Source organism: Psychrobacter sp. UBA3962 (assembly GCF_002385225.1).
Taxonomy (GTDB): domain Bacteria; phylum Pseudomonadota; class Gammaproteobacteria; order Pseudomonadales; family Moraxellaceae; genus Psychrobacter.
Map to the genome: position 1 here is coordinate 1 of NZ_DGDC01000045.1, position 57,671 is coordinate 57,671.

Consider the following 57,671-nt stretch of genomic DNA (forward strand, 5'->3'; position numbering starts at 1 on the left):
ATTTTTTAGAATTGGTATAAAAACTATTCGGTTAAAAAGGGCAAAAATTTATGCTTCCCAAATCTGCAAACTCTGCTTCTGTCTTTGAACTTTCTGCGTCTGCAGTACAGGATTCTCATGGTCATTATTTAGCCGATATCGAAGGTATTGAAGCGGCTAAAACAGAAGACTTTTACTACATGAATTTGGCGGTAGAAGAGGCCAAAAAAGGGCTGTATACCACTCGGCCGAATCCCGCAGTAGGCTGCGTTATAGTTAAGAGGGGCTTAATTATAGGATCTGGTTTTCACCCCAAAGCAGGACAGCCTCATGCAGAAGTATTCGCTTTAAGAAATTCTATACAATCAGTGGTAGGGGCAACGGCTTATGTGACCTTAGAACCTTGTAGCCATACTGGAAAAACCCCACCTTGTGCCGAAGCACTAATAAGCTCTGGAGTGAATAGAGTAGTGATAGCAGGCTTAGATCCTAACCCCAAAGTAGCGGGTCGAGGCGTGACTATGCTATTAGAGGCGGGTATAAGCGTAACGGTAGGGGTCTGTACTGAGCAGGCAGAGCAGCTGAATTTGGGCTTTTTGAAATCTATGCGTCATAAGATGCCTTATGTCAGACTAAAGATTGCCAGTAGCTTAGATGGTAGAACAGCAATGGCCTCTGGAGAGTCTAAGTGGATCACGGGCCCAGCAGCGCGTGAAGATGTACAGAAGCTGCGGGCCTTAAGCGGCGCTATTATCACTGGCAGCCAGACCGTTATTGAGGACAATCCCAGCCTAAATGTACGCTCGAATCAGTTGGGTGTACCGGCAGATAGCGTGCCACAGCCAAGAATTGTAGTCCTAGATAGAAGACAAAGACTCGATAAAGCACAGTATAAGATCTTTGAGACGCCAGATACTCTATTGTGGACTGAATCGGACCTAACTGAATTATTACATAAGCTGGTTACTGAGTATCAAATACATGATGTACTTGTTGAAGCGGGCTCTCAAGTCTCTGGAAGCTTTATTGAAGCCGGTTTAGTGGATGAGTTGATAGTGTATCAAGCCCCTTGCGTATTGGGTCACAGTGCTAAACCCATGCTTACAGTTGATATTGAAAAGCTAAGCTGTCAGCGCCGTTTTCAATTAATAGACTGTGCTCAGATTGGCACAGATCTTAAACTCGTTTATAAAGCAAATTAAGCTTGTTATTTAGTCAACTTTTATCGAGTATTTCTCAATTTGGGTTTTAAGTAGTTAATGAGTCTATTCTAAAAGTAGGTGTCACAAGTGTTAAGAGGTATGTGGAGGTTTTTAAAGTTATCCACAGTTTTAAAATTTTATCCCCGCAATAATTTACGGTTTATCGATGTTCCACATGGAACTGTGGATTACTTATGTTTCACATGGAACTGGTTTAAAGGTGTTATTCACTGAAAGTTATGAAAATAAAGGGTTCCACGTGGAACTGTGAGTAAGGTGGCTAAATTTTTAGTTTTAAATAAGGTTGTGGATAACTATAGAGCCAACCCCCTTTATCTGCATTTTAAGCAGCGGTTTTAAAAAGTTATCCACAATTGGTTTTTATTTTATTTATCTGGGTTTGGGTGTTTATCATCGTCCAATGTCATTTAGTTGTGGAACGTTTTTATTTAAAGAAAATAAGTTGGAGTAGGTATGTTTACAGGTATTATCGAAAGTACAGGTACTTTAAAATCTATTACGGAAGTGGGCGGTGATGTGCGTCTAGTTATTGAATCCGATAATTTGGACTTTAGTGATGTCAAGCTAGGTGACTCTATCGCCAGTAATGGTATTTGCTTAACTGTGGTTAATATAGATGACAACAGTTATGCAGTTGATGTTTCACGTGAAACTCTGGCTAAAACCGCCATGGGTAATTGGCAACAAGGCGATACCTTGAATTTAGAAAAAGCCATGTTACCAACCACTCGCTTTGGAGGTCACATGGTATCGGGTCATGTGGATGGGGTAGGCATCATTGAGGTAATGACTGAAGATGCGCGTTCTATTTATATAGAAATCTCAATTCCTGAGGCATTAAAAAAATACGCAGCAACCAAGGGCTCAATTACCGTAGATGGGATTAGCTTGACCACTAACCTGGTTAAAGACAATATTGTTTGCTTAAATATCATTCCACATACCGCTGAGGTGACCAATATTGGTCGTCACTGGAAAGTGGGTGGTCCAGTGAATATCGAAGTGGATTTGATTGCGCGTTATCTTGAGCGTTTGACGAGTGTAGGTGCTGAATAAGTCAGCCTTGGTAATATAAACCATTATAAATCGCTACGGTCTGTGAATGATTTTATCTGTTATTAATAGGTTGGCGCCCCTGAAAGCCCTTCTTACAGCTAAGGAGGGCTTTTTTAATGGTTAATAATTGATTGGTTTTTGAGGCTGATTTTCTGGATAAGAGGTTAAGCGAACACGATTTACACCAATCAATGTAAGCCACGCTTTGCAGATAGTTTTTAGTTTAGTGAAAGGCTACCCTAGGTTTCATGGCAGGAAGATCATAATTTCACTATAATGAAACAAAGGTTGGGCTAAGCTTAGATTATCTGCTATCCCACTTAACTTTATTATCTATATATCGAATAAAAATTATGAGTATTGAAAATCAGTCTTCTTCTAAACAACGTGTTATTTTCGCCGGTACTCCGGAATTTGCAGCTATTAGCCTAAAAGCCCTTATTGAACAGCAACAGGCGCTCAATATTGAGATTGTTGCCGTGTACACTCAGCCAGATCGTAAAGCAGGTCGCGGTCAGAAGCTAACAGCTTCTCCAGTAAAGCAATTGGCGCTTGAGCATAATCTGCCGGTTGAACAGCCGCTCACTTTTAAAAAGTCGGTGGAGGAGGGGCAAGCCGCTCGTGAAACCCTAGCGAATTATCAGCCAGACATTATGGTAGTGGCCGCTTACGGTCTTATATTGCCAATAGGGGTGTTACAGACCCCAACGCATGGTTGCTTAAATATTCATGCTTCGTTATTACCCCGTTGGCGTGGTGCTGCCCCGATTCATCGTGCGTTACTGGCTGGTGATGAGCGTACAGGCATCACCATTATGCAGATGGATAAAGGTTTAGACACTGGCGATATGCTTTATAAATTAGCGTATGACATCGCTGCTGACGAAACTACGGCAAGTTTGCATGACAAAATGGCAGAACTGGGCGCTGAGGCCATTACTACTGTATTAAAAGATTTGCCTAGCTATCAGGCTAAGGCTGAAAAGCAAGACGATAGTCTGGCCAATTATGCTGAAAAATTAAGCAAGTCTGAGGGTGAAATTGACTGGACTCAATCGGCTGAAATGATTGAGCGTCAAATACGAGGTATGCATCCCTATCCTGGCGCCTACACCTTCTTGGCAGATCCAGAGGGTAAAAGTGAGCCGAAGCGAGTTAAGGTGCTGGCTGCATTAGCAGTGAATCCGTCACAAACCACAGTAGCACAGCCTGGTACAGTAATAAGTGTTGGCAAGAACGCCATTTTAGTCGCTTGTGGTCAATTAAATAACGATTCTAATGCCGAAGGTACCACATTACGTTTGACTCAACTGCAGTTCGCGGGCAGCAAGCCAGTGACCGCTGAGCAGGTGTGTCATGGCAATCAGCTGGATGATGGCGATAAATTTGTTGCCGCAGCCGAGTAGCTTTTATATATAGTTTTTTAGCTAGGCTATTAGCTTATAAAATCCTTATATTACTGAACTTACCTAGCATGAGATGAACAATATGACCGTTAATCACTTTTGCATCGTCTGAAGATAAAGCCAGTCGATACAAAAAAGATTACCAGTCCCTTGTAAACATTGAAAACCCTATAGTTACGTCAGTTCAGTTATATTAGCCAAGCCCGTATAAAGGCAAGAAAAAAAGTTTTATAGAAATAAAAGCCATAAGTTTTAAACCAACCCATCAAACTAACCATATACCGTCATTATTAGGCATTCATTTAAATGAGCAACAAACCAAGTAACACTACTCCAAATAAAACCCAAAACAAAAACGTCCGTGTCGCGGTGATTAATACCTTGTTATCTATTCAACAAGGGCAGTCACTTAGCAGCCTGCTAGATCCTTTATTAAACAGTTTAAATGGCGATGACAAAGGGTTTGCTCATGCTTTATTGCTGACGACTTTGCGTCATTGGCATGCGACTGCACGCCTATTAGACAGTTTAGCGGACAATCCGATTGATGAGTTGGAAGTTCGCACTACCATTCAGCTGGGCATCACTCAGCTGCTCTATCTTAATGTTGCTGACCATGCCGCCATTCATGAAACGGTAGAGGCAGTGAAGCACATTGATTATGCTCGCGCTTCAGGGTTGGTCAATGCGGTGCTGCGTAAAGTGGCCAACAATCCCAATAAGTTTCGTAAAAAAGCCAACAGAAACCACAGCCTGCCTAATTGGCTAGCTCAGCAGTTGAAAGCGGATTGGCGAGAGCATTATGATGAGCTGACTCAAAGTTTGCGTCAGTCTGCTCCAATGTTTTTGCGGGTGAATGGTCTGCAAAGTGACAGTGAAAGTTATTTATCACAGTTGGCTGAAGCAGAAATAGACGCAGAATTGGTGTCGCTTGAAACCTCAATAAAAACGGGCGATGCGGATGAGTCGGTTGAAATTAAACAGCAATTAATAGAGCTGATCGACAGTGTGCCGGTCAGTCGTTTACCCGAATTCGAAGAGGGCATTGCTAGCGTACAAGATGCACATGCTCAGTTGGCGGCCCCGATCATTCAGTCTTTATTAGAAAATAAGTTAGCAAACCGCGAAGGGTCTGACTCAATCCGTTTATTGGATGCCTGTGCAGCACCGGGCGGCAAATTGGCACATTGGCTTGAATTATTGGGCGTACAAGAATCTGAGCAAACTGGATTGTTTCACGTGAAACAGGCTGAGGGTCAAGATAATCCTATAAGCAAAGTTGAGCTGACGGCTATTGATAACGAAGCACCACGTATTACTCGTATTTTTGAGAACTTAGAGCGTTTACAGCTTCCAATGCCTATTGTGAACAGCAAACTACATTTGGATATTGAGTGCGTTGATGCCACCAGTTGGCAAGCTCAACCAGACAATATAGACGCTGATTCAGGATTCGATGCGATATTGTTGGATGCCCCTTGTACTGCAACCGGGGTTATTCGCCGTCATCCCGATATTACCTTACTGCGTACTGAGGAAGATGTGCAACATACCGCGCAGTTACAAGAGCAAATCTTGGATAACTTGTGGCCACAGCTAAAAGTAGGGGGCTATCTCTTATACGTTACTTGCTCGATACTAAAGCAAGAAAACGTGGAGCAGATGCAAGCGTTTCTAAAACGTCATAAAGATGCAGTGGCCGTAGCATTTGATAACCGACAGACCAACTGGGGCATCGAGCAAGCGGTGGGTCGTCAGTGTTTGCCGGTTTATAAAATGACTGAAGCCTTAGAGCCGATAGCTGTGGATCAGGATATCGAGCAACAAACCACTGTACCAGCTGCTGGTGGCGATGGTTTTTATTATGCAGTGCTGAGAAAAGTGTCTACTTAAAATGAACTAAACCCCAGAAGTTGGACTCAACTTATGGGGTTTTTTATAGAGCTAATGACGCTAAGCTATGGCCGATTAGCTAAAATATTTGCTTATCCCTGACTCTAATACTTCTTTGATCTTGCCTTTTAACGGTTTGGCTAAAAAGCCTAATTTTGCTTCAAATCGTAATTTATTGGCATCCAAAGTGGCTTTGCCATCAATACCTTTACGGCTGATGGTGACCTTATCTTCATTCTCGCCTTCCACATAGGTGGCATCAAGACCAAACTTTTCTTTGGAACTCTCAAGCCACTTTTTAGCTTGCTCACGGGCTTTGCTAAATTCTAAATTGTGTTCTTTTTCGATTTCAATATCTGCCATGGTGCTATTCCTTTGTTATAAGTTATTGGATGATTAAATGAATCTCTAGACTGACTATTATTAGTCAGACGTAGTAAAGTAGTTATATCATTAAATGGTATGACTAACAAATGAGTTGTGTAGTGTGGCTGATAGCTTTAAGTGACCACTCTTTAAGTTTATAAAAGGTCAGTGAACTGCAAAACTGAGGTTTAAAATCACTTCAAAAACCAATAAGCCGTTTATTTGATATGGCTTATATTTAAAAATATGCTACTCTTTTTATACTATAACTTTATATGATTCTTTGACAGGACAAGACATGAAATATATCAGTACCCGTGGTCAAACCGAGCCGATGGACTTTAGCGATGTGTTGTTGATGGGTTTAGCCCCTGACGGCGGTTTGATGCTACCAGAGAGCTATCCGCAAATTGATTCGGCTACCCTAAACGAGTGGCGTAAGCTGAGCTATCCACAGCTAGCATTTGAAATCATGCGCCTGTTTGCCACCGATATTGATGAAGCGGATTTAAAAGACATTATCAATCGTACTTATACCAAAGAAATTTTTGGTAGCGATGAGATTGTACCCGTACGCCAATTAAAAGATGATTTGTATATTTTAGGCTTATCAAATGGCCCAACGTTGGCCTTTAAAGATGTGGCGATGCAGTTTTTGGGTAATGCCTTTGAGTATGTGTTAAAGAAAAAAGGCAAACGCTTAACTATTATTGGCGCCACCAGTGGGGATACCGGTAGTGCAGCCGAATATGCCTTACGTGGTAAAGACAACATCGAAGTATTTATGATGTCACCGCATGGCAAAATGAGTGAATTTCAGCGTGCACAAATGTACAGCTTAACCGATGCCAATATTCACAATATCGCCATCAAAGGCATGTTTGATGATTGTCAGGATATCGTTAAAGCACTACAACAAGATGCTGATTTTAAAGCCAAATATAGCTTAGGTACGGTTAACTCAATCAATTGGGGTCGTATCCTAGCGCAGATTGTGTATTATTTTAAAGGTTACTTTGCTGCCACTGAAAATAACGATGAAAAAGTGAGCTTCTGTGTGCCCTCAGGTAACTTTGGTAACATCTGTGCTGGTCACATTGCCCGTGAAATGGGTCTGCCAATTGAGCGCTTAATCGTTGCTACTAATGAAAACGACGTGTTAAATGATTTCTTTAACCAAGGTGTTTACACTCCGCGTCCAGCTGATAAAACTTATGTGACTTCTAGTCCATCGATGGACATCTCAAAAGCGTCAAACTTTGAGCGTTTCGTATACCTATTGCTTGATAAAGACAGTAAGCGAGTAAATGAGCTGTTTGATGGAGTCAAGGCAGGTAAAGGTTTTGACTTATCAGACGTATTAGACGCAGTCAACAACCGTTATGGCTTCGCTGCGGGTAAATCAACGCATCAAGATAGATTAAATACCATCAAAGCGGTATACGAAAACTATAACGACTTGATTGATCCTCATACGGCCGATGGGGTGAAAGTAGCGCAAGAGTTACAAAAAGAGGGTGAGGTAATCATCTGTGCTGAGACCGCATTACCGGTTAAGTTCTCAGAGACCATCTTTGAAGCTGTGGGTGAGATTGAAATTGAGCGTCCTGAGCACACCAAGGGCTTAGAGTCATTAGAGCAACATGTGACTGTGTTGGATAATGACGCCAGTTTGGTTGCTAATGAGATCAAAGCGGTGGTTTCGCCTATTTAACGGGCTAGGGTAAGTTAATTGGCTAAGATAGGAGCTGTTTAAATATTTAGCTTTATTTTTACCTTTATCTTTATCTTTTAGCTTAATTTAGACCCGTTTGATTTAAAAAACCAGCAACTTTGAGTTGCTGGTTTTTTTATTTATCGCTTATAAGTTTGATTTATTAGATAGATTAACTGCTTTATTAGTTAATATTTACTTTATACTGTTAGGAGAGTTGGGCAAATTAAGCCACCTGTTTGATATAAATTCATTATTTAAGGCGGCTTTATGCCCACAGCTGTACAGCTTGAAGACACTGTTAAAAAAGACTCAGAGATAAAATCGAGCCTAACTGAAGAGCAGCGTGCCAGTTTGCTGTTATGGCAACGGGTAAACACCTCCTTGTCTGCCTATTATAAACTGGTCACTCATTTTGAGACGGCCCAATCGGCACTGCAAGCAGGTATGAGTCAGTGGCAAAATTTAGGCATTCATAAAAAGCATCTTCAGCGCCATAAGCAAGCCAGTGCTGATGAAGATACGCAGTTTATCACTCAGCTTGAGCAGCGTATGGCAGCTGGTGAGTTCCAGATGTTGTTTCAGCAAGATGTAGACTATCCACAGCAGCTTTTAGGCTTGTTTGATCCGCCACCCTTGTTATTTTATCGGGGTAATAAGCAGCGCTTGAATCAAGCACAGATTGCCATTGTCGGTAGTCGTAAGCCGACAAAAAAGGCGCAGCGTTTTACCTTTGATATGGCACAGTATCTGGCAAAATCCGGCTTTATTATTTGTAGTGGTTTGGCTCAGGGTGTGGATGCTCAAGCACATTTGGGGGCGTTATCTCAGCCTGCTGAATATGCAGGGCGTAGTGTGGGTGTGATGGGTACCGGTATTGATGTGTGCTATCCCAAACAGCATCAGGCCTTATTTGAGCGGATGATTGGGGAGGGCGGCTGCATTATCAGTGAGCTTTTTCCTGGGACACCACCGCACAAGCATACTTTTCCTAGGCGCAATAGAGTTGTGGCTGGGCTTTGTTTGGGTACCGTTGTGACCGAAGCGGCCCTACAAAGTGGGTCATTGATTACCGCTCGGCTAACCTCAGAGCAAGGCAAACAGGTTTTTGTGCTGCCCAGTGATATCGATAATATTAATGCTCAAGGTTGCCATCATTTGATTCGTGAGGGCGCGACCTTGATCTATCATCCTGATCAAATCATGAGTGATTTATGTCATCAGCTGCTTGCCCCTGCAGTGATATCAGATGCCAAAGATGATTCAAGCGGTTATAACGAGCACTCAAGTCCGAACTCTTCTTTCTCTGATAGCGCCGCTACACCTAATGATAACGAGAATCTTATTCTAAAACCGCAGAAGTCTGTTACTATTTCTGAACACCTACAGCCTTTGTGGGTACATATCCAATTTGAGTTGCAGGATTTAGATGCGCTAATTGCCAAAACTAAACTAGATACCGCCACCTTATTAAGTCAGCTGATGGAGCTTGAATTAGGCGGGGCTATTTGTGAAGAGGGCGGTCGTTATCAGCGTCTTTAAATGTTCTTTCCTGTTTTTATTTTTCTTATTAATCTTTTTAAATATACCGTTTATAAACCGTCTATTGTGTCAACGAAGCTGTAAATTATGAATTCTACTATCGAGCCAAATGGTGCTATTACCACAAGTCCTGAGCAAGCTGCAAACTGGTTAAAGCAAGGTCAGCTTCTGGCTTATCCCACCGAAAGCGTTTGGGGTATTGGCTGTGATGCTTACAACCAAGTTGCCGTTGAGCAGATATTGGCCATAAAAAACAGGCCAAGCGAGAAGGGGATGATAGTAGTAACTGATAGTATTGAGCGCATTAAGCCGTTATTACAACAGTTACCACAACAGCGTCAGCAGCAAATCATAGCCAGTTGGTCGCAGCAAGCCAGTGATGAGATTGGCGCTAATAGCAGACAGGCACACACTTGGTTGTTGCCGCTAAAAGAGGCTCAATTTAAGAATCAAAGTAAGCCCGATGATAAAGGGATAGCTGAAGTGCCTTATTGGATTACTGGCAAACATGATTCGATTGCTATTCGGGTTATTGCTCATCCGTTAATCGTTCAGCTGTGTGAGCAAATGGTCAGCAGCACTAATCCCTATGGGCTTATTGTCTCAACCAGTTGTAACCCATCGGGAGAGACGCCCGCCAAGAGTTTTGAGCAGGCGTATGCTTATTTTGGACAGGATATAGCTTATCTACAAGGGGAAACCTTGGGGTATATTTTACCGAGTCAAATCAGTGATGCGTTAAGCGGGCAAGTTATTCGCTGATTTCAGCGGTTAATTTTCCCGCCCAGCTTGAGTCAAACAGCGCCAGAGCTTTACCACAGTCACAGAATTCCATTGCCGTTTATTTGATAACACAAGGATGAGATATGAATATTTTAATTAGTGGTGGTTCCGGCTTCATTGGTCAGGCCTTGAGCCGATATTTACAAGGTGACCTAAACACCTCAAATCACTCAAGCACTCAAAACACTAGTGCCAATATAACTTGGCTGACTCGAGATACCAATCAGCCACATCCTGATTCAGTCAGTTTGATGAGCTATGAGCAGCTGAAAACCACCGAAGCCACTTTTGATGTGATTATCAATCTGGCCGGAGCAGGGATAGCGGACAAGCGTTGGAGTGATGAGCGTAAACAGTTACTCATGCAAAGTCGGCTAAAACCCACCCAGGCTTTATTAGACTATATTGAGCGCATTGCAAATAAACCTAAGCTGTTATTAAGTGGCTCAGCGGTAGGGTGGTATGGGGCTCAAGGGGATAAGGTGTTGGATGAAACCAGTGGTTTTGTCGATGATTTTGCCCATCAGATCTGTGCCAGTTGGGAGGAGCAAGCCAGTCTTACCACCCAGTTTGGCGTCCCTGTTGCCATAGTGCGTACTGGTATTGTGATTCATCCTAAAGGGGGAATGATAGCCAAGTTGTTGACTCCTTTTAAAATGGGTGTGGGAGGTCAGTTGGGCAGTGGCGAGCAAATAATGAGCTGGATTAGCTTACAAGATTGGGTACGTGCAGCCATTCTCATTATTGAAGAGCAATTGAATCAAACTCCCAAGGCGGTTGAGAATGTGAGAATATATAATTTTACTTCTCCAACGCCAGTTTCTAATAAACAGTTTACTAAGCAGCTAGGTGATTGGTTAAATAGACCTACCCTGATGACTTTACCCGAATGGTTATTAAAACTAATGTTTGGGGAAATGGCCACTCTACTGATTGACGGACAAAAAGTCTTGCCGACTACTTTATTGGATTTAGGTTTTGAGTTTAAGCACGAGACCATACAGCAAGCGTTACAACAGCAAAGCTAGGTAAGGGTATTTAAAGTTTCACGTGGAACAAGCTATGGATATGGTTTTTTGTTCCACGTGAAACATAGAGGACAGTTTTTAATTAAATCGGCGGTTAGTAAAGCGATCAGTTAGTAACGAGTTAAGTTGTTTTTTCTTAGCTCGACACGAATGGCAAAAATAACCGCAGTAAGCGTGGCTACTAATAGCGATAAAATCGCCCCAGTAAAGATAGTATTAAGTAAGGCAAAGAAGAAAGGATGGTGGTTCTGATTGATACCTAGGTAATCATCGGTAATACCTACTGAAATAATGCCTGCCCACAGCTCGGGTGCAATTGGCCACCCAAATATCAAAAATATATGCAAAAACTGCAGACCGGCTTTAATGAACACACTACGACGTAGGGCATTGTGCAACTCGGTGTAGCCCCGCTTAAGTAAATAAGCATCGAGCGAGCCATATATCAGAATAAATATTGCAATACCCAGCAGCATCCCAGCAAAAGCTGACGGAATCGGATTCACTAGCAAACTGCCCCAAGTAAAGCTGGCTAAGGCATTAACTAATACCCAAAACCCCCAAAATAACCAATGATTCTTCATTTAGCGCTCCAGCCCTTAATCAATAACGTCCTCCACAATAATGTACCCGTATACTATTAATGTACTGAAAGGGTTTTACCGTCTGAGTCTTTAGGTAAGTCTGCTAGGCATACTATGCTTTCATTACTAATGCCACTGACCAAGAACTGATCTGAATCGGCAAAGTATTGCACTACTTCTATGGGCGTATACACCAGCTTTTGCGCCTGATCTACCACCCAGACGTAGCCTTTGATAGGGCTGTTTGGACGGGGTCTTTTTTTGGTCAATTCTTCAACATTGGCTTCATGAATAGCACTTCTCGGCAAACGAACCCCAAGCTCAATTTGACCATATTCAATACTCATTGACGCTTGCATCCCTGGTTTTAATAAGGCCTTGCTGTTCTCACCCGCTACCAGGGGTGCATGGACCAGCAAAGTATCCGATTTAGGATCTGGGGAAATATTACTGATTTGACCGGTAAACTCTTTTTGTAACTCATGAACGGTAAAATAAACGGGTTTACCAACGGAAAGCTGAGACTGAGTCGATAGCGGCAGCTTACCTATAAGCTGTAGCTTTTGTGGGTTGGCCACGGTAATCACCGGAGAGGAGGAGTTACTTTCCTCTGAGTCAAGCTTGCGCGCCTCTTCACTCTTATTGTTGCCATTGGTGTCTTCAGTATCTTTTGTTATAGAGCGATCTTCATTGGTTTCATTGGCCATAGAGACTTTGGTAATACTGCCACTAATGGGTGATTTTAAAACCAAAGTTACCGGCACTAGCTTCTCTTCTTGTTTAGAGGGGGTATCTGATGTCGAGTAAGAAGTGCTTTTAGTACCACTGATTTGCACCCCATCGACATATACTTCTAAAAACTTGTTGCTGATAAAAGGGAGCTTGCTTTCACTGATCTCACTTTCAATTTTGGCTAAAACCTGACCTTGTTCGACCTTATCGCCTTCTTTGACTTCAATAGAGGCAGACAACACAGGATAGGAAGTTGTCACGTCGACGTTATTAACAGGAATTAAAGCCCCCTCTAAGTTATAGCTAGGCTGATAACGCTCAGGTGTACTGGTTTGTACCAGTGAGTTATCAACTTTCACCTCATTTTCAAACACTTGGACCAGTGCCTCAGGATTAGAGGCAGAGTTTGAGTCACATCCGACTACGGCCAAGGTTGTTGCCATAGCAAAAATCATTGCTTTTAAATAACGTTTAGAAGACAAAGATTTATTATTGGCGTTATGAATCAAAGGCGATGACATGACTGAGGTCCTATAGTGGTCGAGAGATTAGTGGTCGAAGTCTAAAATAGTTATTGGGCTACGAAGCGAGTAAAAGTAATAAAAAATAATGATAAAAAAGCAAGTATATAGTGCATTTTAAGGCATCAACCCCATAAAGTTGTTAGTGGATTGTTTTAAGTTTGTGCTTAGGGCTTGAAATTTATCCCTATAACCTTTATCAACCACTAAGAATATAAAAAAAGTTCCTTAAAAAATACAAAATAAGGGCTTACCTATAAGTCACATAGTTAACCCCTATAATTTAACTTAGATAAGCAGTTTAATAATTTATAAAATTCACAGCTAAAATAAAGCTTTTATAACTCAAAATATAGAGCTTTATATCAAGCTACTTAAGCTACCAAGGAGATACCATGAGTAATAATGAAGAGAATAAGGCAGCCCCAGATCTTGAGCGTGATGCTGAGAGTTCAAATGTGGCTCATGACAATATTGACCGTTCAGAGACCGTTTTAGAACAAACTATGAATGAGTTTAATCCAGAAGTAAATGGCGATGAAACCATTGCTAATAATATTGATGTCGGTGTTTACGAAGAGCGTATTGCTCAACTAGAAGGTGAAGTTAAAGCGGCCAAAGAAGGTCAGGCCCGTGCCAATGCGGATGCTTATAATGCCCAAAAACGCATGGAACAAGAAACGGAAAAGAGCCGTAAATTTGCGCTTCAAAAGTTTGCTAAAGAGCTTTTAGAAGTGGTGGATAACTTAGAGCGCGCCATTGTTAGTGTGCAAGCCGACGATGATGCCGATGATGCTATCTTAGAGGGAGTAAAACTAACCCACAAATCATTCTTAACGGTGCTAAATAAGCATGGCGTTGAAGTGGTTGATCCGCAGCAAGAAGCTTTCAACCCTGAATTACACGAAGCAGTAGGTATCGATCCTAACGCCGCTGCAGATACCGTGGGTGAAGTGCTACAAAAAGGGTATACCTTAAATGGCCGTTTATTGCGTCCAGCCATGGTGAAAGTAGGTCAGTAACCTCTGATTAATCGGTCTAAAATTTTAGTGAAAAGTGGTATTAATTGGGCCAATGACACAAAAAAAGACAAAAAGTTATTAATTTTGCTTGATTTTGGCTTGAAAAATAGTAGCACTAAACCGATATATAGAGACAAGAAGCAAGGCTTACTTAGTGAAACCTTTAATAATAGACAGTAAGCCAAATGCTAACATTGAAATAAACACAAACAATAAATGATTTGGAGTTTTATATTATGGCTAAGACAATTGGTATTGATTTAGGTACAACCAACTCTTGTGTGGCAGTGATGGAAGGTGACAAAGTTAAAGTCATCGAGAACGCTGAAGGTACACGTACAACCCCTTCAATTATCGCTTATAAAGATGGCGAAATTCTAGTAGGTCAGTCTGCAAAACGTCAGGCAGTAACCAACCCAAACAACACTTTATATGCTATTAAGCGTCTTATCGGTCGCCGCTTTGATGATAAAGTAGTACAAAAAGACATCGGTATGGTGCCTTACAAAATCGTTAAAGCAGACAACGGTGATGCTTGGGTAGAAGTAAATGACAAAAAAATGGCGCCACCACAGATTTCTGCTGAAATCCTACAAAAAATGAAGAAAACAGCAGAAGACTACTTAGGCGAAAAAGTAACAGACGCGGTAGTAACTGTACCAGCTTACTTCAACGACTCTCAGCGCCAAGCTACTAAAGACGCAGGTAAAATCGCTGGTCTAAACGTTAAGCGTATTATTAACGAACCAACCGCTGCTGCATTGGCTTACGGTATGGATAAGAAAAAAGGCGATAGTACGGTTGCTGTCTATGACTTAGGTGGTGGTACTTTTGACGTATCAATCATTGAAATTGCAGACGTTGATGGCGAACAGCAATTTGAAGTTCTATCTACTAACGGTGACACATTCCTTGGTGGTGAAGACTTTGACTTAGCGTTAATCGACTTCTTAGTTGAAGAGTTCAAAAAAGAGCAAGACTTCAATCTAAAAGGCGATCCATTAGCGATGCAGCGTCTAAAAGAAGCTGCTGAAAAAGCTAAGATTGAGTTATCAAGTGCTCAAAGCACTGAAGTGAACTTACCTTACATCACAGCTGATGCAACAGGTCCTAAGCACTTAGTGGTAACTATCAGCCGCTCGAAGTTAGAAGCTTTAACTGAAGAACTAGTAAAACGCACTATTGATCCTTGTAAAGTAGCTCTAGAAGACGCAGGTCTAAAAGCTAGTGACATCGATGACGTTATCTTGGTAGGTGGTCAGACTCGTATGCCACTGGTACAAAAAACTGTGGAAGAGTTCTTCGGTAAAGAGCCACGTAAAGATGTGAACCCTGATGAAGCAGTAGCTGTTGGTGCAGCGATTCAAGGTGCGGTATTGTCAGGTGACAAAACTGACGTACTACTACTTGACGTAACCCCACTAACCCTAGGTATCGAAACTATGGGTGGTGTTATGACTGGTATTATTGAGAAAAACACCATGATTCCTACTAAGAAATCACAAGTGTTCTCAACTGCTGAAGACAACCAGCCTGCAGTAACCATTAAAGTGTTCCAAGGTGAGCGTAAAGTAGCTGCCCAAAACAAACTATTGGGCGAGTTTAACTTAACTGAAATTCCACCAGCACCACGTGGTATGCCGCAAATCGAAGTAACCTTTGACATTAACGCTGACGGTATCATGAATATCTCAGCGAAAGACAAAGGTACTGGTAAAGAGCAAAGCATCCAGATTAAAGCGGACTCTGGTCTGTCGGATGAAGAGATCGAGCAAATGGTACGTGACGCTGAAGCAAACGCTGCAGAAGACGAGAAGTTTGCAGCGCTAGCTCAAGTACGTAACGAAGCAGATGGTCGTATCCACGCTATCCAAAAAGCTCTAAAAGATGCTGAAGACAAAGTAACTGAAGAAGAGAAAACTTCAGTTGAAACGGCTATCAGTGAGTTAGAGTTAGCGGCTAAAGAAGATGACCATGATGACATCAAAGCCAAGCTTGAAGCACTAGATAACGCATTCTTACCAATTAGCCAGAAGATTTACGCAGCTGGTCAAGGTGCTGAAGGTGTAGATCCAACTCAAGCAGAAGGCGCACAAGCTGAAAACGCTGCCGATGATGATGTGGTTGACGCTGAGTTCACGGAAGTGAATGAAGACGACAAGAAGTAATAAGTAGTTATAATAATTAAACGGTTTATAGTTTAGTTATTACCAAAAAGACCGTGCTCTTGAGCACGGTCTTTTTTTTGTGGCCTGAAAAGTGAAAATAAGCTAAAAGGGGAAATCTTATAATTGCTCAATAAGGCGGTCACAATCCTCTACGCTAAGCTTGGCATTCATTACCAGTCGAATCCGTGCCGTACCCACTGGCACGGTAGGCGGACGAATGGGTAGGGTATAGAAGCCTGCTTGTTGTAATGCCTGAGCTTTTTGTACCGCACTGGCATTATCGCCTAAGATATAAGGAATAATAGGCGACTGATAGCTTACTTCTGAATCTGTGTGGATAGCCTGAGACACCCGAAGCGATACCTCTGCCAAATGATTACGTAAATTAGACAGTGACGGCATTTTGGCTAACACAAAGCGAGTCCAGCAATGAGTAATTGGCGGTAGGGCAGTACTGAAAATAAAAGAGCGCATTTGATTGATTAACCACTCTCGAATGGAGGCATCACAAATCACATAAGCCCCCATGGAAGCGAACGCTTTGCCAAAGGTACCCACTATATAGTCTATATCCTCAAGAGTTTGAGTTTCTTCAGCAAGCCCCAGTCCATTATGCCCCAGTACCCCAACGGCATGAGCCTCATCGACATAAAGTTCAATACGAGGATCACTGGCTTTAAGTTTTACCAATCCTTGTAGGTCAGCGCGGTCTCCATCCATACTAAAGATGCTTTCGGTGACCACAATAATGCGTTCAACTTCATCGGTGGCTTGCTCAATTAAAGCAGTCAAGTGCTCCATGTCATTATGGCGATAACGCTGATAGGTACAATGGGTGTGCTTACTGCCGATAAGACGCACCCCATCTATAAGGCTGGCATGAATTAAGGTATCGGTCAAAATGAGGGTGTTAACAGGCAACTTGGCCAGTGCTGGTAAGATGCCAATATTGGCATGATAGCCACTGTTCACTACCAACACAGCTTTATTAGACATTGAACTCTGCTTCTCAGGTAAAGCAAGACGATACCAGTCTAATAATTCTGCTTCTAGTAAGGGTAGCTGGCTGTGGTTGCCGGTCAATAATCGCGAAGAGGTAGATCCCATTTTGGGCAATACCGAGTCGGGCATCTGCTGTAAATAACTTAAAAACTGTGATTGCAGCTGGGTCTCATTGCCCAGTCCCAAATAATCATTACTAGAGATATTAAGTAAGCGCCGTTCATTGCAGATAATCCATTGATCCTGATGGGTAACTGGCGGCAGTTGTCGATATTGCTCTTTTGATTTTAGGGTGTCTAGTTGTTGAGCAACACTTAAACGGGTAGGTCCGGTCATAAACATCTATCCTTGAAGCCTTAATTTAATAAAAACAGCTGGTTTTACTGTAAATACAGCCAAAATCTTCCTGATATAAGCATACAGAGAGCCAATGAAAGTTAGTAATATATCGCTTTTATTGCAGAAAAAGCCACATGTAACAAATGTTTTCAAAAATAGGCGTTTGTAACTATATGCATAAAAAACAAGGGTAAAAAATAACTTCCGACCTATTAAACACCGACAGAGTATTAAAGCAACCTTGGTTATTATGGGTACATCGATAACAAGCAAGGTGATTTAAGAAAATTTAGCAACAACCCTGTTTCTATTTATTCTTATTAATAAGCTTGCATCGTTACCCATCCAATAGGAGAACAACAATGAAAACATTACAAAAAACTCTACTTGCTTTAGCTGCTGGCTCACTAATGACTGTAGGTGCACAAGCGGCTGTTAACTATGGCAACATGGCAGCACAACCTTACATTGGTGCTAAAGTAGGTCAATACGATCTTGATGGTGCTAAAGACAAAGGTACTTCATATGGTGTGTATGGTGGTGCTAAATTCACCCCTAACTTCGGTGTTGAAGCTGAATACTTAACCACCAGTGATGAAGACTTCACCAATGCAACTGAATACTCTGCTGATACCTATGGCTTGTATGCAACGGCTGACTATGCTTTCCCTAACACTGGCGGCTTATATGGTAAAGGTCGTTTAGGTGTGGCTAAAAACGAAGTTGATGTAAAAGGTAAAGTGACTGGTAACGACCTTACTTCAGGTTCTGAAACCGGTGTTGCTGGTGGTCTAGGTCTAGGTTTCAACGTAGCCCCAAATGCTTCAATTGAAGCCATGTATAACTGGTATCCTTCAATTGAAAATAACGTTGGTGAAGATTTAGATGCTTCAGGTGTAACGCTAGGTGCTCATCTTAAGTTCTAATATTGCTTAAGTTGAAATCAGAGTTAACCTCTGACAAGACTATAAAAAACGATCGCTACGGCGGTCGTTTTTTTATGCCCAAATTAAACCAAAGCCAACCTAGCCTATTAACTCAATTGCTCAAAGACCGTAAAGCCTAATTTGTTGTTTCTATTAATAATAATTCATTGCATAAAGTAACAAGCGACCTATCAAACACCCACATATTAAATGAAATATTTTGTTACTATTAGAACATGGATAACGAAGAAGAGGTTTACACCCATATTTTTTCTTTTGTTATTACTTTAAAATAAATAGGAGAATAACAATGAAACTATTACAAAAAACTCTACTTGCTCTAGCTGCTGGCTCAATGATGACGGTTGGTGCTCAAGCTGCTGTAAACTATGGTATGACTGCACAACCATATATCGGTGCTAAAATTGGTCAATATGATCTTGATAGTGCAGATGATGCCACTTCTTATGGTGTTTATGGTGGTGCTAAGTTCACACCAAACTTCGGTATTGAAGCTGAATACATGACTACTAGTGATGCAGATTTTAGCTCAAATAGAGAATATTCTGCGGATGTATATGGTTTATATGGTACTTATGATTATACCTTCCCAGGCTCAGACATGTATGCTAAAGGCCGCTTAGGTGTGTCAAAAAACAAAGTAGATGTTGATCGTAGTGGCAGCAGATCTGATACTGGTATCGCTGGTGGTTTAGGTCTAGGTTATAACCTTGCATCTAATGCAGCAGTAGAACTGGCCTATGATTGGTATCCAACTGTAGACAATGTAGCGGATAAAGGCGATTTAGACGCTTCAGGTATCACCCTAGGGGCCAACTTTAAATTCTAATTTATTAAATAGAATTTAAAAAGACACTCTCAATGTTGTTATAAAAACGATCGCCTTGGCGGTCGTTTTTTAGTTGGTTTTTTAGTAATCAAATCTTATACAGTCTATTTTTGGATAATAGATTTTATTCTTAATCAGTTTTTATAAAAACTCTAAGTCTTTGTTTCTACTGGAAATATAATGTTTCAAAAAGTAACAACTAGACTATGATATTACTACACATATCTTGAAATATTTTGTTACTATTAATACATGGATAGCAAGGGAGGGTTTAAGGGTTTTTAAACCAACCGCTCCTTTGACCTTACTTATTTTACTAGGAGTACAATAATGAAAACTTTACATAAAACTCTACTTGCTTTAGCTGCTGGTTCACTAATGACTGTTGGCGCACAAGCTGCTGTATATAACGCTGCACAGCCTTATATCGGTGCTAAAATCGGTCAGTATGACTTAGATGGTGCTAAAGATGATGCTACTTCATACGGTATCTATGGTGGTGCTAAATTCACTCCAAACTTCGGTATGGAAGCTGAATACATGACTACTAGTGATGAAGATTACAATACTGCCTATGAATATAGTGCTGACGTATATGGTTTATATGGTACTTATGACTACACGTTCCCAGGCTCGCAAATGTATGCCAAAGGTCGTTTAGGCGTGGCTAAGAACAAGGTTGAATTCGATACTGTCGGTAGTGCAGGCGATTTCAACAAGTCTAAAACTTCAGTAGCAGGTGGTCTAGGTTTAGGTTTAAATCTTGCTCCTAACGCTGCAGTAGAACTGGCTTATGACTGGTATCCAGAAGTTAAAGTGGGTAATGACAAGAAAGATGCTAATGGTATCACTTTAGGTGCTAACTTTAAGTTCTAATTGAACCTAAGTGAAAGTCTTAGTCCAACTAAGATAGCCTTAAGAAAACGACCGCTTCGGCGGTCGTTTTTTTGTGTATAAAAGGTACTGCTAGCCTTGGCAGGGTTATATCTCTACTTGTATTGCTCAAAAGTGCTAAGATAAATAACGATAAAAAAATAATTAAGGATGAGATTATGTTTGTATTTGAGCCGTGGCACTGGCTAGTCCTTGGAGGGCTACTGATTATTTCAGAGATGTTTTTAACCACCTTTGCGACCCTGTGGTTCGGTATCGCAGCAGTAATTATTGCGTTATTGAGCTGGTTGTTTCCCTTATCCCAAGTTTTTCAAATCATAATGTGGTTGATACTTTCCATAGCTATGGCGGTTATATGGTTTAAATTCGTGCAGCCTTTATCTGTTGATCGTACCAAAGCGGGATTGGGCGGCAGTGTTATCATAGGTGAAAAAGGAATGATAACCGTTGCACCCACACTCGATAGAGTGGGCACTGTACGCTTTAGTGTACCCATTGTTGGCGCTACCGAATGGAAATGTCGCACCCGAGGTGAAGTACTTGAGGTAGGGCAGAGAGTGGTTGTGGTGGATGTGATTGGCAATGAATTAATCGTTGTACCCGCCCAGACTATGGCCCACATTAATTATAGATAGTTGAAACTGTAGATAAGTCATAACAACCAAAACTATAAACAAAAATTTTAAGTAAATTGCCCTCAATAGTATTAACAAGATAAAGTAGGGGTAATGAAAATAGGGAGTAATAAAATGGGAAGTTTTAGTATAGTCATGCTAGTGATGGTGGCGCTGGTAGTGTTCACCGTATTTAAAGGGGTGCGAATAGTCCCTCAAGGCTATAAATGGATTGTGCAGCGCTTAGGGAAATACCATCAAACCTTAGAGCCAGGTCTGAATCTCATTATTCCCTATGTGGATGATGTGGCTTATAAACTAACTACCAAAGACATCGTGTTGGATATTCCATCTCAAGAAGTCATCACCCGCGATAACGTGGTGATTATAGCGAACGCTGTGGCCTATATCAGTATCGTGCAGCCTGAAAAAGCTGTCTATGGTATTGAGGATTATGAGCATGGTATTCGTAACTTAGTGCAGACTTCATTACGTTCTATTATTGGTGAAATGGATTTAGACAGTGCTTTATCGAGCCGTGATCATATTAAAGCACTGCTTAAACAGGCCATTTCAGAAGACATTGCAGACTGGGGAATCACCCTTAAGACCGTTGAAATTCAAGACATTAACCCTTCAGATACCATGCAGACTGCGATGGAAGAGCAAGCGGCGGCTGAGCGTCAACGCCGTGCAACAGTGACCCGTGCTGATGGTCAAAAACAGGCAGCTATCTTAGAAGCTGACGGCCGTTTAGAAGCCTCTCGCCGTGATGCTGAGGCCCAAGTTGTGTTAGCAAAAGGCTCTGAAGAGTCGATCCGTCTAATCACTCAAGCCATGGGAGAAGAGGAGATGCCGGTGGTTTACTTGCTAGGTGAGCAATATATTAAGGCGATGCAAGAGTTGGCAGAGTCTGACAATGCCAAGACGGTGGTGTTACCTGCAGATATTTTAGGAACGGTAAAAGGATTAATGGGCAGTAAACCTAAGCCTTAGTCCAATCTCTTTTAGTTGTTCTCATTCACCTGTGTACTTAGCTTAAGCCTGGGTCATAACCTAGCAAAAACTTTACTAACTTAACCTTTTAGTTACTTATAGCCTCTTAGTGCCCCTTATTGATAAGGTCGGTTACTAAGGGGCTATTTTTTTAAGCCGTGATTTAGCCCACAATAAAGGTATCAATAAAACTGGACAGAGCAAGTTAGACAGATTCACAGACAGAATGAATAAACCGCAAATTATAATAAATAGTAGTAGGAACCACTATGCAAAATCGTGTTGATAATAATATGGAAAATAAAGACCAAGTAAATTCGCCATTAAACCCCATTGTTCAAGGCAGTGCTTTGCCTTATGACATCCTAAATGAACAATACCAAAATGCTGCTTATCCCGAGACTAAGTTACAAATTCGGGGCGGTGGTTTTGGTTCCGATGCAGCTGCGCACCCGAGTAATCCCAATCAGTTTTATGCCCTAACCGATCGAGGCCCAAACTCAGATTTTAAAGGCAGCTTGGGGGAAGGAAAGCAGTTTTTGGTTCCCAATTATAGTCCTAAAATAGGTCTTTTTGAGGTCGAGGCAGACGGTCAAATTCGTAAGATTAAAGAGATTGTTTTAAAAGACAGAAATGGAGTGCCTGTCAGTGGTTTGCCCAATCCAAAGGCTTTTGGCGGCACCAACGAGATTCCATACGATGTCTCAGGAGAGCCGATGACGGTGAATCCTAGTCAGCCTTATGATCCTGTCACTAATCCAGTAAAAACCGATCTTAATGGTTTAGACCCCGAAGGATTGGCTGCCCTAGATGATGGCAGTTTTTGGATTAGTGATGAGTATGGCCCGCACTTGGTACATTACGATGCTCAAGGGGTGGAGATTGGACGGATTAATCCTTTTGCTGAAGACAGTCGTAATAGCCTCGTTATTAATGGTCAGCGGTTATTATTACCGCAAGAATTTGCTAAAAGACGTGCCAACCGTGGTATGGAGTCTTTAACCATCACTCCAGATCAAAGCACCTTGGTGGGGATATTGGAATCCTCTATGGACAATCCAGATAAGTCAGGTCGATTATCAACTTTGACCCGGATGGTAATGATTAATCTAAAAAACGGGGTGATTAAACAATACCTGTGTCGTTTGGACGCGAAACAGCATGTTAACTCTGCCATTGCTGCGTTAAGTGAGCATGAATTCTATGTTGCAGAGCATGACCGCGAATTTCCTTTACAGCAACCGACCGCCAAGAAACTTATCTACAAACTTGATATCTCGCAAGCCACAGATATCAATAATATTGAGGCTTTATTAGAGCAATCAAATGACGAGCGACTCCGTTATGACCGTGAGTTAGGTTTATTAATTGACGGGAAGACGTTGGAGCAGTGGATCGCACAAGATGAGCATCACTGGGATACCTTGGCGGAGTTGGGCATTCATCCGGTCCAAAAAACTTTGGCCGTCGATATCTTGCAAACCATTGATTACCCACACGATAAACTTGAAGGGATTTGGTTGCGTAAAGATGGCTCTATTGGGTTATTGAACGATGATGATTTCGCGATGAATGACTCTGATAAAGGGGTGGAGCATAAGTATTTGGATGCGCAAAAAACCATAATAGATGGCAATCGACTTTATGTGGTTCAGCCCAAGGTTTAGACAAGTAGATAGCTCTTTTATCTGGCCATGACTAAAAGAACAGCGAAGAAGAGTTGGTCTCCTTTCAATCACTTTCTCTATTCCCACAAAAAAACCGACTCTACTTTAAGCAGAGTCGGTTTTTTAGGTTAATGACTAACGTTTCAAAGAGTTAAATTACTTTTGAAAAACGGCCTTTTTCTTTACTGGCCAAATAAGTATCAAATACCATGGCTACATTGCGGGCAAGCAAACGTCCTTTAGGTAGGATACGAATACCAGCAGCATCCATGTCTACCAATCTGTCTTGCTGCATCTCGCCAAGTTGCTGAATTTCATCAATAAAATAAGTAATGGCATCAATACCAAACTTTTGATTTAGGTCTTTGAAATCGATGTAATCATGGCACAGTAGGTTTGAAATGATATAGCCACGCAGTCGGTCTTCAATGTTGGTTTTAATATGTCGCACCGCAGGCAGTTTGCCGGCATCTACCATGGCTTCATACTCTTTCAGATCGGTATGGTTTTGTAGAATATGAGTGGCAGAGTTGCCTTTATTGGCATAAAGCGTGCTGTTAATTTGGCTGATAGAGGACACGCCAAAGCCTAATAAATCACAGTCACCTAAGATGGTATAGCCTTGGAAGTTACGATGTAAGATGCCTTCACGCTGAGCCACGGCCATGCTGTCATCAGGCTTGGCAAAATGGTCAATGCCAATATATTGGTAGCCGGCTTCATTTAAAGCAGTGATGGTATCGCTGAACATCTCAAGTTTTTCAGCAGGTGTCGGTAAGTCCTCTTCCTTAATCTGGCGCTGCGACTTAAAGCGATTGGGCAAGTGGGCATAGTTAAAGATGGACAATCTATCGGGTGAGATGTCAATTATTGTCTCTACGGTCTTAGCAAACGTTTGTGGGGTTTGATGAGGAAGACCATAAATCAAATCAATATTGGTAGATTTAAAGCCCAATCGACGCGTCTCTTGCATCACACCGCGGATCAGCTCTTCAGACTGCACTCGGTTGACGGCAATTTGTACTTTATGATCTAAATCTTGTACCCCAAAACTCACTCGGTTAAAGCCGAGGTTACGTAAAACAGTTAAAGTGGTGTCCCGGATTTCTCTAGGATCGATTTCAACTGAATAGTCTCCGACTTCTGGGTGCTCATCAGTGGTCTTGTCTTGTGAAGTTGGGGCAAATTCAAATTGAGTCTGCAAAAACTCCCAAAGCTCAGTAAGCTCTTCATCACTAAAGAAAGTTGGGGTACCACCGCCTAAATGTAATTGTTTCACGTAGGGTTTACCGCCAGAAGCCGGACGCTCCAATAGGGCTCTTTTTTGTTTTACTTCTGCTTTTAGGTATTCTAGATAGTCGCCGGCATCGCTGTTTTTCTTAGTGATGATCTTATTACAGGCACAGTAGTAGCAAAGATGGCGACAAAAAGGAATATGGAAGTAGAGCGATAGGGGGGTATTGGGATCACGACGGGTCAAAATGTCTAATTCAGCCCCAGCTTCAATCGGTTTGAACTCAAGAGCGGTAGGATATGAGGTATAGCGTGGTCCTGAACGATTGTATTTATGAACCAAAGCCTCATCGTATTCTAATTGCGGCATATCAGAAGTCGCTGCATCAAACTGTTTTTTGGCGTAAGGATTGGCAGGAGAGAAATCTGGACGCTCAGTAGAAGGAGGAAGATGGGCTTGGTCTGTAAAAATGGCAGAATTAGTCATAAGATTGGCCTTATCGGAGAGCCGATAAATAGAAGCGATGAGATAAAAATTATATAGTGAGTCAATTATAACAAATTATAGAAAAATAACCTGAAACGACGGATTTTACTATAACCCGAAAGGATAGTAAGGCCATTGACCCTGATAGGGTTTCAATCTTGATTTGGTCGGTTCTTTATTGGTCAATGACCGGCTTTCTTATGCCGCCCCAAGTAACCAATCCCACCCCGATAGCGATTAGTAAAGCCCCCAAAGCCAGCCCTTGTGGGGGAGCCTCCGCTTGCAAAAATATGGCAATAGGCACGGCAAATACAGCCGCTGTCGAGCCCAGCAAACTAAGCAATACTGGTCCGCCTGCCTTTTGTAGTATAAATAACAGTTGAAACTGCGCCGCAAAAATAAAGGCCTGCACCGCAATGAGGGCTATCGATACCGAAACATTAAAGGAATCTACATCGGGTAGGGCGAGTGAGAAGTTAGGCAATAAACTAAGCGCTCCCAATTGTAGAGAAGCCGCCACTAGCATACCGGGTGCTAAAGCGCTTGGTGAGGCGCCGGTAGGCCAACGTAAAGTGCGATAAAGATTGCCTATCGCCAACAATACTGGCCCACAAAGGGCAATCAAAACCCAAAATACACTGGCATCAGGAGCGGTCAGTTTATTGCCCGCTAATACTCCAGCTCCTGCTAATGCAGACAGCACTCCCAAAGCCCGTATTGAATCAAAACGCTCCATTTTTAGCAGTAGAGCCCCGACATAAGTTAATAAGGGGGGAAGGGTCATCACCAAAGCCACAAAGCTGGCCCCGACTTGAGGAATGGCCGAAAAAAAGATTAGGTTGGAGCCGGCCACGCTGACCAAAGCGGCAACTAAATAGTATTCAATACTGGACTTAGTGATAGGCGGTAGTTGGCGGCGGAAAAAGGCCAGTATCAATAGTAGCAGTGCCGCCCCTGTAATAGACCAGAATACAAAAGCCAAAGGGGTCAATCCCACTGTGCCAGCATATTTCGCTATATTCGTAGAAACTCCCAATAACGCTCCGCCAGCTATCAGGCAAGTTAAAGCGACCACCGTTTGTTTATTCACTAATGCCTTCCTTTTTATTTTGGTCTCAACCATGGGTTAGTTAAACCCTCATCTTTACTTTGAGAAGAGTGCCAAGTTTAGCATTATTACTCTGCTTGTTTTGTTATTGTCCTAGGAACATTCAACATGGCGGGTGCTAAAATCTTATTCAGAACCTACGTTTATTTGGGAATCTAAATGTAGATTAAATTAATAGTTACCTTTGCTAACTATTAATAAATAATTTATTATCAATGAATTAATTATAATAAATAAAATTCATAATAAGGTTGATGATGTCTTTTGCTCAAGTACATACCCGCTCCGTTGTCGGTCTGCATGCTCCCAAAGTTATGGTAGAAGTTCATTTATCACAAGGGCTTCCGGCTTTAACCATCGTGGGGTTACCTGAAGCGGCGGTTCGAGAGAGCAAAGATAGAGTTCGCTCTGCTTTAATTAATTCAAATTTTCAATTTCCCAATAGGCGGTTAACGATTAATCTGGCTCCTGCTGACTTGCCCAAAGAAGGGGCTCGTTTAGATCTGCCTATTGCCATGGGCATCTTGGCGGCCAGCGGTCAGATAGAACCGCAATGGTTGGAAGATTATGAGTTTATCGGAGAATTGGCATTAAATGGTGACCTGCGCTCTATTGCAGGTGGGCTGGCGGTAGCTAGAGCCATAAAAGCGGATAGCAATGAGCGTCAAAAACAGAACAGTAATTCCTCTAAGACTGTCCATAAAACCCGCAAACTTATGGTACCGGCAGGCAATGGCATAGAGTCCAGCCGAGTCAAAGGAATAAAGGTGTATGCTGCCACCAACCTGATAGAGGTTTGTGAACATTTACAAGTAGAAAATAGAATAAGTAACGAGGGTAAAGCGATAAGCTTAACCGAGACGCCCCTAGGGTTACTAAAGGCGGTGGTGTCAAAGTTACCTGTGGTAAATGCCAGTTATAAAGTGGACTTAGCCGATGTTAAAGGTCAGCATCATGCTAGGCGGGCGTTGGAGATAGCCGCGGCGGGCGGTCATTCCTTATTGTTTACTGGTCCCCCAGGCTCTGGCAAGACTTTGATGGCTGCTCGGCTACCAACCATACTACCTAACTTAAATGATGAGGAGGCTTTAGAGGTGGCCAGTACTTATTCGGTTGCCAATACTGAGTATCAGTATGGCAGCAGACCTTTTAGAGAAATTCACCACACGATTTCTGCGGTGGCATTGGTAGGCGGCGGTTCGCGCCCCAAACCTGGTGAGATTACACTGGCCAATAAAGGGGTACTATTTTTGGATGAGATGCCGGAGTTTGATCGTAAGGTATTGGAGGTGCTACGTCAGCCCTTAGAGTCAAAGCAAATTACCATCAGCCGCGCCAATCAGCAGGCCACATTTCCCGCTAACTTTCAATTGGTGGCTGCGATGAATCCTTGCCCTTGTGGTTATCATGGTGACCCCTCCAATCGTTGCCATTGCCGACCCGAGCAAATTCAGCGTTATCAAGATAAAATCTCTGGACCTTTACTGGATCGAATAGATTTACAGGTTACGGTTCCCGCTTTGCCCATCAGTGACCTGCAGAATAATCAGCCGGGGGAGTGCTCCAAGGCAGTACGAGCACGAGTAACCAAAGCTTATCAAAGCCAACAAGTCAGACAAGGTAAGCCCAACTGCGAATTAAACCCCAGTGAGCTAGATGAGCATATTGTACTAGGAGAGAATGAAAAGCAGCTACTGGCTATGGCACAAATTAAGCTTAATTTATCTGCCCGAGGCTACCACCGTCTATTACGAGTAGCGCGCACCATTGCTGATTTAGCAAACAGTGCGGATATAAAAACGCCTCATTTAAGTGAGGCGCTCAGTTATCGAGGTGGCTAGAGTCAATCGATAAGCTTAGTTCTCATAAAGATGCCCGGCTCTGTAAGACAAGCATGGTCTTCTGGGTTACGCACAGACTCAGATACCCCACTTTCTGGATTATCAAACTGTAGGTGATAAAATAGATACTCTTCTTTAACCGAACCGCCGGTCTTTATGATCTCTCCAAATTTTACCCGTGTGCCATCTAAGCTAAGAGCTTGCTCATTTGGTAGCAAAGAGACCTTGTAAGTAGGATCAAACAACGGAGTCAGAAGAAGGGTTTTATTATTATGAACCTGCTCAAACCTCAAGCAGTTGTCTTGTACCACATAGCGGCCTGTAACTACGGGATATATGCGCTGCATCAAAAGTGTGGGGGTAAAATAATAAAGTAATAAAGAGGAGGAAGCAGCAGCGGGCAGGGGGTTAGCTTCATCTTTATTAACAATTACTTTTTCTACAGCGTTTGTATTGGATCCAGTCACCGGTTTTGTATTGTCAGTGACTGAGGCGGTTTGACAGCCCATAACCATAAATAAAGCAGCTAAGCCGGCACTTAATTTTAAGCCATTATAAATTCTACTTTTCATTAAAACTCAGCCTATTAGCAGCGTATTAAAAGTTAAACCATCGAGGACTATTAACGTACCTTAGCCGCAAGTGATATTGTTCTGCTTCTCTTCAATTATAAAAATAAAAGGAAGAGTTGCTGTAAAGTCTTTATACTTCAGAACTAAAGCAAATCCAGTTAACCCTAAATTTTTAAATAAAAAAAAGCTTGCTCTTAACTAGGTTAAAAGCAAGTAAGTAAAGTCAAATCAATAACGTATCAGGAAAATCAGCTGATAGAATGCTAAGTAGTTCAATTACTTAGCAAAAAGCTTATAAAGCTGGGTCTACACCAGGCGGCGTAGTTGGGCGTAGCTGCGCCACATCTTCTGCTGTCACTTCTTCATCAAAGCCGTTCAGATCCTTCACCACATACTCAGTAACTGCAGCAATCTGCTCATCATTCATCATATGTCTAAACGAGGGCATACCACGTAAACCATTGATTAATATATCTATGATATAGTATTTAGACTGCATTTTGCTGTTGTCGGCTAGAGGGGGATAATAGCCTGCGCCATAAGCGCCTTCCCCTTCATGCATATGACAGCCTGCGCAAGAGTCGTGATATAGCTTTTTGCCATCGGTAGAAACGTAAGCGTTCTCGTAGCCGAACTTCTCATTCCACTTGTCTAAACTTGGGTCTTGATCAAATGCTGGCACTGCATCAATATCGACAATATGTCGATTGGTTTCTGTAAGTTCAGATTCGGTCATATAGACGCCACCCCAAGCCCCACCATTGCGGCTGGCATAGGGGTCGACTTCTTGCTGTGCTGGTGCTCCTGTGAAGGTATCAGAAGTCTGCGCCAACGTTACCGTATCATCAGATTGAGATGAGCACCCAGTTAGTAGCCCTAAAGTTGACCCAATAAGTACCATGCTCAGCGGGGTCAAGGAGGGAGCTTTAAAATATTTCATATTAGCCTCTTTATGCTTTATACCATGTCAGACAATCGTTTGGTGTTACACAGATAGTGCATGCTGGTGTAGGCGTTTTGCTGAATCCAAGCCAGACAAAATTGAGCCTTCCTGCCAAGCAGGAATGTGTGAGCAGTGCTCACCCGCCAGAACGATACGATTATCAATGCTACACAATGTCTTATAGTGCTGATCTCGCGTTTCTTGGGTCCATACTCCATAACACCCTAAAGTCCAAGGCATACGGTGCCATACCATTGAAGTACCAGAGCGAAACTCTTTTAGATACTGAGGATGAATATGTTTACCGTAAGCCAAAGCTACTTCGATACGCTCTTCTGGGGTAAGGGTGTTGAACTTATAAGAGGTTGGGCCATAGCCATAGCCGCCTAAAAGTACCCCGCTACCTTGCTTGAACATATCTTGCGAGGGGTAAGAGATTTGTTGGATCGGCATATCGGTATAAGTCACTCCACCATAAATCCATTCATCTTCTTCCCAGAAGCGGCGTTTAAATTCTAGACCTACTTTAAAAGAGGTTTCATAAGGAACAGCCGCCATAGCGTCAGCCATTGGCTTAGAGACGTTTATTGGGATTTGGGTCAATACCGACAACGGAATGGTACAAATACAGTAATCAGCACGAGCTGTCTGAGTTGCGCCTGATTCGTTATTACTGTCCACATAGGAGACAGTAACGCCACTATCATCTTGACGAATTTCAGTTACTTTCGCATTTAACTTAATCAAGTCTTGGCATTCACGAGTGAAAGCATTGCCAATTTTACCCATACCACCTACAGGCTGGAACATAGTCGGGCTATGACTATAAGTAGTATGCTGCGCATAGATATCTTGCCACACCCCAGATTTTAATAGGTCATCTAGAGGCAGAGGGGTAGAGGCCTGATCATTGGGCATAAGTCCACCGCCAGGATAGACTGAGTAACCCCGATACTTACTGGTAGTGAGACTGCGCTTATAAGTATAGTCGTTGCTAAGCGCACCCCAGCCTTTTAGGTTCTCAAGGAGCATCTCTTTGTCTTCTCGAGTCACTTCTTTGTCCAAGCCCCCGGTATTAACCGCTTTGGAAAGCAGTTCAGACACATGACCACGGATATCGTGCTGAATATCGCCTAGACGTTGTGGGACACCGCCGAAATGATTGGTACGGTGTAGATAAGCTCGATTATTGGTCTGGATGAAAGGCTCTAATGCCACCCCAAATTTTTTGCAGTAATGAAGTACAGCATAGTGGTGGCTAGGAATACGCCAAGGGCCTGGGTTAAAGTAATTGCCTTCTTCGAAGTCACAGGTCACGACTCCTCCGCCAAGCTCAGTAAACTTATCACCGCCTTTAAGATGAATACTGCGACCACCGCCTCGGTTTTGGTACTCTAAGACCGTGACTTTATAGCCCGCTTTTCTCAACTCATAAGCGGCAGCCAGTCCAGCTAGACCGGCCCCTAGGACGATAATGCTTGCCCCAGCTGGTGCGCCTGTCAGCTCCATCTGGCCATTAAAAGAGGATTCTGAAGCGAAGCCTAATGTGGTCATCGCTTGGTACATAGCCGCGCCACCAGCGGTCTTGCCAATCATAGTTAGTAGCTGCCGGCGTGTCGGTGATTTAAGGTTATCAATCATCATCTTATCCTTGTTACTTTATTCGCTTGGTGCCCCCTGCATAAAGGGTCTACCAAGCGACTTATAGTAAGTTTTTTATTAGTGTCATGTCTGTTCAACGGCGCTTTAGGTTGCCTATCATTAATTTGTTATATGGCTAAAAATGCGCCTTGTTGATCGCCACCTAGATTAATAGTCACCTAGGTTGACAATCACAGTGTTTGTTTAACGACGGCGAATGAACCAACGAATTAATAGAGCCAATACAACTAGGCCTGCAATAATACCTAAGGCGGCTAACCATCCTGCATTCTTAACGATAAAAGGGGTTTGGGGTCCTGCCTTTATCTGATTGGCCACATCGTCTGCGGTTACCTTACTTTCAGGTAAACCGCCAAAAGTTGTACGAACATAGTTAACGATCTCTGCCATTTCTTCAGGGCTTAAGTCATCTTTAAACCCAGGCATTTGCGGGCGGGTGTTCACGACTTGATGAATACCATTGGCCACCACACTAATGACGGGGGCTGGGTTGTCGCGTCTTAAGCTGGTTAAGCCCACAATTGAGGCATAACCTGCGTCAGGCTGGCCATAACCGTTGATACCGTGACAGCTTGCACATTCAGCAAGGTATAAGGATTCGGAATTAGAAGAAGCTTTGGCTTTCGCCTCTTTGAGAACATCCATCTGATCCAGTAAGTTGATGGCGATATCATCGCTATGCTTTTTAGGTAAAGCGGCCACATTTACTGGCTGTACGGTGTCGGCTGTTGTGACTACGGGTACTGCTTTTAAATAGCTGGCGATGGCCTTTAAATCTTTATCATTTAAGTAGCGAGTACTGTTCATGACCACTTCGCTCATGGGCCCAGCCGCTAAAGCTTTTTGATGCACACCGCCATTACGAAGGTAAGTCACAATCTCTTCTTCGCTCCAACTACCAATACCGCTGGCCTCATCAGGCGTAATGTTTGGGGCATGCCAAGGGCCCAACATTGCCCCTGACAAGTAGTTTTTCATGTCATAACCCATGGTCGCATTACGCGGAGTATGACAGGTACCACAGTGAGCTAGGTTGTCGACCAAATATTGTCCATGCTTCTGGTTTTCATCTAAGCCTTCACGGGCTTTCCAGTCGGGCATATTGACCAAGTTCCAGCCTAGCATTAAGGTACGGATATTAAAGGGGAACGGTAGGTCAGTTTTGTAAGCCGGCGGCTCGTCTATGGCAGGCACAGTTTGAAAATAGGCAAACAGGGCAGAGATATCCTCATCCGTCATACCCTTATAGTCGGGGTAGGGCATAGCAGGATAAAGCCTATGATTTGGTGCTTTACCTTTGGTCAAAGCATTTTTGAAATCTTGTTCGGTATAGTTACCGATACCATAGCGTACCGAGGGAGTAATGTTGGTACCATAAATGGTGCCCATGGGGGCCTCTACAGCGATGCCGCCTGAGTAATCCTCTTTATGACACCCCATGCAGTCTGCTTGTCTGGCAACATACGCCCCACGATTTACCAGTTCACTGTTGGCATCGCTATGAGTGGGCATGGCGACAGGAGCCGCACTGGCTGAGCTTAAAGATAAGCCCAATAAAGAGGCCGTCAGTGCTGTACTGGCGAATGATAGAGCCACTGGGCTTTGGAGGGCCGATTTATATAATGATGATAAAGCAGATATAGGCTTCATAACTTCCTCATTTGGCTAGCAGGATACGCTGGCGTAATGGTTGGATAAAACAAAAATACAGCCCAATAAATAGCTAAGTAAGCGATTAGGGATAAAAATAAAGAGGCAGGAATAATACTAGGGAGACGCAGGTGAAGTAGGACAGCGACTCTTTAATCCCTTAAATCTCTAAAATCCTTGTAGACCTATTATCAGATAGTGATTAATAAATCTAAGCCACTTAATTTCGAGCTGTAACAGCTGATGTAGGATTCAATAAAAATTTGAATCGAAATAGTAATCTTGCTAGTAAGTTAAACGGATTGTTAATGTTATGGATTAATCTAACTAGCACACTCAATTTTTCACTTAACAGATCTTTCACTTAATAACTGGCTAATTTCTGCTGATTGAGCACAGATAATTAAAAATAAACCGAACAATGGGTGGGCTATACAATAAGGTATTCCCTATAATTAAAGGCGTCTAAGGTAAGGCTTGAATATCTCTAGACGTTTAAAATCTTTTCATCAAAAAATGTCCGGTACTTTGTTATCTGTAACCTTACTCAAGTTTATCTGCAATGTAAAACTTAACTACATCGGATTAACAATTTATAAACGAATTTACTCGAGAGGCCCTACATTAACCGCATTCAGAGTTTGCTAATAACAATCGTTTTTGGAAGGCCGTTTAAGGCAAAAAAAAAGAGCACTGAATTTCAGTGCTCTTTTTAAAATTATGGTCGGTTTAAGACTATAAAGTATGGTTTATAGAGTGGGACTGGTTAAAATAAGCCGACAATATTACCCTCATGATCGACATCAATGCGTCCAGCAGACGGAACTTTAGGTAGGCCCGGCATTCTCATAATAGGACCACAAATCACCACGATAAATCCGGCACCGTTGGAGAGGCTAATATCACGTACCTGAACATTAAAGCCAGTAGGACGGCCTAGAAGAGAAGCGTTATCACTCAAAGAATATTGAGTCTTAGCGATACAAATAGGCAGTTTATCTAGTTGTAGAGATTCTAGACGTTTAATTTTTGCTTTGGCGGTACTGCTAATATCAATATCATTGGCACCATATACTCGCTGAGCCACGGTACGAATTTTATCCTCAATTCTCATTTCAGTATCATAAGCAAACTTAAATTCGCCATGCTTAGCTTTAGGGTCATTGTCCGCTGCATCGAGTAGATCGATCAAAGCTTTGGCCAGATCCTCACCCCCTGCGCCCCCTTTTTCCCATACTTGAGTCAGCGCAACGTCAACTTTCAGGCGCTTACAAGCCTTACGTACCATTTCAATTTCAGCTTCGGTATCACTTTCAAAGTGGTTAATGGCCACGATTACCGACAAGCCAAAGATTTCTTGCAAGTTCTCGATATGCTTCGTTAGGTTGGGTAGGCCTTGATCCAGGGCCGCTAAATCCTCTTGTTTTAAGTTGTCTTTGCTGGCACCACCGTTATATTTTAGGGCGCGAATGGTAGCTACGACCACAGCAGCATCGGGGGTTAAACCTGAAAGACGACACTTAATATCACAGAATTTCTCAGCGCCTAAGTCGGCACCAAAGCCGGCTTCAGTTAACGTATAGTCAGCCAAATGTAGGGCAGTGCGAGTGGCTATAACTGAGTTACAGCCATGGGCGATATTGGCAAAAGGGCCCCCGTGTAAAATAGCAGGGTTACCTTCAATGGTTTGAACCAAATTAGGTTTTATGGCCTCTTTTAATAAGGCAGTCATTGCCCCATGAGCCTTTAAGTCTTTGGCATAGATCGGCTTTTTATCTTTGCTGTAGGCCACCAAAATATCGCCTAGACGCTGTTTTAAATCGGCCAAATCTGTGGCCAGACAAAAGATAGCCATCACCTCTGATGCCACAGTAATGTCGAATCCGCCTTCACGCATTACCCCATCTGAGGTATTGCCTAGACCGCTCACAATGTTACGCAGTTGGCGGTCATTCATATCCATGGCTCGGCGCCAAAGGATTTGTTTGGGATCGATATTTAGAGCATTGCCTTGATAAATGTGATTATCAATCAAAGCGGCTAATAAGTTATTGGCCGCCCCTATGGCATGCAGGTCACCGGTGAAGTGTAGGTTGATATCTTCCATAGGCAGTACTTGAGCGTAACCGCCCCCCGCAGCACCCCCTTTAATACCAAAAACTGGACCTACCGATGGTTCACGCAGCGCAACAATGGTACGTTTGCCATCTTGGTTCTGCTTGTGCACTCGGTTTAGGGCATCGGTTAGACCGATGGTTACTGTGGTTTTACCCTCACCAGCCGGGGTAGGGTTGATGGCTGTGACCAATACCAACTTGCTGTTTTTTGATTTTGGCGGTTTGGCAAATACGTCATTGGGATTAATTTTAGCTTTATAGTGGCCATAAGGCTCAATCTTATCTGCGGCTAAACCCAGTTGTTCAGCAATTTCTACAATTGGTTTCAGGGTTGCTTTTTGGGCAATCTCAATGTCGCTTGGTACGCTCATAGTTAACTCTCGGTTCGTTTGTAACATAAAAAACTGGTTAAAGGATTAGTGATTACTCGGTTTTACCATGCGGACGTAGCCATTTAGCAAACCAGTTAGAAATATCATCCATAAAAGTATAAACCATAGGAATGACAATTAAACTTAAGAAGGTCGAGGTGAACAGCCCCCCTAATACCGCAGCTGCCATAGGACGGCGGAAAGTAGAGTCGACGTCTCCGAGACCAAAGATTAAAGGCAACATGCCTGCAGCCATGGCAATGGTAGTCATGATAATAGGTCGAGCCCGCTTACGACAAGAATCTAGAAGAGCGTCAAAACGATTCAACCCGTGTTCTTTTTCGGCCAAAATAGCATAGTCCACCAACAAAATAGAGTTTTTGGTAGCAATACCCATTAGCATGATAAAGCCAATCATTGAAGGCATAGATAAGCTACTTTTGGTCAATACCAGGCCCACAAAAGCCCCGCCAATAGACAAAGGTAACGCCATCAAAATCGTGAAAGGCTGAAGCACTTTACCGAATAGTAAAATAAGCACCCCAAAGATACAGATAATGCCAACAGAAATGGCAATCACGAAGCCACCAAATAATTCAGACATACTCTCAGCCTGACCTTGGTCAATAATTGAAATACCTTCGGGAATATTACCTTCTTGCAGTGATGGAATCGATTTCACGGCTTCTACTAGGCCCCCTAACTCACCGCCTGCGACTTGAACGTTAATGGTAATAGCCCGTTCTCTATCAAAACGTAGGATTTCAGAAGGTCCTGTACCAAATGATAGGTCAGCAACTTCACCCACTCGAGCGCCTGTGGTTCCTGAGGTTGGGACATATAAATCTGCCAACTGGCTGACATTGTTTTTTGCTTCTTGTGGTAAGCGCACCACGATAGGCACCTGACGCGTATCTAAGTTAAGCTTAGATAATCGTTGTTCATAATCGCCTAAAGTCGCCACACGTAAGGTATCAGCAACGCCTTGAGTGGTGGCACCTTGATCGGCCATGGCAGTGCGATTAGGAACAATAGAAAGCTCTTGGCGTGGCAAGCTGCGGTTACTGGTGACACTGCCGGCTTCCGGTAAAGAGCGAATCTCATTCATCACCTGCTGCGCCATTTGCTCTAATAGCTCAGAGTTGGTACTGGTCAGCGCAAAACTATAGCCAGATTCACCGCCACTAGATAAGCCGATATCAAATCTTGCACTTGGAACCGTGGATAAAGCGTCGGTTATCAGGCGCTCAATCTCTATTTTACTAGGACGTGTTCCGCGTGGCTCAAGCACAATATCCACACTAGCCGCATTAGAAACACTACCCGAGCTAGAAGAGGAATCCAAGCTGGCTTGTTGTGGGTCGCCCACCACGCTTAGGATACTTTTTACCCCTTCAATTTGAGATATCCGATCTTCAACCATTTTAGTAATACGACCGGTATCTTGTAGGCTGGCATCTGGGGTGAGCTCGATACCGACTCGAGTTTGATCAATATCGTTTTCTGGGATAAAAGTGGTCGGCAAAAACTTCACTAAAGTCAACGACGCTACGAACAGTAGTAAAGTGGTGCCCAAGGTAATCCAGCGGTGACGTAGCGTCCAGCCGACTGTTTTTAAATAAATCTCCATGATGCGCCCGGTCTTTTCGACATGCCCCTTTTCAGGACGTAGCACATAAGCGGCCATCATAGGGGTGATTAAACGGGCTACCATTAGCGAGACAAAAATAGAGATGGCGGCTGTCCACCCAAACTGACGGAAGAATTGTCCAACAATACCGCTCATAAAGGCAGTGGGCAAAAAGACTGCAATTAAAGTAAAGGTTGTGGCGACTACCGCCAAGCCAATCTCATCCGCGGCTTCCATTGCGGCCTGGTAGGGGGTCTTACCCATGCGCAAGTGACGGATGATGTTTTCTACCTCTACAATGGCATCATCGACCAATACTCCCACTACTAAGGACAGTGCTAATAAACTAATGAGGTTCAAACTAAAGTCGAACAGATACATACCTAAGAAGGTAGGGATCACAGATAGGGGTAGAGCAACTGCCGCGACAATAGTGGCACGCACATTACGCAAGAATAGGAATACCACCACTACCGCTAACAACCCGCCTTCAATTAACATTCTAAGCGAGGCTTTATAATCTTCTTCAACTGGGGTGGCTCGATCGAATACTTTGGTGATGGTATAGTTGGGCATATCTTGTTGTAGCTTAGCCAACTCTTCGTCCACCAGTTTTACGATCTCTACTTCACTGGCGCCGCGGGAGCGAGTCACGTTAAAGGCAACCACGGTTTCCCCGTCTAATTTAGCGATAGAGCTAGGATCAGCTGTGCCATCGGTAATGGTTGCTATCTCACCCAGACGCTGAGTGCCCCCTGTGGGTAAGGCAATCTGTAAATCATTAAGCTCTCTAGCACTCTTAACCGCCCCCAAAACACGAATGTTTTGTTTGCTGCTGCCCACCTCAGATTCTCCGCCTGAGCTGTCTTGCTGAATACCAGTGATTTGTTCTGATAGCTGGGTAATAGGCAGTTGCAGGGCATTAAGACTTATGGGATCTACCTCAACACTGATTTCACGTTCCAGCCCTCCCACTCGGCTTACGGTACTCACGCCTTTGATATCAGACAGACGCTTATTAATAGTGTCATCGACAAACCAAGATAAGTCCTCAGGGCTAACCCCATTGGCAGCAACGGTATAGGTAACAGCAGGCAGACCGGCAGTGGTGACCTTGGTTACGATAGGGTCATTGGCTGCGGCGGGCAAGTCTCCCTGGACTTCTCCTACCGCTGAGCGCACATCGTCTACGGCTTCTTGAATGTCCTTTTCTAACACAAATTCAGTGGTCACCGTAGCCGCCCCAGTTTGGAGCGTGGTGTTCATGTGCTTCACACCCTCGATACTGGCAATCTTGTTTTCGATCTTTTTAGCCACATCATTTTCCAGCTGGCTAGGGGCGGCACCTGGCAGAGTCACAGTGACTACCACAGCGGGCAGGTCAATATCAGGAAACTGCTGGACCTTCATTTGCATAAATCCATAGATACCACCGAGGGTCAGTAGTATGAATAGAAGAATGGCAACCAGAGGGTTTCGAATGGAGTATGCTGAGACATTAAGGCTCATAAAGGGCATCCTGCTTGGAGAAATAAATCAAAGTAAGAAAGGTACGGCGAAGCAAGAGTAGGCGAGAGGGCGGGGTTATCCATTAACAAACGAGCCACTAACAAATAAGCTTTAATTTTTTAACAGATAACCTAGCAGATCTCACCTTCCTAAACTCAGTTAAACTATAACAATACTTATTCAGCTTTAGCGGATTCAGGGTTGGCGATGGTCACAACGTCACCGTCACTTAAGAAGCTGCCACCTTGGCGTACGATATTGGCTTCTCCCTGAAGGGGTTCTAGCAATACCACACGGTCCCCTTGACGCTCACCAAGTTTAACTTTAACTCGGCTCACGCGATAAATGGTTTCACGATTCTCATCTTTCACGGCTTTCACTTGCATCACGTAATCGTAACCATCTTGAGTAACCACTGCACTGACTGGAATGGTCGATTTTGCATCGCTACCCAACTTAAAGGTACCGCGTTGATACATACCTGCTCTGGCGTTAGGGTGTCTGGCCAAAGAGGCATAAATGGTAATCTGACGGCTGCCATCTTCTGCTGTAGGTGAAATACGGCTAACTTTACCCATAACGCTTTTATTGTTTGGTAAGCTGACTTCAACAGGGGTGCCCACATTGATTTCACCCACTTTATTGGGATCCACTTGGGCTTGCCACTCAAGCTTACCTTCTTCAATGATGGTAAATAGAGGCTCTGGGCCAGGCACACTGCCCACATTAGCCGATTTTTCACTAATAACCCCACTGACAGGAGCGGTTACCTTGGCGTTTTGCATATTAAGGTTTTGATTGTTTAATCGAGCCCTTGACGCAGCTACCGAAGCGGCAGCTTGGTTAGCAGTGGCCACGTAGCGATCGGCCTCTTGTTGGCTGATAGCATTGATATTTAACAAAGGAAGAACTCGATCAGCATCCCGCTTGGCCAATTCATAGCTAGACTCGGCTTCTGCCAACTCTGCTTTGGCTTGAATCAGTTGCTGCTGCATCGCGTCAGTATCAAAGATGGCCAATACTTGACCTTTTTTGACTTGATCGCCTTCTCTGACCAAGACTTTATCAATGGCAACCCCACTCACTTTACCGCTTACGGTCGAGGTAGTCTCAGGACTAATGGTACCATCGGCAGTTAAATCGTTAGTCACACTAGACTGAGAGGGCGTAACTGTCTCAACAGTCAATACGGGCTTTTGACTTACTTCCTTTTCAATCTCAGTGACCCCTGTGGCGGTGCCCATTTGCGGAGAAACCGATCTTTCAGCCTCAAGGCCATTGTCTTCAGTTTGTTTCTCGCCCCACATTTTGCCTGCGAACAAGCCAATGGCCAACGCAACCAAAATTAGAGGTAAGACCCAAAGCCAATTCGGCTTCGACTTAACCGCTTCTGCACTATAGGGCGTATAAGCCGGATCTGTATTAACTGCAGAAGTTTCTGGATTTGGCGAGGTATCCTTAGCAGTGCTAGGAATCTCACTGGGTGTTTTGTTGTTAGGATCAGAGTTATTCGTCATATCAGTCTCGCAAACACATTGGTTTGGATAAATAAAAAAATAATTTAAATTATACGTTAAATAAACACTTTTTGTTTAGAGTGATATCGTACTAAATTCTTTACTTTCATTATAAATAAAATCTTAATTAAATCGTGGCTCATTTGGAGTTTAATTAGTAATTTTTTACTTATATCTTTGAGTGTTAAATTAAGCTAATAGATTTTGTGTGTTAGTCATAAGCTATGACTTATAGGGGTTTATAAAAAGAAGATTGGTTTTTAAAATGTGAAACCGATTAACAACAGTTATGCAAAGAACTAGGGTAGGGATATACAACTTACAAGAAGAACTTTACAAATCCATTATCAAAATATCTTTTTTGCTCCCTATACTAGGATAAGTTGAAATTTAGAAGAACGTTATTTTGATTATAGAAAAATAACTTTATATAACGTGTTTCCGTTATATCACGGAAATACCAAAGAGTGAAAGGCGAATGAGTAAGGGCTCAATTGGCTGATTAGCTCTAGCAGCTTATAATGATTTTTGGAGAATAATAATGCCTATTAATGATAAACAAGATTTGTCAAAACGTACAACAAACCGCTTGATGCTTTCAACTTTAGTGGCTGGTGTACTGGCTATTTCTGGTACCGCTTCTGCGGCTTCACAACCTAAAGCAGCCCCGACTGCTCAGGCCAATATTGAACAAGCTACAGCTGAAGCTGAGCAAGACACTAATGAAGTCGAGAACACTTTACAGCAACAAGTTGAAGACGAAGATGGTGAATTATTGGCTACACAGCCAGGACAAGCAGCAGTAGCTGAACAGGCCACAGCTGAAGTGGCTGAGGGAGAAGAAGCTGCTGAAGACATGGCACAAGTAGCAGAAGCTGCAGCACAACCAGCGCCAGCTAATATTGATACTACGCCTACTTTAGTTGGAGAAGCTGGGGGTGATATCGAAGCTACCCCTATAACCCTACAGGAAAAAGTGAAAGATAAGCGAGGTGAGTTACAAGCGACTCAGCCAGGTCAAGTTGAAGTGCAAGAGAACCGCCGCTTTAGAACCCAATAATTAGTGGGCTATCTCATCCAAGGGAATTAGAAGAGAGGATTTTTATCCTCTCTTTTTTTTATTGCCCTTTATACGATACGCCGAACTCTTTTAATAACTTTTCTAGGTAAGAATTGTCTTAGAATTAACCGAAAAATAATTGCCCTAAAATTGGCCTAGAGTCGGTTCTAGATTTTTTTCGCTAATACTTTTTTCCAACTGTCTTCCAAACATTCGATGGCCAACCACGGATCTATAATCTCTTTGCTAATTTTTTGTTTGCTATTGGCCAGAGTCCAGAGCTGCTGTAAATTAGCAAAAGGATAGGGGCGGTGTACAAGATAGACAGGCAATCCATTTTGCATAATACCGTCTTTTACCACTTGATAATACCATCCTGAAATACCTTGGCTAGTAACCCATGAAGCAATGTTTCTGTTACTGGCAGTCGGCCCAATTTGATCATTGATTTTGTAGCAAGGTCTTCTTGGTTGAACTACCCTTAGTTGGACACAATCCTCTTCTGCTCCGAACTAGTAAATATCACCAATACAGACAGTGGCTTCAGTCATCTCCTCATAGCCGTCAACTGCAGTAGTGGTTAAATTTTCACCCAGTAAGCCTAAGTCTAACTTTAGATTAAACTCGGTATTCAGTTTATGGTAAGTGGCGCTACTCATTTGATGCACTGCCTTTAAATGGCCACCATGATGGCGCCTGTCAGCCTGCTCATCAGTGACTAAGCCTAAGTAATTCACTGCTACAGGCTCTGTAATTGGTGCTTTATTGATTGCACTTAATTGCTCACGGGTAAAGGGCATCGCTTTACCAGTCCGCACACACTCTAGAGTAGCTATGTGTAGCGGAGAAGTTAGTGACGGGCTGTCTATTTGTGAGGCTGAGAAGGATTGGGTCATAATAAATACTTCACTTTCACTAAGTTGTTGTGTTTTTACTATAACAAAATGTTGACTGCTTACTTTGACTATTTAATCAAAGCGCATAAAAAAACGCACTATTCAAAGTGCGTTTTTTTAACAATCTAGATTTTGGCCAGTTTATTAGAAGCGGTAACCCACACCTAAATAGGTAATATAAGGGTCGATATCGATATTAGATTTGGCCTCGATTAGCTGATTCCCTTCCTTGTTTTTCACAGTAATGGTGGTATCACTGTCTAGCTTGGCATAGCTAATTGAGCCCACAGCAAACCAGTTTTCATCAAAGTCATAAGTGGCACCAACGTTAATGATAGGCGCCCAAGCACTGTCAGCTTCTACCTTAACCTTCATGTCGGCAACACCGGCATCTTTATTATCGCGAATCTCTTCTTTAGTGCCTAACGCAGCACCAGCTTTATCGTTGTTAATTAGCTCCAATCGACCAGCTGCGATTTGTAAGTCTTGGCCAATGCCTTTATTAAGTTTAATATCATCAAAATAGGCGTACATCACACCAGCGCCCACATAAGGACGGAATTTATTTACTCCAGGCTTACCAAATTGATATTGCACTAAGGCAGCCGGTAGCCAAGCACGAGCAGTGGAAGCCACACCACCGCCACGGGTCATATCTGTGATTTGAATGTCATCTTTGATATCGAAGTCACCTAACCCTGCTCCTATACCAGTAGGGGTCACTGTACCCCTAAAAGGAGCAATCACTTCACCTTTACCTAAAATATCAACTTTAGGGGGAATACCAGCTTTAACTTCCACGCCCCAATGATCATCGACATAATAGGTAAATAGCATGCCTATAGTATCAACAGTATCTGATTCAAGTCCGGTACCTGGAGTAGCAAAATTACCTAATCCATTAATGACAGTTGATCCTGAAGCACCCAGTGTTCCTAAATCAGCATCATCACCTAAAATCCCTAATAAGCCATTAATTTCATTAACACGAGCTTCACCTTGAGCCGGGTCTATCACATCTTTTACAGCACCGGCGGTAACACTACCATTCTGAGATACTTTGCCATCACGAATTGCTGTAGTATTTTTGACAGGAGTAGCTTTACCTTGTGGTTCAGCATGTAACCAACCAGCAGAGATAGAGTAGCGTTTGAAACCATCATCGCCTGATTTGAAATAATCAAAGGCGGCAGTGGCAGATTGACTGAATAAGATAGGCGCTGCTACAGCACAGGCAATGGATAGGGTCTTTTTCATGATACATCCTTGTATAAAAGAAAATTACAATATTGGTGATAATCAAATAGATTAATAGGATACTTAAAGATAAGTACATTGGACAGGACAGGCTATGTCATAAAGGAGATTACGAGTAGAGGCCTTAAAAGATAAAGCGCAACCCTTATACAGCCAATACGTCGAACGTCCCTGTAGCTATCCTTTATTGATTGAAACAATTATTTATAGCAAAGTATTAACTTATTAATAAATGTTTCAATAATAGCTTCATTCTAGAAAACTTGAAGCACATAGTCAATCTACAAATCTAAAATAGCGGGTAAAACTACTTATAAAACAAATGCCTTATATACTTAAGCTTAGCAGCAACTACCGGTTGTAAGTTAGCCGTAGGCAGACGATAATTAATAAGTTTTTATGTGACAATAGCTTATAAACTCCATCAACCGATGATATAAACCACTAAATATATAGGTGAATCGCATGAGTGAGAGCTCTAATGTAGGTTTAGAAAATATCGAAAAAAAAGATTATGCTGAAGCGTTGCAAAAGCTAGAGGCCGTATTTGGCAGTCAATTGAGTACCAACTTAACCCTTCGTCAGCAGCACGCACATACTATGACTTGGCTAGAAAACCAGCCTGCCGATGCCGTGCTTGTGGCTCGTGATAAGCAAGACGTTGCCAAAGCAGTTGCCATCTGCAATGAATATCAAATGCCAGTGATTGCCTTTGGTATAGGCTCCTCCTTAGAGGGGCAACTGAACGCGCCTTACGGCGGCTTATGTATTGATATGAGCGAGATGAATGAGGTACTTCAGGTCAATAATGAAGACCTAACGGTAACGGTACAGCCTGGGGTTACCCGTGAGCAGCTAAACCACTACTTGCGTGATACTGGATTGTTTTTCCCGATTGATCCCGGTGCTAACGCGACTATCGGAGGTATGGTAGCGACTCGTGCTTCAGGCACCAATGCAGTGCGCTATGGCACCATGAAAGATGTGGTGTTGGCATTAGAAGTAGTCACAGCAGAAGGCAAAATCATCAAAACCGGCACCCGTGCCAAGAAATCAGCAGCAGGCTATGATTTAACCCGCTTAATGATCGGCTCAGAGGGCACTTTGGGTATTGTCACTGAAATCACTCTAAAATTGTTTGGCATCACAGAATGTGTGGGTAGTGGGATTTGTCATTTCCCTACGATTGAGGCGGCGTGTGAAGCCACGATGATGACCATTCAGATGTGTCTGCCCATTGCTCGTATTGAACTGCTAGATACCTTGCAGGTCAGAGCGTGTAACCAATACTCCAACCTTAATTTAAAAGAGATGCCCACCTTATTCGTCGAATTTCATGGCAGTGAAGCAGGGGTAGAGGAGCAAGCACAAATCTTTAGTGATATTGTTGAAGAGTGCGGCGGATCAGATTTTGCTTGGGATAGTAACGAAGAGGAGCGCAAGAAGTTATGGCACGCCAGACACAATGCTTATCCCGCCAGCTGCGCGCTACGTCCTGAAGCCAAAGCACTCTCTACGGATGCTTGTGTGCCGATCTCAAGACTGGCCGAATGTGTCAGCGAAACTGCCAAAGATATTGAGGCTTCGGGCATGATAGGGCCTATTGTCGGTCATGTGGGCGATGGTAACTTCCACGTATTATTGCTGGTAGATACCAATAACCCTGAGGAGGTGCAAACCGCAGAGGACTTGGTCGGTCGTCTAGCAAAACGTGCCATTGATATGGACGGTACTTGTACGGGGGAGCATGGTATTGGTCAAGGTAAACAAAAATACATGCAACATGAGCATGGCGAAGCAGTACTAGTGATGCAAGCCATTAAGCAAGCTTTAGACCCGAACAACATCTTAAACCCTGGTAAGATTTGGCCTGCCAAATTAGGGGCCTAAGCGCTTAAAGAGCTGAGTGGAATCGAAGCTAGCATAATGATATTGACATATTTAAGTCGTAGCATGAGTTATGCCCATATTTGATTGGCATAACTCTTAGCGTACTTATCTTGTGCAATATAGGATGGCCCCGTGTCCTCACTTAGTATTGTTGTTATTACCTTAAATGAAGCCGAGCGTATAGCTGGCCTGCTAGATGATTTGGTACAACAAACGCATCAAGACTTTGAGCTTATCGTCGTCGATTCAGACAGTGAAGATGAAACTTGTGCAATCGCGCACAGCTATGCCCCTCTTCTGCCTAGTCTACATGTCGAACGAATGCAACAAAGAGGGGTGTGTTTGGGCCGCAATACAGGTGCCAGTTTGGCTCAGCATCAGCGTCTCCTATTTTTGGATGCGGATGTGCGCTTGCCGCCAGATTTTATACAACAAGCACTGCGACAGCTTACTACTAGGCAGCTAGAGGTGGCTGGGGTTTATTTGTCCCCTAAGGGGCTGCCAAAACGTTATATCGTAGGCTATAAATTATTTAATATGGGCATAGGATTGACCCAGTATGTTTTTCCTACTGCGGTTGGTGCCTGCCTATTCTCCACCAAATCCATTCACAACGCGATTAATGGCTTTGATATCAGTGTCACCTTGTGTGAAGACTGTGATTACGTTAATAGAGCCAGTAGCCACACTAATTTTCGGATATTGCCGCTTGGGTTTACTTTTGACCCCAGACGACTGAAGCAAGATGGCATATTAAAAACGGGCAGTAAGTATTTATATGCCAATCTGCATCGGTTACTAATCGGTGAAATTCGCAATCAGAAAATACGCTACGATTTTGGTCACTATAAATCAAAATAAGTTTTAAATTGCTTTCAGCTTTTGCTGATAGAGAGCCGCATCAGAGGCCGAAAAGCAGCAGAAAATAACCTCTTCTATGATACCACCTAACTGTGTTGCCTTAGTTAAACTCTGTAGCACACTGTTAATAGCAATATCAGTAGCGTCATTAATAGGGTAGCCGTAGACGCCGGTGCTAATTGCCGGAAAGGCAATGCTGGTAACATTATGCTGCTGAGCCAGTTTTATACAATTGTGGTAGCAATTGGCCAGTAATTCCGCCTCGCCTCTACTTCCTCCATGCCACACTGGACCTACCGTATGAATAACGTACTTTGCCGGAAGATTAAAGCCGGGGCTTATTTTGGCCTCTCCGGTTGGGCAACCTTGCAGGGTACGACAATAGTTAAGCAACTCGGGTCCTGCCGCTCGGTGAATGGCCCCGTCGACACCGCCACCACCCAGTAAGGTGGAATTAGCAGCATTAACGATGGCATCTACCGCCAATGTCGTGATGTCGGCTTCGATTACTTTTAAAGTGACATTATGGGGCTTACCTTCGGCATCGGTTATTTGTAGCTGTTTTTGTATTAAGGGGTGCTTTAAACTAGACATGTAAATCTCCTTTATTACTCTGATAGTTATTATAATTTTAATCGATTGTCTTTATCGATTGCCTTTTATGTAGGATATGGTTATGCCTCAGTCTGCCACTACCGCTACCCCTGTGCGTGATTTTTTTAATAAATATTTTATTGACGCTTTCACCGGCATGGCCTTGGGTTTATTTGTAACTTTAATTGCAGGATTAATATTCTCCCAAGTGGGCTTAGCATTAGACATGCCATTGCTGATGGATTTGGGAAAACTGGCCTCAATATTAATGGGAGCAGGGATTGGCGTTGGCATTGCCTACTATCTCAAAGCACCAACCTTAGTGGTTTTTGCCTGCTTAGTAGCGGGCATGATGGGCGCCCACTCTGAAGCCTTAATGGCAGGCCACTTATTCACAGCCCAAACTGGCGCACCGCCAACGTTTTTGGCAGTACCCGGTAATCCCATCGGTGCCTATCTAGCCACTGTGTTTGCCTATCGTGCCGGTACTTGGGTTCAGGGCAAGACCAAACTGGATATTATTTTGGTACCTTGGGCAGTAGGCTTGGTGGCTCTGGCCGTATGTGCTTGGCTCAACCCACCTGTTGTTAGTTTGGTCAATAGTATTGGCACCGGCATTCAGATTGCCACTCAATTGCAGCCCTTTATGATGGGGGTAGTCATCTCTGTGGTGGTCGGCTTATTATTGACCATGCCTACCTCAAGTGCCGCCATCTGTATTGCTATTGGGCTTAATGGATTGGCAGGGGGCGCTGCAGTGGTTGGCTGTGCAGCGCATATGATTGGCTTTGCAGTAGCCAGCTATAAAGACAATGGCATGAGTGGGGTCATTGCTCAAGGCTTGGGCACCAGCATGCTACAAATTCCCAATATCTTTAAAAAGCCTATTATTTTATTACCGGTAGTCATTGCCAGTGCAATTGTTGGCCCTATTGCCACAGTGGGCTTTGGGCTGATGAGTACGGCCAGTGGTGCCGGCATGGGGACGGCGGGTTTTGTGGGCGTGTTTGGGGTGTTAGAGGCATCAGCAGGGGTACTAAGCCCTAGCCAAATTTGGTGGGCCATTGGGCTACTAATGTTTGTATTACCGGCAATTGTTGCGGGCGTGGTGGCTTGGTTAATGCGCCGTGCAGGCTGGATCAAAGACGGTGATATGAAATTGCCTTAATCAATACTACATGTTTAGTGGCTATTAGTTATTGGTTTGTGCTACTGAAACTTGTTACCATGCGCTAACTATTTTTTATTTATTTTTTTATTTGTTGTTTACGACTTAGGTGATTTTTCTATGGCAAAGAAGACAGTGGCAAAAAATGCGCTTCAGGATCAGTTATTAAAAGCAGGGCTGGTCGATACGAAAAAAGCGAAAAAGCTAACCAAACAAGCCCAACACGCCAAACGTACTGGCAATGCTGCCGATGCAGAAATCAAAAAATCTGTGGCTGAGGCTCAGGCTGAGAAGCTCAAAAGAGACCAAGAGCTAAACCAACAAAGACAGCAGGCTCTAGAAGAAAAAACTTTGAGAGCCAATATCGTGCAGATGATTAATCAGCATCAAATTACCGATACCAAAGGTGATATCGAGTACCGCTTCGTAGATGATTCTAAAATTAAGAAAATAAATATCACTCAGAAGCTGTTTGATCAAATAGTGGCTGGACACGTTAGTATTGCTCGATTGGAAGAAGGCTATGCTTTATTGCCAAGACCGTTAGCAGATCGTATTAATGAGAAGCTGGAAGGTTTTATTGTTGAGTCCAATGACAAGGCAGAAGATGAACCCGCTGAAGATGATCCGTATGCGGCCTATGTCATTCCAGATGACTTAATGTGGTAGTGCTAGGTGTGCCATTAATGTTGTAATCGTTGATAAATCCTTGTCTTTATTAGGGAAATGGCTTAGTAGTGGCTCACTAATAATAAATATTTAGCACAGTAACAATAATTAAGTAGTGCAATTTAATATTACAATCCAAATACAGTAGACGCTTGTTTTAAAAAGCCAGTTTGATACTATTAACTTAAGTCATTATTTAGCAGGTTCGCTATTGCTTAATCAGTGGTTTGTCGGGCTTTGAAGTCCTTGTTGACTACAGCGCTCGTTATACCGGATTACTGAGTGTTTTGACTAGTAATTCAGCTAAATAATAACTCTGGGTAGATTAATAAGTAGATGACTATGACTGCCCTGAAGTGTCAAAGGATAAGATTTTTTAATTATAAGTTTTCTATAATAAACAAAAAAGGAGTCAATCATGGCTAAGCCTGATATTAAAGAGTTAAAACAAGAGCTGAAGAAAGACATCAAAAAAGCCAAAAAGAAAGTAGATAAAAAGGTCAAAGAGCTAGACAAGCTAAAAGACCAAAAAAAGAAAGAAAAAGCTAAGAAAGACAAAAAAGAAAAGAAAGCTAAAAAGAAATAAGCGCAGTTAATGGCTTATGAAAAAAAGAGGAGGGCGAAAGCTGTCCTCTTTTTTTGTTATAGACTTTTTATTAGAAACCTTTTCCCTGTAGATAAAGTAAGGTTTCAATTTAACGGCCAAAGCGTAGCCATTTATCGGCAATGCGTTGGTATTTTAGCATCACAATATCCGTCAGGTAGTTGTTGGTAACATACCAAGGATAGCGATCTCCTTGCTTGGGCAACACATTTTTAGCACGGCTTATATAGCCTGCGGTTAGTGACCCCATAACCGTATCTGCTTGGGTGATGGCTTTGTCGCCATCGGTAGCAATAGAGCTGGGTAGCACAGTATTGTGTCCATTTTGCTGCATATGGCGCAACAAGCGGACAATATAGTCACAAGCCAAATCAATCTTTAGGGTCCACGAAGCGTTGGTATAACCAAAAAGTACTGCCAAATTAGGAACCTCTTCTACCATCACCGCCTTATAAGTCATACGTTGGTCTACGGTGATTACCTCTCCATCAACCAGCACTTGCGCGCCGCCCAGCATTTGTAGCTTGAGACCGGTAGCAGTAATAATAATATCTGCTTCTAAATGACGACCTGAAGTGAGCGCAATACCGGTTGGCGTCAGACTTTCTATGGTATCGGTGACAATATCAGCCTTATCTGTCTTTAACGCCTTAAATAAATCCCCATCAGGCACAGCACAAAGTCTTTCATCCCAAGGATCATAGTGGGGCTTAAAATGCTCGATAGGCACATCACTGCCCTTAAGCTCATTTTTGACCCGTGTCACCAAGCTTTTTTTCATCATGTTAGGTGCTATTTTTGAAAAGCGATATAAGCCTTGTTGAAGAAGAATATTTCTCCAACGTACTAAGCCATAAGCGGTCTGTGTGCTTAGATGAAAGCGGCTTGTCAGCGTCTTTAAGCTGTCATCTTCACTAGGGATACTGCCGATATAAGTAGGCGAGCGTTGTAGCATGGTGACATGGGCTGCCCTTTGGGTTTCATGCTCTGGGCTAGGGCTTAGCGGCTGTATTAAAGCGGGCACTAGGGTTACTGCCGTTGCGCCACTACCAATCACCACCACACGTTTGTTGTCGTAATCAATGTTATCGTGCCACTGCTGAGGATGAATCAGCTGGCCTTTGAATTGCTGCTGACCGTTAAATTCAGGTTGGTAGCCTTGCTCGAAATCATAGTAACCCGTTGCGCCTACTACAAAGCGGCTAGTGACGGTTCGAGTTTTACCTGTATCAACCTCTTTTAAAGTGGCGGTCCAGTATTTGTCTGAGCTGGACCATTCAATCTTAGTAACTTCGGTATTAAATTCAATTAAGGGCTCAATGGCAGCCTCTTTTGCGGCCTCTTCAATATAGGCTTTAATGGAAGCGGCATCTGCCAAAGTCTTTTTTCCCATCCAAGGACGATGTGCAAAGCCAAAAGTGGTCATGTCCGAGTCGGAGCGTATGCCAGGGTATTTAAACAAATCCCAAGTGCCCCCGATGGCCGTGCGTTTCTCAACTAGCCCAACACGTCCTTTTTTCAGCCACTTTGACAGCCACTTATCTTGGCTTAGATGAGTGGCCATAGCTATACCAGAGATGCCTGCGCCAATAATCAATACTTCAAGTTGTGGCTCTTTTTTACGAAAGGGTAGACTGGGTATCAGTCGGCGCATTGTGGCCGTGGCTCTTCTGGGTAGATTTGGTAAGGGAGGCAGCTGGGGTAATTTATCCACCAAAGCTATAGTTGGCGTTATAGCTGGCTGATTTGAGTGACTAGAGGGTTCGGGGGCTAAACGAGGGGTCGCTGTCTTTTGCTTACAGAGCATACGCATGAGTCATCCTTGAACTAAGATTTATTATCGCTTTACTAGACGGGTTATAATTTTCAATGAAACCAGTTTAATCTGTCTATTAACATTATGGAGGGAAACTTAAGCTTTAGCCAGCTTTGTAATAGATAAGTCTAAAGACAGATAAGTTCCCAATAAAATCACGATTGAGCCCACAATGGCAAAAATATCCAACGACTCACCAAGCAGAATATAGCCAAAAATAATGGCAAAAATTGGAATCACCAAGGTGATGCTGGTGGCGCGAACTGGACCAATGCTTTTGATTAACTGGTTCATAAATATTAGCGCGATGGCCGTGGACAAAATGCCAATACAAATCACTGAACCCCAAGCTTTTATACTGATCGATTTCCCGTAAGGAAAGCTGTAGAGGGCAATAGGCAACATGACGATACTGGCAATAATCAGAGTGCCTGAAGTAATCGCAATGGGGGAGATGTGCTCTAAATAATTACGAGTTATATTGGCGCCAGCGGCATAGCCAATACAAGCAAAAAGGGCAAATCCCATGGGCCACAGCTGGGTATGTAGATTATTTTGTGCGTCACTGCCGAACATTGAAAATAGGGTTTCACTCATCAAAATGATAACCCCTACCACACCGATGGCCAGTCCTAGCAGTTGTTTTTTGGACATTTTGTCATTAAAAAACAAGCTGGCCATTACCCCGCTCATCATCGGCACAGAAGCATTTAATACCGCAAGTACCCCAGCATTAACTGACTTGGCGGCGAAACCAAATAAGACAAACGGAATGGCAGTAGAACATAACCCCACTATCGCCATCAGCTTCCACTGAGCAACGATGCCTTGGCGGTTTTTTGGATTGAGTAATACGAAGATAAGCATGGTCAACCCAGCCAGCTCCAAGCGGATAGAAGCAAAGGCTAGTGAGCCAAACTCGGGTACCCCAATTCGATAGAAAATAAAGGACAACGACCACATAAAGGCAAGAATAAAGAAGGTTATGAGATCGCGTTTACTCACAAATAAGTCCCATCCATAGATAGCTGGTTTAAACAGCTGTATAAGATAATAGAAAATCCCGCTATTATAAGATGAGTGGGAATATTTGGGGGAGATGATTAACAAAATAGAGATAAATTAAATATTTGTATTATGGCCAAATGTATCCCCATAAAATATGCACACCGCTACATCGCGCTAACTTTAGACATTGGTATATTTGCTTGCCTCTGGCATCCAGCGGTGAATTAATTGGGTCACCTCAGCTTTGCGTGAGTCATCATTGATCAAGCGCTTTGCCAAGTGGCTGGCAATCATCAGTAAGTTCTCATCACGACTTAAATCCGACACATAATAGCCGACATTACCAGTTTGACGTTTGCCTAATAATTCACCTGGACCACGCAGCTGTAAGTCTTTTTGAGCAATCACAAAGCCATCGTTGCTGTCACGCAGTACATTGAGGCGCTCAATGCCTGTTTCAGACAAAGGGGTTTGATATAGCAGCACACAGAAGCTTTTGGTCGAGCCGCGACCGACACGGCCACGTAGCTGGTGCAGCTGTGATAAGCCCAGACGCTCCGCATTCTCAATAACCATCAACGAAGCGTTTGGCACATCCACTCCGACCTCAATTACCGTAGTGGCCACCAATAAATCCAAGTCACCATTTTTGAAAGCGGCCATGACCGCTTGTTTTTCTGCGCCTTTCATCTTGCCATGCACCATCCCAATGCGAATATCTAAGCGCTTACTTAAATCAGCATAAGTAGCTTCAGCAGCCTGGGCATTTAAAGTGCTAGAGTCATCGACCAGCGGGCAGACCCAGTAAGCCTGCTTGCCTTCTTTGCAGTTGGCAGCAATCCGCTCAATTACCTCATCGCGGCGGGCACGGTCAATGGTTACCGTGGTAATCGGCGTACGCCCTGGGGGCAATTCATCAATAATAGAAGTATCCATATCGCCATAAGCACTCATCGCAAGCGTACGCGGAATGGGGGTGGCAGTCATAATTAATTGGTGCGGGGTACTGTCGGCAACGCCTTTGTCAGTTAACGCCATGCGCTGCTCAACGCCAAAGCGGTGTTGCTCATCAATAATAGCCAGCCCCAGCTTGGCAAAGACTACAGACTCTTGAAATAGGGCATGAGTGCCGACCACAACCTGCACTTCATTTTCCGCCACTTGTGCTAAGGCTTCACGGCGTTGTTTGGCGGTTTGCTTACCGGCCAGCCAGCCCACACCGATACCTAAGGGCTCAAACCAAGCTTTAAAGTTAATCAAATGTTGCTCAGCTAAGATTTCAGTCGGTGCCATGACCGCTACTTGCCAGCCGCTATCTAGTGCGTAACAAGCGGCTAAGGCAGCTACCAAGGTTTTACCTGCTCCCACATCACCTTGTACCAAACGTAGCATCGGAATAGAGGTGGCCATGTCACTGGTAATCTCATTGACCACTCGGTTTTGGGCAGCGGTCAAACTAAACGGTAAGTTGGCCAGTAATTTATCGGCTAGAGGGCTTTTTTTATCACACTTAGGCGCTTTGTGCTGATGTAACTGTTTACGGCGATAAAGCATGCTCAATTGATGCGCCGTCAGCTCTTCAATAATCAGGCGCTGACAGGCGGGGTGAGTACGTTCTTTTAGCTGTTGTAACTGCGCCACTTGCAGCATTATATCGGTGTGCATTGGCGGCGTATGGATTAAGGTTAATGCTTCAAATAAAGTCAGATTTTGCCAACTGGGAGCTGAGGAGTTGGTAGTGATATTAACGGCTTGTTGAGTAGGGGTTGTTACAGGTAAGCCATAAGTATTTTTTGGTAACGGAGCGGGCAAATGATTGACCGCCTCCCAGTCGCAGCTATTAAAGACAGTAAGCGGTAGCCCTTGTTGATACACGGTTTGCAAAGCCAATTTAAGCAGGGTGCGTAGTTTGTTTTGATGTAAACCCTTTACCGTGGGATAAATAGGTTGCAGTCCAGTATTAACCACAGGCGCACTAGGCGCCACCACATTATATTCAGGGTGTGCCATTTGAACGCCATAGCGACTTATTTTGACCTCACCAAACACTCTTAAGCGGGTGCCTAGGGTCATGGTCTGCGCCAATCCTGCATACACTTTAAAAAAGCGTAGCTGTAAGGCGCCGGTAGCATCTTCTATCACCACGGTCATACCACTACGTTTGTTATCCACGTAAGTTACTTGTCCTTCAACCAAAGCGGATTGACCATCTTGCAAGTCGTTAATATTAATCAAGCGACTTCGATCTTCATAATCTCGAGGCAGATGCAGCAGCAAATCAAATAAGCGCTGAATCCCTAACTGCTCAAGCTGTCCTTCAATCTTGCTGCCAACACCTGCCAGCACATGGACGGGCAGGTCCACAGCAGTTTGGGCTATATTGGCAGAAGCCTGTGAAGAGGGGTTTAAGGAAGTTGGCATAGCGAGTCTCTTGATTGGCTGAATGTAAGAGGGGTTTATTATAGTAGCGGCTGTTTCACCGGATCATTAGAGCTTATTATATATCCTGTATATGGCCTAAGATTTTTTTGGCCCAGACTGTTATCATACGCATATTATTGGCTTTATAAATAGTGGTTTTGATAACGCTGTTTTTATTAAGCCTATCTTAGATAAATAAATCTCTCAGTTTAGCCATTCATTGCCCTAAAGATACCAGTTACCGGAGCGGTCATGCGAGCCTCAACCCAACATGTGCAAGACAGATTAAATCAACCTTATGAACACCAGAGTACCTCACAGTTGCCTATTGGGACTGCGGTGATTGTGGCGTGGTTGGCTGGGGCGATGTTCATGCTGTCGCTAGCCCCCTATGGTTACTGGATTATTGCGCTGATTTCTCCAGCTTTATTATATGCTCTGTTATTGGGGCCGATGAGCAACAAGCGGGCTTTTATTATCGGCGAAGCTTATGGTATGGGGCTTTGGTGTGTGGGCGCTTTTTGGCTGTATACCTCAATCCATGATTATGGAGACATTCCGGCACCTTTGGCGCTTTTGGCCATTGCGGTTATGGGGCTGGGCATGGGGTTATTCCATGGTTTTCTAGCCTTAATCTTCAACCGCTTTGTCGGTAAGCAGCCGTTGGCATTTGCTGCCTTATGGGTGCTTCAAGAATGGCTGAAGACTTGGTTGTTTACCGGTTTCCCCTGGCTTTTTGTGGGTTATGCTTTCACTGAGCAGTACTGGCTGTCTTCATTAGCGCCAGTGGCTGGGGTGTTTGCGGTGTCTTTTGTGGCCGTTTTATTGTCTGCCAGTTTGGTCGATGCGTTTCGTAAGCGGGCCGGTTATTTAGTGGTGACAGCGCTGTTTATCGCAGTGAGTATTGGGCTGTGGCTGGGCAATCCAGCGTGGACTCAGCCCAAGCCCAATACTGAAAATCTAAAAGTATCTTTGATACAGGGTAATATTCCGCAAGACCTTAAATGGCTGACCGATTACCGTTATAAAACGCTTGAGATATACGCCACCCTAAGCAGTACCGAGTGGGATCAAGATATGGTCATTTGGCCCGAGTCTTCTATCCCTATGTTCCAAACGGAAGCTTGGCCTTTTATCACTGAAGTGGTGAAGGTAGCCAAACAAACAGACACCACTTGGGTTACCGGTATTCCTTATAAAGATGAAGCTGCGTATCAGCAGGAGACCGACAAATACGCGCCATTTTATAACAGTGTTATCGCACTAGGGGCACAAGCAGATGGGCTTTATAAAAAACAAAATCTGGTACCTTTTGGGGAATATATTCCGTTTCAAGGGGCTCTAGATCTGTTTCCTAACTTGGCGGGCAGTCAAGACATTATGAGTTATAGCCGGGGTCCTGCCAATCAGTCACCACTTCAAGTGCGTGGTCATAATTTAGGCTCGGCAGTGTGTTACGAAGTGGCTTATCCTGATACCACACGCCGCAATGCGCAGAATACTGATTTCTTATTAACCATCTCTAATGATGCTTGGTTTGGCACCTCAGCAGGGCCTCTACAGCATTTACAAATGGTACAGATGCGCTCTTTAGAGACAGGTCGTTGGTTTATGCGTGCTACCAACACTGGGGTGACTGCCATTATTGATCACACCGGTAAGATTGTGGCCCGAGCCCCGCAGTTTGAACGCACGGTGCTGCGTGGTGAGGTGCAATCACGCACAGGTATGACGCCTTATGTTCGTTTTGGCAATCTGCCTATTTTATTATTAATAGGTCTGATGCTAGTGTTAAGCTACTTGGGTAAACGTTCCTTTAAGCGCTAAATTTAAGCGAAAAATAACAGCAACTTTAGGGTTGATTGATAAAAATGTACTATTAATCCACAAATTGGACAGGGCGTTTTCACAAAAGGTAGCAAATTGCGATATAATAGCAAGATATGTGATCGGTTCTGACTGTGATATAGTGCTGAAGTGTGGTCATTAGGCGCAACGTAGACAAACTACCACATGAATTAAATACTACATGGCAGAGGAACCCCTCTTCTTAAACCTTTATCAAATTATACAGATAGGTGACCTATGGCAGATGCAAGCCAAAATAAACCAAAAAAAGAATTTGCCTACGCTTTGGTAGGGACTGCTGCATTTTTGGCTATCGTACTTCTTATTGGTATTTCAGCCTTTTTACGCCCTGCAGACAAACATGTGGCGCCTAAAGCTGCTGTAGAAGAAACCACTGAGGAAGCGGCGGTTGCTGAAGAGGCAACGGCACAGCCTGAAACAGAAGCGACAGCTACTGAAGCTGCCCCAGCGGCAGAAGCTGTTGACACCCCTGCAGCTGAAGCTACAGCAACTACGGAAGCAGAGGCTGATACTGCAGCTGAAGCGACAGCAGAAGCCACAGACGCACAGCCTGCAACCCAAGAAGCTGCTCCAGCAGAAGCAGAAGCGACTGCAGAGGCCACTGAAACAGCTCAGTAATTAACAGTCTTGAGAGTTTAAAGCCCGTTAAAACAGGCTAAAACCCGCTTTATCTATATGATAGAGCGGGTTTTTTTAATATAACGTCACTAATTTTTCTTTACCCTCTGCTGCGCTCATGAAACAATACTTCGTTTTATAAAATATCAGACTATTACTCCGAAATTTTTGAAATGACTCTAACATAACTGCTAGCTGTAGAGACTGCTATATAAAGATAGACTGAGTTCACTGTACAGTTGAGAGTGGTGTGTTTAACTGTTATACAACCAAGGAATTAAGACTATGAGTAATGCAGACTCAAATCGGACAGGACCTTCTGCTGAGGCACAAGCTCTAGACAATGGCTTTATGGGCCACCCTCAGCCGTTACGATCTTTATTTTTTACCGAAATGTGGGAACGCTTTTCGTACTATAGTATCCGCCCGCTATTGGTGCTATTTATGGTGGCCTCCATAAGTAATGGAGGTTTTGGTTTTGATGATGCCACCGCCTCTGCCATTTATGGTATTTTTGCTGGCACCTTGTATCTAGCAGCGGTGCCAGGGGGTTGGTTGGCCGATAACTGGCTAGGTCAAGAGCGTGCTTTGTGGTGGGGCAGTATTATTATTGCCTTAGGTCACTTATTTATCGCGCTTTCCGCCTTATTTGGCATGTCGATGTTTTTCATTGGTCTGGTGTGTATTGTTCTAGGCTCAGGATTATTTAAGACTTGTATTTCGGTCATGGTAGGCGCGTTATACCCTAAAGGGGACGCCCGCCGTGATGGCGGTTTTACCCTATTTTATATGGGGATTAACATTGGAGCTTTGTTGGCCGCCCTTATCGTGGGGCTATTCCAAGAAAGACAAATGTGGCATGTGGGCTTTGGCGTAGGCGGTTTAGGGATGCTGGTATCGCTACTGGTCTATCGCTTTGCTGCCCGAAAGAACCTAAAACGATTTGCTAAAGCTCAAGGCATTATCCCCGAGTGGGAAGTGGCCAACGATCAGTA

General features: G+C 43.4%; 44 protein-coding genes and 1 pseudogene (1 of these 45 running past the window's edge). 26 read left to right on the top strand and 19 right to left on the bottom strand.

Annotated elements, in window-relative coordinates:
* Positions 1-50: 50 nt before the first annotated feature.
* The 4 genes from ribD (at position 51) to B3S92_RS10620 (ending at position 5,557) form a co-directional block, all read left to right on the top strand.
* Complete coding sequence (gene ribD / locus B3S92_RS10605) at positions 51-1,181, top strand: bifunctional diaminohydroxyphosphoribosylaminopyrimidine deaminase/5-amino-6-(5-phosphoribosylamino)uracil reductase RibD (protein WP_349678960.1); 1,131 nt, start codon at positions 51-53, stop codon at positions 1,179-1,181.
* A gap of 474 nt (positions 1,182-1,655) precedes the next feature.
* A complete protein-coding gene (locus B3S92_RS10610; RefSeq protein ID WP_077451415.1) occupies positions 1,656-2,258 on the top strand; it encodes a riboflavin synthase in 603 nt (200 codons plus the stop codon).
* 353 nt (positions 2,259-2,611) lie between these two features.
* Positions 2,612-3,664 (top strand): methionyl-tRNA formyltransferase, encoded by a 1,053-nt coding sequence (gene fmt / locus B3S92_RS10615; RefSeq protein ID WP_296205857.1) that lies wholly within the window; start codon positions 2,612-2,614, stop codon positions 3,662-3,664.
* Positions 3,665-3,970: 306 nt separating this feature from the next.
* The gene (locus tag B3S92_RS10620) at positions 3,971-5,557 is read left to right on the top strand and encodes a transcription antitermination factor NusB (protein WP_296205859.1); all 1,587 of its coding nucleotides are present in this window, start codon (positions 3,971-3,973) and stop codon (positions 5,555-5,557) included.
* A gap of 75 nt (positions 5,558-5,632) precedes the next feature.
* Here the strand turns inward: B3S92_RS10620 and B3S92_RS10625 are convergent, their stop codons facing one another.
* Entirely contained in the window at positions 5,633-5,920 is a 288-nt protein-coding gene (locus tag B3S92_RS10625) for a polyhydroxyalkanoic acid system family protein (protein WP_201528156.1), read from the bottom strand.
* 301 nt (positions 5,921-6,221) lie between these two features.
* Here B3S92_RS10625 and thrC point away from each other — a divergent pair, with 301 nt between their 5' ends.
* The 4 genes from thrC (at position 6,222) to B3S92_RS10645 (ending at position 10,990) form a co-directional block, all read left to right on the top strand.
* A complete protein-coding gene (thrC, locus tag B3S92_RS10630) occupies positions 6,222-7,637 on the top strand; it encodes a threonine synthase (RefSeq protein ID WP_296205864.1) in 1,416 nt (471 codons plus the stop codon).
* 270 nt (positions 7,638-7,907) lie between these two features.
* On the top strand, positions 7,908-9,179 hold the full coding sequence (gene dprA / locus B3S92_RS10635; RefSeq protein ID WP_296205866.1) for a DNA-processing protein DprA: 1,272 nt from the start codon (positions 7,908-7,910) through the stop codon (positions 9,177-9,179).
* 87 nt (positions 9,180-9,266) lie between these two features.
* Positions 9,267-9,941: an L-threonylcarbamoyladenylate synthase gene (locus B3S92_RS10640; protein WP_296205869.1), complete on the top strand. Its 675-nt coding sequence runs from the start codon at positions 9,267-9,269 to the stop codon at positions 9,939-9,941.
* A gap of 104 nt (positions 9,942-10,045) precedes the next feature.
* Positions 10,046-10,990 carry a TIGR01777 family oxidoreductase gene (locus B3S92_RS10645; protein ID WP_296205872.1) on the top strand — a complete coding sequence of 315 codons (945 nt, stop codon included), beginning with the start codon at positions 10,046-10,048 and terminating at the stop codon, positions 10,988-10,990.
* Between the two features lie 110 nt (positions 10,991-11,100).
* On the opposite strand, the gene B3S92_RS10650 is transcribed toward B3S92_RS10645, so the two are convergent.
* Together B3S92_RS10650 and B3S92_RS10655 are read right to left on the bottom strand one after the other, a co-directional pair.
* The gene (locus tag B3S92_RS10650) at positions 11,101-11,574 is read right to left on the bottom strand and encodes a hypothetical protein (protein ID WP_296205875.1); all 474 of its coding nucleotides are present in this window, start codon (positions 11,572-11,574) and stop codon (positions 11,101-11,103) included.
* A gap of 56 nt (positions 11,575-11,630) precedes the next feature.
* Positions 11,631-12,827 carry an efflux RND transporter periplasmic adaptor subunit gene (locus B3S92_RS10655; protein WP_296205877.1) on the bottom strand — a complete coding sequence of 399 codons (1,197 nt, stop codon included), beginning with the start codon at positions 12,825-12,827 and terminating at the stop codon, positions 11,631-11,633.
* A 395-nt stretch (positions 12,828-13,222) separates the two neighbouring features.
* Between B3S92_RS10655 and grpE the strand changes: the two genes are divergently transcribed.
* Positions 13,223-13,849, top strand: a complete 627-nt coding sequence (grpE, locus tag B3S92_RS10660) for a nucleotide exchange factor GrpE (RefSeq protein WP_296205878.1) — start codon at positions 13,223-13,225, stop codon at positions 13,847-13,849.
* Between the two features lie 236 nt (positions 13,850-14,085).
* Positions 14,086-16,017, top strand: a complete 1,932-nt coding sequence (dnaK, locus tag B3S92_RS10665; RefSeq protein WP_296205882.1) for a molecular chaperone DnaK — start codon at positions 14,086-14,088, stop codon at positions 16,015-16,017.
* Positions 16,018-16,134: 117 nt separating this feature from the next.
* Here the strand turns inward: dnaK and B3S92_RS10670 are convergent, their stop codons facing one another.
* Entirely contained in the window at positions 16,135-17,355 is a 1,221-nt protein-coding gene (locus B3S92_RS10670) for an 8-amino-7-oxononanoate synthase (RefSeq protein WP_296205884.1), read from the bottom strand.
* A 365-nt stretch (positions 17,356-17,720) separates the two neighbouring features.
* Here B3S92_RS10670 and B3S92_RS10675 point away from each other — a divergent pair, with 365 nt between their 5' ends.
* The 6 genes from B3S92_RS10675 to B3S92_RS10700 all read left to right on the top strand — a co-directional run bounded on the left by B3S92_RS10675 (position 17,721) and on the right by B3S92_RS10700 (position 23,305).
* Positions 17,721-18,284 (top strand): porin family protein, encoded by a 564-nt coding sequence (locus B3S92_RS10675; protein WP_296205886.1) that lies wholly within the window; start codon positions 17,721-17,723, stop codon positions 18,282-18,284.
* 310 nt (positions 18,285-18,594) lie between these two features.
* Positions 18,595-19,134: a porin family protein gene (locus B3S92_RS10680; RefSeq protein ID WP_296205888.1), complete on the top strand. Its 540-nt coding sequence runs from the start codon at positions 18,595-18,597 to the stop codon at positions 19,132-19,134.
* A 330-nt stretch (positions 19,135-19,464) separates the two neighbouring features.
* On the top strand, positions 19,465-20,010 hold the full coding sequence (locus B3S92_RS10685) for a porin family protein (protein ID WP_296205889.1): 546 nt from the start codon (positions 19,465-19,467) through the stop codon (positions 20,008-20,010).
* 176 nt (positions 20,011-20,186) lie between these two features.
* Positions 20,187-20,663 (top strand): NfeD family protein, encoded by a 477-nt coding sequence (locus tag B3S92_RS10690; RefSeq protein ID WP_296205891.1) that lies wholly within the window; start codon positions 20,187-20,189, stop codon positions 20,661-20,663.
* 114 nt (positions 20,664-20,777) lie between these two features.
* Positions 20,778-21,638, top strand: a complete 861-nt coding sequence (locus B3S92_RS10695) for an SPFH domain-containing protein (protein WP_296205894.1) — start codon at positions 20,778-20,780, stop codon at positions 21,636-21,638.
* A 269-nt stretch (positions 21,639-21,907) separates the two neighbouring features.
* A complete protein-coding gene (locus B3S92_RS10700) occupies positions 21,908-23,305 on the top strand; it encodes an esterase-like activity of phytase family protein (protein ID WP_296205896.1) in 1,398 nt (465 codons plus the stop codon).
* Between the two features lie 151 nt (positions 23,306-23,456).
* Here the strand turns inward: B3S92_RS10700 and hemN are convergent, their stop codons facing one another.
* Positions 23,457-25,025, bottom strand: coding sequence for an oxygen-independent coproporphyrinogen III oxidase (hemN, locus tag B3S92_RS10705; protein WP_296205898.1), 1,569 nt, complete (start codon positions 25,023-25,025; stop codon positions 23,457-23,459).
* Between the two features lie 175 nt (positions 25,026-25,200).
* Positions 25,201-26,115, bottom strand: coding sequence for a DMT family transporter (locus B3S92_RS10710; protein WP_296205900.1), 915 nt, complete (start codon positions 26,113-26,115; stop codon positions 25,201-25,203).
* Positions 26,116-26,390: 275 nt separating this feature from the next.
* Here B3S92_RS10710 and B3S92_RS10715 point away from each other — a divergent pair, with 275 nt between their 5' ends.
* Positions 26,391-27,974 (top strand): YifB family Mg chelatase-like AAA ATPase, encoded by a 1,584-nt coding sequence (locus tag B3S92_RS10715; RefSeq protein WP_296205903.1) that lies wholly within the window; start codon positions 26,391-26,393, stop codon positions 27,972-27,974.
* A 2-nt stretch (positions 27,975-27,976) separates the two neighbouring features.
* Here the strand turns inward: B3S92_RS10715 and B3S92_RS10720 are convergent, their stop codons facing one another.
* The 7 genes from B3S92_RS10720 to B3S92_RS10750 all read right to left on the bottom strand — a co-directional run bounded on the left by B3S92_RS10720 (position 27,977) and on the right by B3S92_RS10750 (position 39,945).
* Positions 27,977-28,546: a hypothetical protein gene (locus B3S92_RS10720; protein ID WP_296205906.1), complete on the bottom strand. Its 570-nt coding sequence runs from the start codon at positions 28,544-28,546 to the stop codon at positions 27,977-27,979.
* Positions 28,547-28,838: 292 nt separating this feature from the next.
* Positions 28,839-29,486 (bottom strand): cytochrome c, encoded by a 648-nt coding sequence (locus tag B3S92_RS10725; RefSeq protein WP_296205908.1) that lies wholly within the window; start codon positions 29,484-29,486, stop codon positions 28,839-28,841.
* A gap of 45 nt (positions 29,487-29,531) precedes the next feature.
* The gene (locus B3S92_RS10730) at positions 29,532-31,130 is read right to left on the bottom strand and encodes a flavin monoamine oxidase family protein (RefSeq protein ID WP_296205910.1); all 1,599 of its coding nucleotides are present in this window, start codon (positions 31,128-31,130) and stop codon (positions 29,532-29,534) included.
* A gap of 204 nt (positions 31,131-31,334) precedes the next feature.
* Entirely contained in the window at positions 31,335-32,801 is a 1,467-nt protein-coding gene (locus tag B3S92_RS10735; protein ID WP_296205913.1) for a cytochrome c, read from the bottom strand.
* 766 nt (positions 32,802-33,567) lie between these two features.
* Positions 33,568-35,289, bottom strand: a complete 1,722-nt coding sequence (locus B3S92_RS10740) for a formate--tetrahydrofolate ligase (protein ID WP_296205915.1) — start codon at positions 35,287-35,289, stop codon at positions 33,568-33,570.
* A 52-nt stretch (positions 35,290-35,341) separates the two neighbouring features.
* Entirely contained in the window at positions 35,342-38,428 is a 3,087-nt protein-coding gene (locus B3S92_RS10745; RefSeq protein ID WP_296205916.1) for an efflux RND transporter permease subunit, read from the bottom strand.
* A 176-nt stretch (positions 38,429-38,604) separates the two neighbouring features.
* Positions 38,605-39,945 carry an efflux RND transporter periplasmic adaptor subunit gene (locus B3S92_RS10750; protein WP_296205918.1) on the bottom strand — a complete coding sequence of 447 codons (1,341 nt, stop codon included), beginning with the start codon at positions 39,943-39,945 and terminating at the stop codon, positions 38,605-38,607.
* 541 nt (positions 39,946-40,486) lie between these two features.
* Here B3S92_RS10750 and B3S92_RS10755 point away from each other — a divergent pair.
* Positions 40,487-41,005 (top strand): hypothetical protein, encoded by a 519-nt coding sequence (locus B3S92_RS10755; protein WP_296205919.1) that lies wholly within the window; start codon positions 40,487-40,489, stop codon positions 41,003-41,005.
* Between the two features lie 167 nt (positions 41,006-41,172).
* On the opposite strand, the pseudogene B3S92_RS10760 reads toward B3S92_RS10755, so the two are convergent.
* Together B3S92_RS10760 and B3S92_RS10765 are read right to left on the bottom strand one after the other, a co-directional pair.
* Positions 41,173-41,901, bottom strand: a pseudogene (locus B3S92_RS10760) (MOSC domain-containing protein).
* A gap of 144 nt (positions 41,902-42,045) precedes the next feature.
* The gene (locus tag B3S92_RS10765; RefSeq protein ID WP_296205921.1) at positions 42,046-43,158 is read right to left on the bottom strand and encodes an OmpW/AlkL family protein; all 1,113 of its coding nucleotides are present in this window, start codon (positions 43,156-43,158) and stop codon (positions 42,046-42,048) included.
* A gap of 465 nt (positions 43,159-43,623) precedes the next feature.
* On the opposite strand from B3S92_RS10765, the gene B3S92_RS10770 reads away from it, so the two are divergent.
* Together B3S92_RS10770 and B3S92_RS10775 are read left to right on the top strand one after the other, a co-directional pair.
* Positions 43,624-45,048 carry an FAD-binding oxidoreductase gene (locus tag B3S92_RS10770; protein WP_296205922.1) on the top strand — a complete coding sequence of 475 codons (1,425 nt, stop codon included), beginning with the start codon at positions 43,624-43,626 and terminating at the stop codon, positions 45,046-45,048.
* Positions 45,049-45,180: 132 nt separating this feature from the next.
* On the top strand, positions 45,181-45,909 hold the full coding sequence (locus B3S92_RS10775; protein ID WP_296205924.1) for a glycosyltransferase: 729 nt from the start codon (positions 45,181-45,183) through the stop codon (positions 45,907-45,909).
* Positions 45,910-45,912: 3 nt separating this feature from the next.
* Here the strand turns inward: B3S92_RS10775 and B3S92_RS10780 are convergent, their stop codons facing one another.
* A complete protein-coding gene (locus B3S92_RS10780) occupies positions 45,913-46,503 on the bottom strand; it encodes an O-acetyl-ADP-ribose deacetylase (protein ID WP_296205925.1) in 591 nt (196 codons plus the stop codon).
* 82 nt (positions 46,504-46,585) lie between these two features.
* Here B3S92_RS10780 and B3S92_RS10785 point away from each other — a divergent pair, with 82 nt between their 5' ends.
* The 3 genes from B3S92_RS10785 to B3S92_RS10795 all read left to right on the top strand — a co-directional run bounded on the left by B3S92_RS10785 (position 46,586) and on the right by B3S92_RS10795 (position 48,926).
* Entirely contained in the window at positions 46,586-47,671 is a 1,086-nt protein-coding gene (locus tag B3S92_RS10785) for a PTS transporter subunit IIC (protein ID WP_296205928.1), read from the top strand.
* A 135-nt stretch (positions 47,672-47,806) separates the two neighbouring features.
* The gene (locus B3S92_RS10790) at positions 47,807-48,340 is read left to right on the top strand and encodes a DUF2058 domain-containing protein (protein ID WP_296205952.1); all 534 of its coding nucleotides are present in this window, start codon (positions 47,807-47,809) and stop codon (positions 48,338-48,340) included.
* A gap of 418 nt (positions 48,341-48,758) precedes the next feature.
* Complete coding sequence (locus B3S92_RS10795; protein WP_167366857.1) at positions 48,759-48,926, top strand: hypothetical protein; 168 nt, start codon at positions 48,759-48,761, stop codon at positions 48,924-48,926.
* A 109-nt stretch (positions 48,927-49,035) separates the two neighbouring features.
* On the opposite strand, the gene B3S92_RS10800 is transcribed toward B3S92_RS10795, so the two are convergent.
* The 3 genes from B3S92_RS10800 to recG all read right to left on the bottom strand — a co-directional run bounded on the left by B3S92_RS10800 (position 49,036) and on the right by recG (position 54,189).
* The gene (locus B3S92_RS10800; RefSeq protein ID WP_296205933.1) at positions 49,036-50,757 is read right to left on the bottom strand and encodes a flavin-containing monooxygenase; all 1,722 of its coding nucleotides are present in this window, start codon (positions 50,755-50,757) and stop codon (positions 49,036-49,038) included.
* A gap of 99 nt (positions 50,758-50,856) precedes the next feature.
* Positions 50,857-51,765: a DMT family transporter gene (locus B3S92_RS10805; RefSeq protein WP_296205937.1), complete on the bottom strand. Its 909-nt coding sequence runs from the start codon at positions 51,763-51,765 to the stop codon at positions 50,857-50,859.
* A gap of 183 nt (positions 51,766-51,948) precedes the next feature.
* Positions 51,949-54,189 (bottom strand): ATP-dependent DNA helicase RecG, encoded by a 2,241-nt coding sequence (gene recG, locus B3S92_RS10810; protein WP_296205939.1) that lies wholly within the window; start codon positions 54,187-54,189, stop codon positions 51,949-51,951.
* Between the two features lie 252 nt (positions 54,190-54,441).
* Here recG and lnt point away from each other — a divergent pair, with 252 nt between their 5' ends.
* The 3 genes from lnt to B3S92_RS10825 all read left to right on the top strand — a co-directional run.
* A complete protein-coding gene (lnt, locus tag B3S92_RS10815; protein ID WP_296205942.1) occupies positions 54,442-56,016 on the top strand; it encodes an apolipoprotein N-acyltransferase in 1,575 nt (524 codons plus the stop codon).
* A gap of 258 nt (positions 56,017-56,274) precedes the next feature.
* Entirely contained in the window at positions 56,275-56,676 is a 402-nt protein-coding gene (locus tag B3S92_RS10820) for a hypothetical protein (protein WP_296205943.1), read from the top strand.
* 285 nt (positions 56,677-56,961) lie between these two features.
* Positions 56,962-57,671, top strand: partial view of a peptide MFS transporter gene (locus tag B3S92_RS10825; RefSeq protein ID WP_296205945.1) — the 5' end (the start) only. Its footprint extends 865 nt past the window's final position; only the first 710 of its 1,575 coding nucleotides appear in the window; the start codon lies at positions 56,962-56,964; the stop codon falls past the right edge of the window.

What these genes read in the sequence shown, in the direction of transcription:
- B3S92_RS10640 (WP_296205869.1), top strand. Translation starts at nt 9,267, where the DNA reads ATGAATTCTACTATCGAGCCAAATGGTGCTATTACCACAAGTCCTGAG.
- hemN (WP_296205898.1), bottom strand. Translation starts at nt 25,025, where the DNA reads ATGACTAATTCTGCCATTTTTACAGACCAAGCCCATCTTCCTCCTTCT.
- lnt (WP_296205942.1), top strand. Translation starts at nt 54,442, where the DNA reads ATGCGAGCCTCAACCCAACATGTGCAAGACAGATTAAATCAACCTTAT.
- B3S92_RS10685 (WP_296205889.1), top strand. Translation starts at nt 19,465, where the DNA reads ATGAAAACTTTACATAAAACTCTACTTGCTTTAGCTGCTGGTTCACTA.
- B3S92_RS10700 (WP_296205896.1), top strand. Translation starts at nt 21,908, where the DNA reads ATGCAAAATCGTGTTGATAATAATATGGAAAATAAAGACCAAGTAAAT.
- B3S92_RS10650 (WP_296205875.1), bottom strand. Translation starts at nt 11,574, where the DNA reads ATGAAGAATCATTGGTTATTTTGGGGGTTTTGGGTATTAGTTAATGCC.
- B3S92_RS10645 (WP_296205872.1), top strand. Translation starts at nt 10,046, where the DNA reads ATGAATATTTTAATTAGTGGTGGTTCCGGCTTCATTGGTCAGGCCTTG.
- grpE (WP_296205878.1), top strand. Translation starts at nt 13,223, where the DNA reads ATGAGTAATAATGAAGAGAATAAGGCAGCCCCAGATCTTGAGCGTGAT.
- B3S92_RS10730 (WP_296205910.1), bottom strand. Translation starts at nt 31,130, where the DNA reads ATGATTGATAACCTTAAATCACCGACACGCCGGCAGCTACTAACTATG.
- B3S92_RS10780 (WP_296205925.1), bottom strand. Translation starts at nt 46,503, where the DNA reads ATGTCTAGTTTAAAGCACCCCTTAATACAAAAACAGCTACAAATAACC.
- thrC (WP_296205864.1), top strand. Translation starts at nt 6,222, where the DNA reads ATGAAATATATCAGTACCCGTGGTCAAACCGAGCCGATGGACTTTAGC.
- B3S92_RS10765 (WP_296205921.1), bottom strand. Translation starts at nt 43,158, where the DNA reads ATGAAAAAGACCCTATCCATTGCCTGTGCTGTAGCAGCGCCTATCTTA.
- B3S92_RS10785 (WP_296205928.1), top strand. Translation starts at nt 46,586, where the DNA reads ATGCCTCAGTCTGCCACTACCGCTACCCCTGTGCGTGATTTTTTTAAT.
- B3S92_RS10655 (WP_296205877.1), bottom strand. Translation starts at nt 12,827, where the DNA reads ATGTCATCGCCTTTGATTCATAACGCCAATAATAAATCTTTGTCTTCT.
- B3S92_RS10755 (WP_296205919.1), top strand. Translation starts at nt 40,487, where the DNA reads ATGCCTATTAATGATAAACAAGATTTGTCAAAACGTACAACAAACCGC.
- B3S92_RS10770 (WP_296205922.1), top strand. Translation starts at nt 43,624, where the DNA reads ATGAGTGAGAGCTCTAATGTAGGTTTAGAAAATATCGAAAAAAAAGAT.
- B3S92_RS10720 (WP_296205906.1), bottom strand. Translation starts at nt 28,546, where the DNA reads ATGAAAAGTAGAATTTATAATGGCTTAAAATTAAGTGCCGGCTTAGCT.
- B3S92_RS10695 (WP_296205894.1), top strand. Translation starts at nt 20,778, where the DNA reads ATGGGAAGTTTTAGTATAGTCATGCTAGTGATGGTGGCGCTGGTAGTG.
- B3S92_RS10620 (WP_296205859.1), top strand. Translation starts at nt 3,971, where the DNA reads ATGAGCAACAAACCAAGTAACACTACTCCAAATAAAACCCAAAACAAA.
- B3S92_RS10740 (WP_296205915.1), bottom strand. Translation starts at nt 35,289, where the DNA reads ATGAGCGTACCAAGCGACATTGAGATTGCCCAAAAAGCAACCCTGAAA.
- dnaK (WP_296205882.1), top strand. Translation starts at nt 14,086, where the DNA reads ATGGCTAAGACAATTGGTATTGATTTAGGTACAACCAACTCTTGTGTG.
- B3S92_RS10675 (WP_296205886.1), top strand. Translation starts at nt 17,721, where the DNA reads ATGAAAACATTACAAAAAACTCTACTTGCTTTAGCTGCTGGCTCACTA.
- B3S92_RS10735 (WP_296205913.1), bottom strand. Translation starts at nt 32,801, where the DNA reads ATGAAGCCTATATCTGCTTTATCATCATTATATAAATCGGCCCTCCAA.
- B3S92_RS10670 (WP_296205884.1), bottom strand. Translation starts at nt 17,355, where the DNA reads ATGACCGGACCTACCCGTTTAAGTGTTGCTCAACAACTAGACACCCTA.
- ribD (WP_349678960.1), top strand. Translation starts at nt 51, where the DNA reads ATGCTTCCCAAATCTGCAAACTCTGCTTCTGTCTTTGAACTTTCTGCG.
- B3S92_RS10745 (WP_296205916.1), bottom strand. Translation starts at nt 38,428, where the DNA reads ATGAGCCTTAATGTCTCAGCATACTCCATTCGAAACCCTCTGGTTGCC.
- B3S92_RS10750 (WP_296205918.1), bottom strand. Translation starts at nt 39,945, where the DNA reads ATGACGAATAACTCTGATCCTAACAACAAAACACCCAGTGAGATTCCT.
- fmt (WP_296205857.1), top strand. Translation starts at nt 2,612, where the DNA reads ATGAGTATTGAAAATCAGTCTTCTTCTAAACAACGTGTTATTTTCGCC.
- B3S92_RS10625 (WP_201528156.1), bottom strand. Translation starts at nt 5,920, where the DNA reads ATGGCAGATATTGAAATCGAAAAAGAACACAATTTAGAATTTAGCAAA.
- B3S92_RS10800 (WP_296205933.1), bottom strand. Translation starts at nt 50,757, where the DNA reads ATGCGTATGCTCTGTAAGCAAAAGACAGCGACCCCTCGTTTAGCCCCC.
- B3S92_RS10795 (WP_167366857.1), top strand. Translation starts at nt 48,759, where the DNA reads ATGGCTAAGCCTGATATTAAAGAGTTAAAACAAGAGCTGAAGAAAGAC.
- B3S92_RS10680 (WP_296205888.1), top strand. Translation starts at nt 18,595, where the DNA reads ATGAAACTATTACAAAAAACTCTACTTGCTCTAGCTGCTGGCTCAATG.
- B3S92_RS10610 (WP_077451415.1), top strand. Translation starts at nt 1,656, where the DNA reads ATGTTTACAGGTATTATCGAAAGTACAGGTACTTTAAAATCTATTACG.
- B3S92_RS10820 (WP_296205943.1), top strand. Translation starts at nt 56,275, where the DNA reads ATGGCAGATGCAAGCCAAAATAAACCAAAAAAAGAATTTGCCTACGCT.
- B3S92_RS10690 (WP_296205891.1), top strand. Translation starts at nt 20,187, where the DNA reads ATGTTTGTATTTGAGCCGTGGCACTGGCTAGTCCTTGGAGGGCTACTG.
- dprA (WP_296205866.1), top strand. Translation starts at nt 7,908, where the DNA reads ATGCCCACAGCTGTACAGCTTGAAGACACTGTTAAAAAAGACTCAGAG.
- B3S92_RS10725 (WP_296205908.1), bottom strand. Translation starts at nt 29,486, where the DNA reads ATGAAATATTTTAAAGCTCCCTCCTTGACCCCGCTGAGCATGGTACTT.
- recG (WP_296205939.1), bottom strand. Translation starts at nt 54,189, where the DNA reads ATGCCAACTTCCTTAAACCCCTCTTCACAGGCTTCTGCCAATATAGCC.
- B3S92_RS10715 (WP_296205903.1), top strand. Translation starts at nt 26,391, where the DNA reads ATGTCTTTTGCTCAAGTACATACCCGCTCCGTTGTCGGTCTGCATGCT.